Here is a 57,671-nt window from a genome sequence, read left to right on the forward strand (position 1 = left end):
CTTGCGTTTTTCCCTTAGCGGGTGCAAATATAGATACCTTTTCCCACTTAACAAGCACTTTTTAAACCTTTTTTTTAAAATATTTATTAATACGTTATTATATAATTAGTTACACCCTGAAGTTTTTCTAACCAATCAAAACAATACCTACTCTTTTACTCTAAACACCCGATTTAACTATTCCCTTTAATACTAATAGTGACTTAGATACTATATATATGGTAGCAAATCGCGTTAGGGATTAAAGCGGCATCCTTTTGTTTTTGATTTGCGATAGCACCTCAAGAACAAAAGATATAGCGGAAAGCCCAACATTTAGTGTTATTAAGCATAAGCGAAAATAACCTTTAAATGGAACGCCCACATTAATAAAGGTGTTTTTTAGAAATACGTTATATATAATGTAGGTAATTGCCTTTTATAAAATATTATTTAGAACAGTGTTGTTTGATTCGTTTGGTACTTATCAAATTTGGTATAATCTAGCGGATGGAGTGTTTTATCTTTTAAATACAGTTTTCTTGCCAGCTTAAATTGTGTATTTATTTGCTCTGCTATTTTTCCTTCTCCTCTCATTCTACCCCCATAACGTGAATCATTCAACGAGCCTTTATGCGTGTCTTCTATTTGATGCAGTATTTTGTTTGCTCTATCTGGGTAGGTTTTTCTTACCCAATTGGCAAAAATTTCCCCTATCGCTCCATTCAAACGTACTATTGTATATGCAACTGATGTTGCTCCTAACTCACTTACTTTTTTTACTAATGGTAATATTTCATGACTATTGATTGAAGGTATAATTGGCGCCATCATAACATTAACTGGAATATTATTTTCCGCTAGCGTCTTAACTGCTTCTAATCTTTTTTCGATTGTTGCTGTTCTTGGCTCTACTACTCTTCTTGTTTCTTCTAACAACGATGTGATTGATATATTCACTCTCACTAAATTCATAGCTGCCATTTCTTTTAAGATATCTAAATCACGAAGTATTAGTGCATTTTTTGTTATCATACTTGCTGGATGCTTTAACTTTAACAGCACTTGTAGCATTTTTCGTGTGATTTCAAGCTTCTTTTCTATTGGTTGGTAACAGTCTGTATTTCCTGAAAACATAATATTTTGGGGTTGCCAATTACGACTTCGCAGTTTTTTCTCTAATAGTTCTGGTGCATTTGTTTTATACAGTATTTTACGTTCAAAATCTAATCCTGCTGAATACCCCCAATATTCATGCGTGTTACGTGCATAGCAATATATACATCCATGCTCACAGCCTTGGTATGGGTTCATTGAATATGAAAATCCAATGTCTGGACTTTTTACTTTATTTAAAATTGTTTTGGGATAAATTTCTAAATAGGTTGTTTTATTGTTATCTGCTGATTCATTTTCAGCTTCGCAATAATTTAAAAAGTCATCTAACACCTCGTGTTGATGTTGTATAAATTTATTGTGCGTGTTGTGTTGTGCACCACGCCCTTTAATATAGTCCATAATCATATCTAAATAAAATATTATAAAATTGTCTTTAGAATGACTTTATCGAGAACAGGTTCGTATAAACTTCTCGATACAATTTCGATAGAGCACCGAAATCATCCGAAGTGACTTTGTAAAGTTACTTTAAAATAAAATGATTTATTTAACAATAGGTAAAATTGTTATAAACAAAAAACATCATTTTTTTAAAATGGTGTTTTTAATTTTAAATTCTTCTAGTTTTATTCATTAACCAAAAATCGGCAAGTACTAAAGCTGTTAATGCCTCTACAATAGGTACTGCTCTTGGTACTACACAAGGGTCATGTCTCCCTTTTCCGTGTATCTCAGTAGCCTCTCCTTTTGAGTTTGTTGTTGCTTGATTTTGCATTATTGTCGCTACGGGTTTGAATGCTACCCGAAAATAGATATCCATCCCGTTAGAAATCCCTCCTTGAATTCCTCCTGACAAGTTAGTTCGTGTTGTTCCGTCTGGATTAAAAATATCGTTATGCTCAGAACCTTGCATTTTTGCTCCACAGAAACCACTTCCAAACTCAAATCCTTTTACAGCGTTTATAGATAACATGGCTTTTCCTAACTCTGCATGTAATTTATGAAAAATAGGTTCTCCTAAACCTACAGGTACATTTTGTGCTACACATGTTATTGTTCCTCCAACAGTATCACCTGCTTTACGTATTTCATGAATTTTAGCAATCATCTTTTCTGCTGATACTTCATCAGGACAACGGACAATGTTACTTTCAATTTTAGAAAAGTCTAAATCTTGATATGGCTTTACCATAAAAACGTCTCCTACTGATGATGTAAATGCATTTATATTAATGTGATTGATTAATTGCTTTGCTAGCGCTCCTGCCACAACCCAATTGGCTGTTTCTCTTGCTGATGTTCGTCCACCACCTCTATGATCTCTAATTCCGTATTTTTTATCATACGTGTAATCGGCATGTGAAGGACGGTACACATCTGTATTATGGTTATAATCTTTACTTTTTTGATTTGTATTCTTTATTGCAAAACCTATTGAGGCTCCTGTAGTCACTCCATCAAAAATACCCGACAAAAACTCAACTGTATCTGGTTCTTTACGCTGTGTTACTATTTTAGATTGCCCTGGCTTACGACGATCTAATTCTTGCTGAATAGCATCAAAATTAACTTTTACTCCTGCAGGGAATCCATCAATCACACCTCCAATCGCTATTCCATGAGATTCACCAAATGTAGTTAACTTTAAAATATTTCCGAATGAATTAAACATACCTTACTATTTAATAAGACGAAGGTAGAATTTATTTACTAAAAACGATAATTTTCATTCTTATAATTATCGATTAATCCATTACCTCATCCTATTATGTATTCAGTTTATTTTTTTATTTAAATTTTTTAAAATTTTATTTCACACCAAACTTATTGATAGCAAAAGCATTACGCTTCACAACACTTTTAAAGCTTAAATTTTATTAAAAAAAGTATCAAAAAACTTTTTTAGAATTGAAAAAAGGTCATATATTTGCACCCGCAATCAGGAAATATATCTGATGAGGCACTCAGGAGAAATGGCAGAGTGGTCGAATGCGGCGGTCTTGAAAACCGTTGTCTGTAACAGGACCGGGGGTTCGAATCCCTCTTTCTCCGCAAGTCCGAAGCGAAAGCTTCGGATTTTTTTTTAGGGGATTAAAGAAAAAAAGCTTACAAATTTGTAAGCTTTTTTTATTAATTAGAAACAGTAACGTTTCTTATAATCTTAATACTATTCTTTCCCTAACCCAACTCTCTTCTCAAGAGCTAAGTATCCAAAATAAAATAATGTTCCTAAAATTATACCTGAAATATATCCTGTAGCGACGTCTACTGGAAAATGTACCCCTAGGTATATCCTACTATATCCGAAAATCAAAGGAAATAAAATCATTAAGTAAATTAACCTAATGTGCTTTCTCAACAATAGAATTATAAAAGTTGTTATTGTAGTAGATAACGAAGCGTGACCAGACCAGAAACTATATCCTCTTGGCTTATATGTAAAGTCTCTCAAATACTCTTTCAAGCCTTCAGTATTACATGGTCTAATTCTTTCTGTAGAATTTTTAATCAAGTTTGTAAATTGATCAGAAAAAGCAACAATAACCGCTATAAATAACACTGTAAATAATCCTTTTTTCCACCCAAACTGTTTAAACACTAAAAACAGCACAAAAGCAAACAAAGGCGTCCAAGTAAATTGATTGGTTATTGTTAACCAAAAACCATCCCATTGCTCACTTCCTAAATTGTTAAGATAAATTAAAAGTTCTTTATCTTTTTGTATAATATTTTCTATCAAAACTACTTTCCTACTTTTAATACTTCTATTTCAAAAATTAAATCTGACTTTGGTGGTATTGGCCCTACTCTACGATCACCGTAACCTAAATAAGAAGGTATAAACAATCGTACTTTATCTCCTTCTCTCATTGTTTTCACTCCTTCTTTCCAACCTGCTATTAATGGAAAGTTTTCGTCATCTACAGTAAAAACAAAAGCTTCTCCTTTATCTAAACTAGAGTCTATTTTTCTTCCATCTGCTAAATACAACGTATAATGTGCTGTTGTTGGCAATGCTGGATTTACTTTTTTTCCACTTCCTTTTTGTAATGACAAAATTTTTAAACCAGAATCAGTTGTAATTGCATCATTAATTCCTTGTTCTTCTTGATACTTTTGTTTTAACTCTTCTAGCTTTTTCTTTCTCTCTTCTTCTTTCTTTTCAACGTTTGCTAATTCATTTTCAAAAACTACTGGAGCATCAAACTTAGCCGCCTCTTCTCCTATTCTTAAAATTTCTATCTGTTTTATATAGTCATTTTTCTGAATGGTATCTACTACTAACTGACCTTGCAAAACACGACCAAAAACCGAATGTCCACCATCTAACCAAGGTGTTGCTTTGTGTGTAATAAAAAATTGACTGGAATTGGTAACTGGTCTTGAGTAATTTGCCATAGACAACACCCCTGGTCCGTCGTGCTTATACAACAGTTTTCCTTCTTCATCCATTGGGAATTCATCGGCAAATGTATAACCCGCATCACCAGCACCTGTTCCTGTTCTATCCCCTCCTTGTATCATAAAATCTTTAATAACCCTATGAAACTTCGTTCCATCATAAAACGGTGTTCCTTTTAACGAATCTATCATTTTAGGATGTGTTCCTTCACTCAAGGCTACAAAATTCGCTACTGTCATTGGAACTTTATCATAAAAAAACTTTACTAAGATATCTCCTCTGTTTGTTTGGATATCTGCATACAACCCGTTTTCTAAATTAGGGTATTTCGCTGATTTACATGATACAAACATTATCAATACAACAAATACAATTTTAAATAATTTCATTTATTTCGTTTTTATTTTCTCATATAAACAATTAATTAGGTTAACAACAAGTGCTAACCTAATTAATTATCAACTATTTAAGTTTTATTTATTTTATCTCTAATAACTCTACTTCAAAAACTAAAGCTGAAAAAGGCTTAATATGTTGTCCTCTTTGTTGCGCTCCATAGGCTAATTCTTGAGGAATAAAGAATTTATATTTTGCTCCTGGCTTCATTAACTGTAAACCTTCTGTCCATCCTTTAATTACTTGTCCTACTCCAAATTCAGTTGGTTCACCTCTTTCTACTGAGCTATCAAACACAGTTCCATCAATTAAAGTTCCATGATAATGAACTTTTACTCTAGAGTTTGCTGTTGGAACTTCGCCTTCTCCTTCTTTTAAAACTACATACTGTAAACCACTCTCTGTAGTTTTTACTCCTTCTTTAGCTTTATTTGTTGCTAAAAACTCTTCTCCTGCTTTTTTGTTATCTCCAAATTCAGCTTCTGCTTTTTTAGCTTGCTCTTCTTGCATTTGTTTCATTTTTTCTTGTTGCTTCTTTTGAAAAAATGTTCTTAAAATATTGTTTATATCTTTTGACTCTACTAATAGGTTTGTAGAATCCATACCATTTTTAAAACCTTGCACAAATAAATCCTGATCCATATCATCAAAATTCATTTTTATTTTATTAGCCATATCTAAGCCTAAAGCGTAGCTTACAGAATCTACTTCTGTTGCTAATGAACTTTTTTGTTTAAACTGACCGTTACTGCATGAAACAATTGATAAACCTACAACTGTAGCTGCTAAAATGTTGGTTAATTTCATTCTTCTATTTTTGATTTTATATCGATTAATGTTACTGTACTTTGTATTGGCTGATTTACAGCTATTTTATTTCCATCTCCAGTAACTCCAAAAGCTCTGTATGATGGAATGACAAATGTAATAGTTTCTCCTTTTTTCATCAACTTTATTCCATCTTGTAATGCAGGAATAAAATCTTCTTTATCTACTTTATAACTTCTCTCCTTTGTTTCATAAAGAACATCTCCATTCAGACTTACTATATTGTAAGACAACATAACTAAATCTTCAAACTTCGGAGAACTTGAGTTTAATGTATCTTTAGTAATATATGTATACCAAAAACCGTTAGGTGAAGTTTTATATTCTTTAAGAGTATCTTTAGCCACCCATTCTTCTAAACGTTTTTTTTCTAAAGCGTTTAGTTTCTTATTCTCTTTAAGAACTTCTTTATAAAAATTTGTTGTACCGTGTTGCTTTGGTCTTCTTGCTTGCGGCTCTTTACAAGACACTATAAGTATAGCTGTAAAAACAAAAAGTATTATTTTATGCTTCATACGATTTTTCTAACTCTTGTTGGTATGTAGGTAATAACGACTTAAATCTTGCTATCGTATTTTCCAAGCTATCATCACTTCTACCTCCAGCTGCATTATCATGTCCTCCTCCATTAAAATAATTACGTGCAAACTGGTTTACAGAGAATTTCCCTTTTGAACGAAAAGATATTTTCACAATTCCTTGTTCTTCATCTTCAATAAAAATGGCAGCAAATACAATTCCTTTCAAAGATAATGCATAGTTTACTACCCCTTCAGTATCTCCTTTTTCGTAATTAAATTTTCTCTTTTCTTCCTCAGTAAGTGTTATAAATGCTGTTTTATATTCTGGTAAAACTTTCATATTACTAAGTGCTTGCCCTAACAACAATAATCTATTGTAAGAGTTTGCATCGTGTACATTACTGTGAATCTTATCATTTTCAGCTCCTTTATCTATTAAATTTGCTATAATTCTATGAGTGGTACTTGTTGTAGATCTAAAACGGAAAGAACCTGTATCGGTCATAATACCAGTATATAAGCAAGTTGCTATATTTTTATCTATTAACTCTACATCTCCCATCATTTCAATAAAGTTGTATACCATTTGACAAGTTGAAGACATGGAAGTATCTGAATACATATACATGAAATCGTCTGGTTGTTGATGGTGATCTATTAAAGCAAAATCGTTTTCGTATTGCTCTAAAGTGTTTTGCATATCACTTCCTACTCTATGTAACGCATTAAAGTCTAGTAAGAAAACAATGTTAGACTTCGCTAAAGCTTTGACAGATTGGTTGTTTTGACGATCAAAACGCTTAACAGTTTTTGACCCAGGAACCCAATGCAAAAAATCAGGATATTCGTTTGGCATTAACACTTGTGCCGTATGTCCTTTTTTGTCTAAATAATGTTTTAAACCTAGTGTTGAACCAATTGCATCTCCATCTGGGTTTCTATGCCCAATTATTACAATATTCCTAGGTTTAGATAAGAACTCTTTTAATTCTGTAAAATGCTTTAAAATCATAAGTGGCGAAGATACAAATTAATGCTATATTAACCTTTTTATGTATTGCTTTTTGTTTCTTTGCTATAAAATTAAAACTTAATGAAATCTACTAAATTTATTACCCTATTAACCTTTTTGCTAAGTATCCCTTTTCTATCTTTTAGTCAAGATACATTTTCCATTGCTTTTGGATCTTGTAATAACCAAAAACTTAACAATCCTTTTTGGGAAAACATTCTATCACTTCAACCCGATGTATGGATTTGGGGTGGAGATAATATTTATGCAGATACTAATAACATGCGTAAAATGAAACGTATGTATAAAAGTCAAAAAAAGGTTAAAGGATATAAAGAACTAACTACCAAAGTTCCAATTCTTGCTACATGGGATGATCATGATTATGGTAAAAATGATGCAGGTGTAGAATTTGAAATGAAAGACGAAAGTCAACAATTATTTTTAGATTTTTTAGATGTCCCTAAAGATTCTCCTAGAAGAAAACAACGAGGCGTTTACCACTCTAAAACTTTCAACACAAAAGATGATAGTGTTAAAATTATTGTTTTAGATACTCGCTATTTTAGAACTTCACTTACTAGAGGTACTAACGGACAACGTTTTCAACCTAACGAATACAACGAAGGTACTGTTTTAGGCGATACACAATGGAAATGGCTTACAAATGAACTTACAAACTCTACTGCTACTTTTACTATAATTGTAAGCAGTATTCAAATCTTATCAAAAGAACATGGTTTTGAAAAATGGGGTAACTTTCCTCATGAAGTAGCTAATTTATTCAGTTTAATTAAAAAAGCTAAAAACACCAACGTAATTCTTCTTTCTGGAGATAGACATATTTCTGAGTTTTCTAAAACAACTATTGAAGGACTTGCTTATCCTCTTATAGATTTCACTTCAAGTGGGTTAACACATGCTTATTCTTCATTTTCTTCAGAAGAAAACAACTTCAGAATAGGAAATGTTGTAAATTCTTTAAGCTATGGAACGTTGCTTTTAGATTTAAAAACTAAAAAAGTAACCTTTCAAATGCGTGGTAAAAACAAATCTATCTTACAAGAAATCAACCAAGTATACCCTTAACTTGCTAATAACATTAAAAAGTGTATTTTTGCGCCGATTTATGCAAAGTTTGCATAATCAACAACAATTAAGAAATTTATCATATACTAATATTTATTACATTTAATAATGGCAACAAATAGAACTTTTACAATGATTAAACCAGATGCTGTTGAAAACGGACATACTGGTGCAATTTTAGAAAAAATTAATGCTGCAGGTTTCAGAATCGTAGCTATGAAAAAAACACAAATGACGAAGCGTGATGCTGAGACTTTTTACGGGGTACACAGCGAGCGTCCTTTCTTTGGTGAGTTAGTTGAGTTTATGACTCGCGGACCAATCATCGCTGCTATCTTAGAAAAAGACAACGCTGTTGAAGATTTTAGAACTTTAATTGGTGCTACAAACCCAGCTGAAGCTGCTGAAGGAACTATCCGTCAGTTATACGCTACTTCTATTGGAGAAAATGCAGTACACGGTTCTGATTCTGATGAAAACGCAGCTATCGAAGGTGCTTTCCACTTTTCTGGTAGAGAAATGTTTTAATCTTTAATTTAGATTACTGAATTTATAGATATTATAAAGGCTCGCTACAGTTTTGTAGCGAGTTTTTTTATAAATCTTTCTCTAATTATTTTCCCTTTACTAAATAAAATGCATCCTCTTAGCTAATTTAAATTAGCTTATTTAGGATTTATAAATTCAGACTGATATTTTTCTAAGAACTTCTTCTGCCTATCTTCCATTTGTTTCATTATTTTATCTATCTCCATAAATTCTCTACCAAAATTACTTTTAAAAAAATCATTACTAAAATAATGTTTACTAAAAAGAGAGTCTTCAGAAAAGACATCTTCAAATCCTTGCTTTTGAAATTCTGAAAAGTTTGTAAAAAATTTAGATTTAAATGATTTTAACAAACTATCTCTGTCTATAGAAGAAAGATTTGTTTCATTATTGTTAAGTGACCAGGTATAAATACTGTCATACCGTATCAAGTTTCCATTTTCATCAAACTCTTTATCAACTTTCCAACTTCCTTTAGGTTGTTTTTCTATACGCTCAACACTTTCTTTTTGTCTGTGTTTTTGACCATTGCAACTAATAGTTAACAAAGCCAAGACCATACATAACATATACTTTCTCATCATTTTTAATTTTTTGTTAAACAATTCGTAAACTCGATAAGGTTAATTAAACTTCTACACCTTATATAAACCTCCTGTTTCTGGTGACTTCACTAAATTGTTTTGATGAAATATTTTTGATTTTCGTTCACCATCTTTATACCAAACACACTCTAAATAAGTATCATTATTATTCACCCCTAATAAGGCATCCTTCTTTAGGATGTATTTGAGCACTTCCATCTTTGGAGTTTTATTACTACCTTTTAATTTCACCCAATCTCCTGATTTAAATTTTCTAGGCATACGATTGTATATTAAATTAATAGGAAAATATTTATAAAGAAGGCTGATAATTCAGCCTCCTTACCTCCTTTAAGGATAAAAAATCATTATGAAATTTTAATTGTTCTTGCTGGTTTTTGTTTTGCTTCATCTTTTTTAGGTAAAAAGATGTTTAAGATACCATCTTTGTAGCTAGCATTAATCTTATCATCATTCACGCTTTCTGGTAGCGTAAATGTTCTTTTAAACGAAGAATATCCAAACTCTCTACGAGTATAGTTTTCTTGTTTTTCCTCATTTGCTTCTTTTATTTCTGTGCTAATAGATAATATTTGATTATCAATATTTATATGAAAATCAGATTTGCTTAAACCAGGAACAGCCATTTCTACAATATAACTATCTGCTGTTTCTTTAATATTTACTTTAGGTAAAGTAATTCCTGTATTAAAGTTTGATGTAAATACAGCTGGAAGATCTCTATTAAACACATCATCTAGCCAACTAGACAAGTTAGGGAAGTTTACGTTTGAATTAGTGCTTGTTAAACTTCCGTTTTTAGGAACATTAATTAAATTGCTCATAATTACAAAATTTTAATTAAACATTATTTCAAATATGAAACCTTAAGTGATTTCAATCACCTATTTTGCAAATAATAAGCCAAAATAAAAAACGACACAACTTCTTTTTATTAACTTTTAATTTTCTTTAACATACGACTGTTATTTTTACAGTCACCTATTGTTTTTCATCAAAAACAGGTCATTTTGTCATATTAAAAACTCATCAATACACTCAAAAACAAACACTTAGATTGTTTTAAATTTAATTCACAATAACTTCGTTAGTATTGAGCATAAATCATTAAAACGGATTCGGGTTCTTAAAAAATTGTCATTAATTTAAAAAATAGTGTGAGAAAAATATTACTATAGTAGTATTAGGAAGAACTGAAGTAAAAACAAGTAAATTTTATTTTTTTTTAAACCAACCTGCTTTTGTAATTTTCATCATAAGGCAAACCACTTTTTACTATTCTAAAAGCTTATTTTAGTAACTTATTACACACTGCTATTAAAGCAGATTTTACTTTTACCCTAGCAATAATTCGATCATAAAGCTCTCTACACTCTTTATTGTACTTACATATTGATGAGGAAAGCTCAACGAAGCTCGCTGATGGTTTCGTTGCCTTGAGGAAAGACCAGCGTGACGCGCTGATGGTTTCGTTGTCTTGAGGATAGCTCAGCGTGACGCGCTGACGGTTTCGTTGCCTTGAGGAAAGCTCAGCGTGACGCGCTGATGGTTTCGTTGCCTTGAGGAAAGCTCAGCGTGACGCGCTGACGGTTTCGTTGTGTTGAGGAAAGACCAGCGTGACGCGCTGATGGTTTCGTTGTCTTGAGGATAGCTCAGCGTGACGCGCTGATGGTTTCGTTGTGTTGAGGAAAGACCAGCGTGACGCGCTGATGGTTTCGTTGCCTTGAGGAAAGACCAGCGTGACGCGCTGATGGTTTCGTTGTCTTGAGGATAGCTCAGCGTGACGCGCTAATGGTTTCGTTGGAAACTATTCAATAAAGTGTGTCAATAGCGATACATAGCACCGTTGCTACTCCCTAAAACATCTTTTATTCCCTAAATAATTGAGCTTATGGTATTCCATAAGATTTTGGACACATCTTGTAGTAAGTTTGTTGGAGTTGTATAACTAATTAACAAATAGTAATAACTCGTTAATAACTTTATTTTAAGTAACCTGTTGATTTTAATATATTTGAAACGTATAAAAATTGCTAAAAGTTCCGCTTATCCTACCGTTAAGAGAATATAAGAGTAATTTTATTACGTATATAAACTAGTTGCCACACATTTGAGAAAATATGTTCTTTAATAAGAAAATAAAAACCACCTTAACTGAATTTCTTACCGAAATAAAATCGGGTAATGAAAACATACTTGGAATTCTTGGATTAAAAGAAAGTAGTTTTAACAATGTCTCTTATGACCAAATTCTTGAAAATCCTGCCGATATAGCTTCAGGTGTTATTGGAGTTAAAACAAAGTTTAACACAAAAGCTTTTGACCTTTTTGACAACATTTTGTTAAAAGAAATAGACAATGGAGATTTAAAACATATTTTCTACACAACAACTCGTGATTTTAACAAGATTAATTCTATTGCAGAAACAATTTATTCTGTTTTGGAAACTGGATACTTTGATGCAGAAGTTCCCTCATCATTTAAAGACAAAGAAAAGTTAAGAAACTTCACTAAAGGAATCTTCGGACAAGATGAAGAGATAATGAATCTTTGGCTTATCGATAATATAACTGTTTTGCTACAATATAGAAGTCAACCAATGTTTGAGTTTTCTTTATTTGTTACAAAAAACAAGGAAAAAGACATTGACAGGAAATCGAGAATAAAAGGAAATATTACAGAATTACTAAAAACGGACATTGACTCAATATTTTTAGAGCAAGAAGACTCAAAAACAGAAAATATAGAAGATGACGGAACCATAAGTTTTGTGAGGTATTATTACGAACTAACCCCAACCGAATTAAATGTATTTGACCAATTAGAGATACAACAAGGAGGTAATGAAAAAGACCATACGTTTCATAAAGGAACAAATTTGACATTCACATCATCAAAGGACATTCCTCTGACTGATATGGTGGAAATAGCGGAAAAATTAATTAAAATGTATGGAGCTGATAATGGTGGGACAGAAGAACTTGAAATTCACGAGTTAGATTTATTAGAAGAACGTAAGAATTGGACTGGAAGAAGCTGGGGATTTAACGAAGTACACGGAATTTATGATGTTGATAATCCAAATGAACAATCGACCTATTCTGTTTGGTTAAGTTATGATGAATATGGTTTTGGGTTTACATTATCAATAATAGGTTACCACTATTTGAGAGAATATTTTGTAGCGGAATAAAAACGTGTGGCAACAACGTGTATAGCTCATTGCGGCTGAATTCCTAATCGGAATTCATTGCAATTTGCTATCTTTAGGTTACGGCGGAAAATCATAGCTGATTTCCCGCAACGAGCCATACACGAAGACCTATGTTTCCAAGTCTTATAGATTGGAAAAAATTAAAATCATCTGAGAGAAAACGAAAATGGAATAATCTTAGTATGAAGCAACGAATGACAATTTCAACTCTTGCTGGGTTTGGATATGAAGGGAGAGGAATTAACTTAGACAATATATCTCACTTTTCTAGATTAAGAGAAGCTTGTATGAGTAAATGGAAAGTAAACTTATACAGTGTGTTCTGGAGTGATTTAGGAAACGGAAAACGTTGGCTTTGTAATGTTTTTGTTGGTGATGCTATTTATTTATACGGTTTAAATAACTTTACTTCATCAAATAATCATTATTATGACCCAGAACAAATCTATATGGGTAAATCTTCTTTAAGAAAAAGAAAAAATTACAAAGATGTTCAAGTTGGAGATATTGTTGTTTTTGGAAAAGGACATGTAGAAATTATTACAAGTATTCAAAAATATTGGGTTGCTGATGATGGGTTTTGCTCTATCGGCGCAGGCAGAGGTAGGGGTAGATCTTATATGGGGAGTATAGAATGTGATGGGGCATTAACACTTTCAGGAAAAAGAGAACTAAATAATAGCAATCATACATACTTTTATATATAGAATGCGAAAATTTTATTTTTTATCTTGTTTGTCTAATTTTCTAATACTGCTTTTAGTTGGACAGTTTGTTTTTCCTTTAATCGAAGGAATAGTTAGTAATCACATAAAAAAATTTACCGAAATCAGTAGTTACGTAAATTATAGTTACTATTTCTATTTTTTTGTGTTTTGGTGGCTTGCACCACTTTCAATACTTTTAATAAAAAATTACTTAAAACATTTATTACTTTTTATTACAATAAATATATTATTAGCGGTCATAATTTTAATAAGCTCTTTTAAATATGGTTTTGAAATAATTTTATATGACCTACTGTTATTTATAGTGCCAAGTATGGTAATTTCTATTTCGGTTTATTATTCTCAAATGATAATTGGAAAAAAACTACTACCAACAAAGTATAAGCGTAATGCGGAGTAGAGTGCTAAATACGAAAAATAGACTATTATAACCTTAAGGTTAAACAAAAGTGAAGTGCTTCTAACCTCGCACTACGCTTATACAATCACGTTAGCTATAATACACACATTATACCCTACACCAACATCAATTTTTTAACAAGCTCCTCTCCTATTTCCTCATTAATCATACGTATTATCTTATCTTTACCGTAACTTAACTCTTCTCGTAGTACCGAGGAAGACAAACGAACAATTAAAGTGCCGTTTTGTAGTTTTACTTCACTGGTATACGAAGCCACTCCTGCACCCATCAATTTTTCCCAAGCTTCGTCAATATGAATTTTTTGAAATCCTTTTTTCAACTTATTATTCTCTTGAATAAAGCTTCCCATTAAATCTTTGATTGAAAAACTATCGTTTTCTCTTTTAGCCATTTGATTTGCTTTTTGCCTTGTTTTCTTGCAACTAAGATTATAATTTAAAAATCTGATATTCTTGATTACTCTTTTTTATCACTTCCTCTGTTCTATCAGCATGGGTATCTGTAATAAAAATTTGTCCAAATTCATCACTATTCACTAAATCGACGATTTGAGCAACACGGTTTTCATCTAACTTATCAAAAATATCATCCAATAACAAAATAGGAGTTACGTTAGATTGCTTTTTAATAAACTCAAACTGTGCCAACTTTAATGCTATTAAATACGATTTTTGTTGTCCTTGTGAACCAAACTTTTTAATAGGATGTTCCTCTATTTCAAAATTTAAATCATCTTTATGAATTCCTACCGATGTATACTGTAGCATTTTATCTTTCTCTAAATTTTGTTGCAACAAAACTTCTAAAGACACCTCGTGTAACTGACTTTTATAACGTAAATTTACTTCTTCATTTGCTCCAGAAATAATTTTATGCTTATCGTTAAAAATAGGCACAAACTCTTCTAAAAAAGCTTTTCTTTTGTTATAAATAACCGTTCCATACTCAATTAACTGCTCATCGTATACTTTTAAATTTAACGCATCAAATGTTCTATTGGCAGCAAAATACTTCAACAATGCATTTCGCTGACTCACCGTTTTAGTGTACGAAATTAACGTTTGTAAATACTTTTTATCTTGTTGAGAAATTACTCCGTCAATAAATTTACGACGAGTTTCGCTTCCTTCAACAATTAAATCCCTATCCGCAGGAGAAATAATCACCAACGGTAACTGCCCTATATGTTCAGAAAATTTTTCGTAGGCTTTTCCATTGCGTTTCAATACTTTTTTCTGACCTCTTTTTAAGGAACAGATAATTTTTTCTTGTCGATCGTTTAACAAATAATCTCCTTCAACCATAAAAAAATCTTGACCGTGTCGAATATTCTGTCCTGCAATCGAATTGAAGTAACTTTTAGCAAATGACAGGTAATAAATTGCGTCTAACACATTGGTTTTTCCAATACCGTTATTTCCTACAAAACAGTTAATTTTCTTTTGAAAATCAAAAGTTTGAGATTCAATATTCTTAAAGTTTACCAAAGAAAGTTTTTGTAAATACATGAATGAGCCCTGTTACTAAAAGAAAGCGCAAATTATCGAAAATTTACGAAAAAACGACTTTTAAAATCCAATTAAAAAAACTATTTTTGTCGCCACTAATTTTTTAAGCAATTATGGCTACATACAAGAAAAGAGGTTACAAACCTAAGAAAGAAAAGGTTACACAAGAAGTAGAAGAAACATTTGATGAATCTCAAAGTACTACTGCTGAAGTATTTAATACTTTAGATGATACGGCGAATAAATCAGAAGAATGGATTGAAAAAAATAGCAAGCCATTATTTTACGGATTGGTAGCTGTTGCAGCTTTAATTTTAGTGTACTTAGCTTATAACAAGTTTATTGCTGAGCCAACACAACAAGAAGCTTCAAACGAATTAGCATATCCTCGTACTTTCTTTGAAAAAGCAAATACCTCTGCTGGTGCTATTGCTGATTCATTATACACTTTAGGTTTAGAGGGTGGTGATGGAAAATATGGTTTTATTGATATTGCTGATCAATTTAGTGGCACAAAAGCAGGAAACTTAGCAAACTATTATGCAGGTATTTCTTACTTAAAAATAAAAAAATACGAAGAAGCTATAGAGTATTTAAGCAGCTTTAGTTCAGATGATGAGCTATTAGGGCCTACTGCTTTAGGAGCTATTGGTGATGCTTTTGCTGATATCAATCAGCCAGAAGATGCTTTAGACTATTATCAACAGGCAGCTAATAAAAAAGATAATCAATTTACTACGCCTTTATTTTTATTCAAAGCAGCTCAAATTGCAATGGATTTAAAAGAATACAGTAAAGCTGAAAAATTATACACAACCATTAAAGAAAAATACGCTGATTCTGATCAAGGAAGAGATATTGAAAAGTATATCAACAGTGCAAAATACGCTCAATAATGGCAACAACAAATTTATCTTATTACGATAAAGCAACAATCCCAAATGCGAAGTCTTTTCGATTTGGGATTGTTGTTTCAGAATGGAATCCTGAAATCACTAAAAACCTTCATAAAGGTGCTATTGAAACTTTATTAGATTGTGGAGCTACAGAGGAAAATATTGTTTCTTGGGATGTTCCTGGTAGTTTTGAATTAGTGTACGGATGTAAAAAAATGATCGAAACACAAAAATTAGATGCTATTATCGCCATTGGAAATGTTATCCAAGGTGAAACCAAGCATTTCGATTTTGTATGTGAAGGAGTTACTCAAGGAATTGTAGATTTAAACATTAAGTACGATGTTCCTGTAATTTTCTGTGTATTGACCGATAACACCAAACAACAATCTATTGATCGTTCAGGCGGTAAACTAGGTAACAAAGGAATTGAATGTGCAGTAGCTGCAGTTAAAATGGCAGCAATTAAAAATCAAGAACGTCCATCAAAATCATTAGGTTTTTAATTAATTCTGTTATAGTTAAATATTATTAAAAAGCGTTTAGATTTTGGAATCTAAACGCTTTTTAACTTTAATTTATACACATTTTTTGACCACCTCTCTATAATTCAGTAACTTTGGAATTCGTCTTATTTGGTGTGATTTTTGTTCCACTTAAGCTATTAAAGAAGCAACAATTTTATGGGATTTATCAAAAGAGAAAATAAAAAGTTCGATTACAAACCTCGTTATTATCAAGGAGAAGGAAATCCTTATAAGATAAAACAAAAGTTTGATGAATACAGAACTACTGTTGGAAAAAGAAAAAGTTTAAAGGGAAAGTTTAATGCTGCTTTTGACGAATTTAAAGAGTCTGGTTACAAACTGAATAAAACTATAGTTATTATAGCGTTAGTTTTAACGCTTATTTTCTTGTTTATTATCGACTTTGATCTTACAATCTTTTTCCCAAAAAATAACTAAATGTCAGATATTATACAGTTACTACCTGATCATGTTGCAAACCAAATTGCTGCTGGAGAAGTTGTGCAACGCCCTGCTTCTGTAGTAAAAGAATTGATTGAAAACTCTATTGATGCTGGTGCTACTTCTATCACCTTATTGTTAAAAGATGCTGGAAAAACTTTAATTCAAGTAATTGATGATGGTAAGGGAATGAGTGCTACGGATGCTCGTTTAAGTTTTGAACGTCATGCCACTTCAAAAATTAAAGATGCACAAGATTTATTCAACCTAAATACTAAAGGTTTTCGTGGAGAAGCTTTAGCTTCTATTGCTGCCATTGCGCATGTTGAATTAAAAACGAAACAAGAAGATGACGAGTTAGGAACGCAAATAAAAATTGAAGGTAGTGAGATAACTTCTCAAGAAGTGGTTTCAACTGCAAAAGGAACTAGTATTGCTGTTAAAAATTTATTTTTTAATATTCCTGCACGTCGTAACTTTTTAAAATCTGACACTGTTGAAACGCGTCATATTGTTGATGAATTTCAACGTGTAGCCTTAGCACATCCTACTATTTCTTTTTTATTACACCATAACAACAACGAGGTTTATCATTTAAAAAAGAGCAACTTACGCAAACGTATTGTAGCTATTTTTGGAACTAAAATGAACGAAAAATTAGTTCCTATTAATGAGCAAACAGATATTATAACTGTTAACGGGTTTGTTGCTAAACCTGAATTCGCAAAGAAAAAACGTGGTGAACAATTCTTTTTTGTGAATGACCGTTTTATAAAAAGCTCGTACTTAAATCATGCTGTAGTAAATGCTTTTGAAGGTTTATTAGAAAGTGGTTCCCATCCTTCTTATTTCTTGTATTTAGAGGTGCCTCCTAATACAATTGATATTAACATTCACCCAACAAAGACGGAAATTAAGTTTGATAACGAAAAAGCATTATACGCTATTTTACGTGCTACTGTAAAACATAGTTTGGGGCAATATAATGTAGCTCCTGTATTGGATTTTGACAGAGATGCTACTTTAGATACTCCTTACGATTATAGCAAAAAGAGTAACTCATCTGTTCCTCCAATAACTGTTGACCCTACATTTAATCCTTTTAAAACGGAAACTAATTACAAAGAGCCGTCTAATACAAATAGCTCACCTAAAAGTAGCACAACGCACAGTTATCAATCTAACTTTAAAAAAGATACTGGAAGTTGGGAAGCTTTATATACAAATACTGAAACCATTGAGCCTATTCAGCAAGAACAACTTTTTGAATCTGAGCAAGAAACTGAAACTGGAAAAACCTTCCAAATTCAAAAAAAATACTTGTTGAGTTCTATAAAATCAGGCGTGGTATTAATTCACCAATCTTTAGCACACCAACGTGTTTTGTATGAAGAATTTTTAGAGAACATTACTGTTAAAGAAGCAAGCAGTCAACAATTGCTGTTTCCTGTAAATATCTCTTTTTCTTCATCAGATATTGAAATGATATACAGTATAAAATCTGATTTAGAGAGTGCTGGTTTTATGTTTGACGAGTTCACCAAAGAAAGTGTAGTAATTGCCGGAATTCCTACTTCAATAAGTGAAAGTCAAATCACCCTTATTTTAGAACAGTTATTAGACGATATTAAACTCGAAGTACCTGATAGTAGTTTTAGTCACTTTGACGTGATGGCAAAATCATTTGCAAAATCACTAGCAATAAAAACAGGAACTTCTTTAAACCTAAAAGAGCAAGAAAACTTAGTAAACAACTTGTTCTCTTGCAAAGAACCTAACATTTCACCCTTTGGCAAACCTACGTTTAAAACATTAGCTTTAAATGAAATTGATGCCATTTTTAATAAATAAAAAGTAATATGCCTAGATTAACACAAGCCATAAAGCATTTAATAATCATTAACGTGATTCTATTTTTTGCTCCGCAGTTATTAAACATGGATTTAACTAATCTATTTGCTTTACATTATCCAAAAAATGAACATTTTGGAGTTTGGCAATATGTTACGCACATGTTTATGCATGGTGGAACTGCACATTTACTTTTTAACATGTATGGTTTATGGGCATTTGGTACCCCACTTGAACAAATGTGGGGACGAAATAAATTTTTATTCTTCTATTTTTCTGCTGGAATAGGAGCGGGTTTAATTTACACTTTGGCAAATTACTATCAATTCAATGGAATTTATGAGCAATTAATTGGTATGGGAGTTTCTCCTGCTGAAATTCAAAATATTTTAAGCTCAGGACAGTATAATGATAGTTTAATTACTTTGTCTAATAAAACTATGAGTGAATTTTATAGTTTATACCATACTCCTGCCGTTGGTGCCTCTGGTGCTATTTATGGAATTTTAGTCGCATTTGGGTTAACTTATCCTGACGCTAAACTAGCATTGATTTTCTTCCCTGTTCCAATTGCTGCCAAATACTTTATTCCTTTAATTATTTTAAGTGATTTATTCTTTGGTATGACTAGTTATTCAATTGGTAACATCGCGCATTTTGCGCATATTGGTGGAGCTATAATTGGTTTTATTATTGCTTGGTACTGGAAAAAAAATCAATTTAAATTTCGTTAAATTAGTAACTAAAATTTTTATTCTTACTGAAGTCATACATCATGAATGTACTTGAAAACTTAAAATATAGATTTAAACATGCTGGAATTGTTGAGCAATTAATTTACGTAAACTTAGCTGTTTTCTTACTTGTTTTTGTGACCAATACTTTTGGTTTTCTTTTTCAATCAAAAACAAACTTTTTAGTAGAATGGCTTGCGTTACCTGCCAACTTTGATGATTTTATACTAAAACCGTGGACCATTATAACATATGGTTTTTTACACACTAGTTTTTTGCATATTCTATTCAACCTAATTGCTTTATTTTATATCGGGCATTTATTTCAACAATATTTCACCCCTAAACAGTTACTTACCTTTTATTTACTAGGAACATTATTTGGAGGAATTGTTTTTGTTGCTAGTTATAATTTTTTTCCTGCCCTACAAAATGTTGCACATAATAGTGTTTTGTTAGGTGCTTCAGCTGGTATTTCTGCTATCTTTATTGGTATTGCCACCTATATACCTAGTTATGAATTAAAGTTTCCGTTAATTGGTTTTGTGAAACTATGGGTATTAGCTTGTATTTGGATTGCTATTGATATTATTCAAATTCCTGCTGGTAATGCTGGTGGACATTTAGCACATTTAGGTGGTGCCCTACTAGGTTTTTTCTATGTTCGTAGTGCTAGTAATAAGGAGTTGGATATTTTTAAATCGATAAACAAACTTTTTTCTAAAAAAGAAAGAAAGCTCAAAACAGTTTATAAATCTGGTAATAAAACACCAAAACCAAACGTTGATAAAACAAGAAACCAAGAAGAAGTAGATGCTATTTTAGATAAAATTAGTAAATCTGGATACGATACTTTAAGTAAAAGTGAAAAAGAGTTTTTATTTAAACAAGGAAAAAATTAGATGAAAAAATTTTCGATAGCTCATAAATTTATATTCTTTATCAATTCAGTTTTTGCGGCTGTTTTATTGCTATCATATGCACTTCCGTACGTATCTCCACAAACAATTCCTTTCCTTTCTGTTTTTGGATTGTTTGTTCCGTTTTTAGTTATCGTAAACATTGCTTTTTTTGTGTATTGGCTTATTAAAATGCATAAGAATGCTTTTTTATCATTACTTGTTTTAGCCATAGGATGGTTTGTTTCTACTCCCTTAGTTAAATTTTCTAATAAGGAAGTAATTTTAAATGATGATTTAAAAATAATGAGTTACAATGTCCATTTGTTTAATCATTATAAACATGAAGAAGATGTTACTACTGAACAAAAGATTTATGAGTTCATCAATAATGAAAATCCAGACGTTATTGCTGTACAGGAATTTTACAATTCTAAAATGTTAGATATTAAACTTCCTTATAAATACATCAAAACGAAAACGAAAACGAATAAATTTGGATTAGCTATTTATTCCAAACACCCAATTATAAACTCTGGTTCTCTTGATTTTAAACAAAGTGCTAACAACACCATTTTTGCCGATATTCTTGTAAAAGATGACACCGTTCGTGTTTATAATGTGCATTTAGAATCATTAAAACTAAATCCGAAAAAAGAAAATTTTGGAGAAAAAAGTTCTGAGCGTTTATTTAAACGTTTAGAAAATGGTTTTGTAAAACAAGTAAGTCAGGTTGAATTAATTCAACAGCATGAGTATTCATGGAAAGGTAAAAAAATTGTTTGTGGCGACTTTAATAACACCGCTTATTCTTGGGCTTATAAACAATTGGCTTCTGATAAAAAAGATGCTTTTATTGAATGTGGAATTGGTTTAGGCAAGTCTTTTAGGTACATTTATCCTATGCGAATCGATTTTATTTTAACAGATAAAAAAGCTACTGTGAATCAATTTAAAACCTACGGAGACATAAAACTATCTGACCACTACCCTGTTATGACTCGTTTACATTGGTAAATTAATTTTTAATTCGGTATAAAAGTGTATTTTTAACCGAACTAAAAATAATACTATGAAACAGCATTACCATGTTGCTATTATTGGCAGCGGACCATCAGGAGCTTCAACAGCTTTTTACTTAGCTCAAAAAGGAATTTCAACAGTTATTATTGAAAAAGAAACTTTACCACGCTATAAAACATGCGGTGGAGGTTTTGTTTTTAGAGGTCGCAAAAACTTACCTTTTGATATTAAAGAGGTCGTTGAAAAAGAGTTTCATACTGTTGATATTTATTTGGGAGAGAAACTTCACTTTAAAACGCATAGAGAAGAACCAACTATTTCTATGATTATGCGTGATTCTTTTGACAATCTTATCACGCAAAAAGCAAAGGAGTTTGGTGCTACTTTACTAGAAAACCATAAGCTAAAAGGACTAACTTTTTCTAATGATATTATTACTCTTGAAACTTCTCAAGGTAATTTTACTGCTAATTTTGTTATCGCTGCCGATGGTGCTTTGAGTCCTACAGCTAAAATGGCTGGGTGGAAAGAAGATACTCGTAAATTAATTCCTGCTTTAGAATATGAAGTAGAAGTTTCTGACGAAGACTTTAAACGTTTATCAAAAGAAGTTCGTTTTGATATTGATGCTATTCCTTACGGTTATGCTTGGAACTTCCCAAAGAAAAAGCATTTATCTATTGGGGTTGCCTCTGCTAGAAGAACTAAAATTAACTTGAAAGAATATTATCAAGAATACTTAAAAACATTAGGAATTACAAATATTGTTAGCGAATCACAACATGGTTTTCAAATTCCTGTTGCTCCTCGTACAGATGGTTTTGTTAAAAATAATGTGTTTTTAATTGGTGACGCTGCTGGTTTTGCTGATCCTATTACTGCTGAAGGAATTTCTAATGCTATTTACAGTGGTAAATTGGCTGCTGAAGCTATTATTGAGAGTGAAAAAGAGCCTGAATTAGCTACTAAATTATATTTAGAAAAAATATCAGAAAGCCTACTTCCTGAAATAAAAACTGGTTTATGGCTTTCAAAATGGTTTTACGAGCAAAAGAATATCCGAAATATTGTATTAAAAAAATATGGTCAGCAGTTTAGTGAAGCGATGGCCGATGTTTTTCACGGGGATAGAAGTTATCCTAAAGATATTAAAAAAACAATTACGAATCGAATTAAAGATTTAGTTTCATATTAACAAAGAGATTGCTTATAGCTACTATCATTTTTGATTAGCAATACAGTTTTAAAATTTAAATACTATTATTTACACTTCTTATTTGTAAAGAAGAATATCTAATTTTGTGTTTAATTAGAACAGTATTATGAATCTAGATAGTTACTTAATTCCTATAATTTATTTACTCGGCCTTATTCAAGGAATTATATTTAGTATACTTTTAATTTACTTGGATAAAAAAAATAATCGCCCTACATTACTTTTAGGGTTATTTATTTTTGCTTACTCCATAAATTACCTCAAACCAATAGCTAAACTTTTAGATTTAGATAAAAATTACTCTTTTTTAAATAATCTTCCTGTTGATTTTACTTGGTTACTATTCCCTCTTTTTTATGTTTATATAAGAAATATTTCTATACTACCTAAATCTAATAAAGTCTATTTTTATTTATTACCAGGTTTGTTAATGTTAATTATAGATATATTGGTTTATCTTAATTTATCATCAGGGTTAGAACAGTTAAAACTTTCAAAAGAATTTCGTTTTGTAAATCATATAGGTGGGCATTTATATGATATTTTTATATACTACAAAACTTATACTTTTATAAAAAAACATACCGAAGAAACTAACAATCAATACACTTCTACTACAGGTAAAGAGCTACAATGGGCTAAAACATTTATGTCAATTGGTCTCTTTTTTACGCTCACACTTCATTTTTTACCTGAAATAACAAATAAAACTCTCAATTTATTTATTATTTTAATTGATGTTGGGCTTTTATACTGGATTAGTATTTATGGGCTACAACAACAAACAATTAAAAACTTGACTCAACAAAAAGACTCTAAGATTGAAAAGAAGAACAATTTTAATAGCGAGAATAAAATAAGTAAAGTTGATACAGATTTATTTAACCATATTCAACAAACTATAATTTTACATAAAAAATATAAAGATCCAGATTTAACCATTGCTGATGTAGCTAATATTACAAATCAACACCCTAAAAGAATTTCTTTTGTTATTAATGAAATTTCAAATAAAAACTTTAAAACTTTTATAAATGGTTTTAGAGTTAATGAAGCTATAGAAATTTTAAAAAGTAATAATTCAAAAAACTATAGTATTGAAGGTATTAGTTTAGAGGTTGGTTTTAAAAGTAAAAGTGCTTTTTATAGTGCCTTCAAGAAAGCAACTGGTACTACTCCTACTAATTATAAAAATAGCTTTTTCTAATATTTAACCTATAAAAACCTGTTTCTTTCATTTAAAAAAGAGTTAATTAAAGTTCTATTTTCTGATTTTCGAACTCATTATATCTTTATCTTTCATATTTAAATGATTTAAAATATTGAATTTTGCAAAAAATTAAAAATTAAAACTACATGAAAATTAAACATTTTTTAAAACCTCTATTTTTTTTATTTATCTCTATTATACTTACTAACTGCTCTAGTGAAGAAAACGAAATAGAAATAATACCAACTAGTTTCAATACTAGTAATGATTTTAATTATTTTATTAACCACAATAATACTGTTAAAATATATTTAAAAGGCACTTTTAAAGATGGTAATGATTTAGCTGATGTAACTGATAGAGGATTTGTATATGGAAAATCATCAAACCCTATTCCTAATGGCAACAATACTGTGGTTGCCGCAGGTCCTGCTGACAATATTACAGGTATAGTCGACAATTTACAAAAGGAAACAACTTATTATATTAGAGGTTATTTTAAACTAAGTGATAACACATATTTCTATGGAAATGAAATTAAAATAAACACTAGTATAGACGCTAGTGAAAGTAGGTCAATTAACATGATAATCAAACCGAAACTATTCTTTAAAAATTCAGAAGGTATTACCCCAGAATTAGAAGTAATTTCTATAGAAAAAGAATCTCCTAAAGAAATTGGTTTTGAATATAGTGTAAATGAAGATTTTTCTAACAGCTCTATAGCCTTAGATACTGATGTATCTGGTAATATTTTTAAAAATATTTATACTGAATTTATTGAAGAATTAACACCTGAAACCACTTATTACTTTAGACCTTATGCTAAATACAATGATGGTAGTGTTACAAATGGAGGAACTAGTGTTGCTTCTTTTAAAACAAATAAAGCATTTTAATTAAAAAGTATTTTCTGACTAGTGCTAAATAATTATTATAGTTATTTAGTACTGGTCGTTATTTTTTCATTTATGCCTAAAAAATAAACACCTATTCTAAAAACGATTTAATCTACAATTTTTCTAGTAACTTGCTGTAGAACAATTACACATACAAGTGAAAGAAATTAAAACTACTACATCTTTAAAACTTCCTTTTCTGTTTGATACAGATAGACTATTACATGATTATTCTTTAGTTGTAAATCAACATTGGATTCCTCATTTCAACACATCTGGATATCAAGGTGAGTGGAAAGCAATCTCTTTGTACGCTGGCAATGGTGATGCTTCTAATATTTTTGCTTTTCAAAATGATAATAGTACTATTAAGGAAACTCCGATAATGAATGATTGCAATTATTTTAGAGAGGTTATCAACTCTTTTCAATGCCCTATTTCATCTGCTCGCTTATTACGTTTGAATGTTGGTGCAGAAATTAAACCTCATCGTGACTACAAACTAGGCTATGAAGATGGTAACTTTCGCTTACATATTCCGATTATTACGAATAATAAAGTTGAATTTATTTTAGATGATGAACAATTGAAAATGTTACCTGGTGAGTGTTGGTATACGAATGTAAATTATATACATTCAGTTACTAATAAAGGAAATGAAGACCGTATTCATTTAGTTATCGATGCTGAAAGGAACGAATGGTCTGATACTTTATTTTTTTCTCTTGCTCCAAAAGAAAGTTTTCAACCTAAACAAAAAGAAATTGATTCACCAGAAACAATACACCTTATCCTAAATGAGCTAAAACGTAGCAATGAACCTGCTTCGAAAAAACTTATTAATGAAATGGAACAGAAGTTATCAAAGCTTACATCAAAATAAACAACTCTTATAATAGCTTGTAATGAATTTAAAAAAAGAGTTACTACATATTACTTCTAAATTCTTTGATGAAACATCTAATTATTCTTCTTCTTTAAAAGATTATAAACAATTACTCTTTAGAATTTCAAATGAAGCTATAAATCATGAAGAGCATCAAAATAATGTTCAACTTGAAAATGGTGTAGCAATAGGTACTTTATGGGCAGCTAATTGCCTTGATGATTTAGAAAGAACTCTAAAATTTATCAAAGGAATTGATATTGCTATTCAAGAGAAAATCTATCAAAAAGACTCATTACATATACTTTATGCTGGTACTGGTCCTTTTGCTTCGCTTATACTTCCTTTTATATTAAAGTATGCTGATTTGAATATAACATACTCACTTTTAGAGATAAACCCTCTGAGTTTTGAAACTTTAAAAAGTACAATTAAAAAACTAGATTTAGAAAACCATAATATCAACTTTATAAATCAAGACGCTACAAAATATAAATTCCCTAAAAACTTTTCTCCAGATATTATTTTAAGTGAGACGATGCAACGTGCGTTGGATAGTGAGCAACAAGTTTCTGTTTTTTATAATTTAATGAAGCAGTCTAATTCAAATACTGTTTTTATTCCTGAGAAAATTACATTAGCTATTGGTACTAGCTCACACAAAAACGATGAACCTAACATTCAACAAAAATATTATCGTGAACATCATAAGGTTTTTGAAGTTAGTAAAAAAGCACTGAATTCGAGTGAGTGGTTGTTTGAAAAAAATTCAAACAATTTAAATTTTATTGAAAAACGTACAGTTTTAAGAGAGAAAGAACTTTCTACAGCTAGTGAAATTGTGGTGATGACAGAAATTACAATTTATAAAAATGAGAAGCTTATGATAAATGAAAGTGGCTTAACTGTTCCTAAGTACATTCAGGATGTTTCCAACAACGAAAAAGGATTCTTAACTATCAAGTCTAGATATATAATTGGCTCTAATCCTAAACTTGAGTTAAAAATTATTTAAACAAACTTTAAGTTTACTCCTTTTTTCTCAGCATATTTTTTTGCTGCTTCTTCTAGCTCCAAGTTTTTTTCTTTAAACTCTTCAAAACTTCTGACTTTAAACTCTTTAATTAACTGATTAATTTCTTGTTGAGTTTTTCCTTCATCGTACATATATGCTATTTCTGCATAGTCTTTTTTATAAAAGTCTATACAAAACTCAAACAATTCAATTGAAGCATTTATTAAATCTTTTGAATCTTCGTTTACTTCTAACTTCTGAATGTCTCTTAAACTTCTTTCAAGGTTTGGTATTGTTACTTTGTGAAGATATTGAGAGTATGTTGCGGAATATTCTTCTCCATCATTATCATAATACTTTAAATATTCATTTTTTTGTAATTCTTTAAGTTGTTTAAAATATCCTATGCCATAGTTAACAGTTAATAAATTGGCTTTGAGTACTGTTTTTTCAACTATCTTTTGCGGAGTTTCTTTCTCACACCCTGTTAATAAGATACATACTACAATAATTCCTAGAATATTTTTTATACTTTTCATTTCAACTACCTTTTATTGTTCTAAAAAATAATTTCAGTTTTATACAAAAACATTGCAAACAAGGCTTTTTTTTGATTTTTTGATAGAAACCCCACACCCCTACCTTATTTAAGCCTTCGTTTACAATGTTATATTTTATGTTTTCTCTTTCTTTATTTTGTTAGTTTATATGAAAATGAATGAAGCTACAATCATCCATATTCCAACAACGATTCCTAATAATCCTAATTTTCCTTGTTTCGGTGCAATCTTCCCTCTCAATATTTCTGCTTTTTCTCTAGCTTCTGGATTTTTTGATAGTAATAATTTGTTTATCATTCCGTATCCTAACATAAAACCTAATCCTGCTTCTACAATGCTTCCTGCTAAAAAGGTTCCCCACCATATTGGTGCTGTAGTTAACCAACCTAAGTTTAAAATAGCTGAAATAATTCCCCAAATTCCCCAAATACAGAAAATAAGACCAATCCATCCTTGGTAAGGCTCTATTTTTTCTAATAATTCTTTAGCATTAGGCTTTTTTGATAAAATTAAAGATGGTACCGCTACAATACTTAAAAATACTAATGAGATTCCGTAAATCATGTTTGATTAAAATTTAAATGGTTTATATTGATTTTTATTATTTATGTATTAAAAGTGCTGAAGAAAATATAAACAGCATTAAAAAAGTTACGATGATAAGCCCCGAAAACATCCACCAAGGAGTTTTACTTGTTTGCTTATATTCTTTCGCCTTTCGTTGTAAGTCTGGTGGCATTTGGCTTTTGCTCATTTCCAGTTTACAATGACCACAAATACTATATGTTTTTTTGTATAAAGGAATAACAGGAATCCAAAATACATGTACATACAATCTATTTACTTGAATAAATAAACGTTCTGGTGTATTGCAATAACTACAACTATGATTGTTTACTGGCTGTATACTTATTTTGGCTTCTCGCCATCCAAAAATGACCATAACTTTATTACTTAATAATTATGGTACAAAGATGCGTTAGATGTGATTCTTAAAATAGACTGAAACTAGTGAAAGTTACTACCCTGTTTTCAGGGGGTGGTAAAATTACTACTCTACTAAGCCCAGTTTTATTGCGTATTTTGTTAATCCTGCAAGGTTTTTTACGTTAAGCTTAGATATTAAGTTTTTTCTATAACTCTCAATAGTATGCTTGCTTAAAAAGAGTTTATCTGCAATTTCTTGTGTAGTATATTCTTCTGCAATTAATTTAAGTACATCTTTCTCTCTAGCTGTTAACATTATTGACGTTTCCTTTTTTTTATTAAAAACATTTTCCATGTAAGCTTCTCGTACAGATTGTGAGAAGTATTTTTCACCACCAAGAATAGTTTGTACTGCTTTTAGTAGTTCAGATTGAGTTGCATTTTTAGATAAATATCCGTCTACATTATTTTTAATTAATGTATCTATCATTCCTGCATCTGTATGCATGCTAACGATTAACGTTTTGATGTCTGAACGTTCTTTTTTAATATAATCGTTCAAGGTAATACCGTCTATATCTGGCATAGAAATATCACTAATAACAATATCTATATGTTGATTCGGATTTGTTTTTATGTACTTTATTACATTTTCACCATTATTTGCTGTAAGCAAGATATTGTACACTTCTTCATTTTTAAAAATATTTACCAACCCATCTAAAAACATTTTATGGTCGTCAACTAAAATAATATTGTAAGTCATCATATATTAATTTAAAGGTACATTAATATCTATCACTGTTCCTCTACTTGGAAAAGAGTTAATTAAAATATTTCCCTTAACTGTTTTTAATCTGTCTTTTAAATTCTGAAATCCTAATCCATATTTTACTTTTTCTTGATCAAATCCAACACCATCATCTTCAAAAAGTAGTTGTATCGTGTTATTAAACAGAGAAAGCTGAATATCTATTTGTGTTGCCTTCGCATGTTTTAATGCATTGGTTAATAATTCTTGAATTATTTTATAAAGCTCTACTTTTAAATTCTCATTTATTTTATCTACCTCTTCCGTTGGATGGATTTGTAACGTTATTTGTTCTTTAGATAGCGCTTTTACATTATTTATATATTCTGTTATTATTGTTGTAAAAGCAGAATCTTTAAACTTTTTAGGCATTAAATTATGAGATAACTCTCTTACCTGATTATAGGTTTCATCTACTTGTTTAATTATACTTTCTTCCTCTAATTTACTCTTGTTTGATAGTTGTAACTTTATGGTTGCTAAATTTCCTCCAATACTATCGTGTAGCTCTCTGGCAATACGTTTTCTTTCATTATTCTGCCCTTCTAATGATGCTTTTACTAACTTTAATTCTTGGTCTTTAAGCAACGTAGTTATTTTTTGTTGGTTTACTTCTTCTAAAGTCTTATTAAGTTTACTTTGTGTTTGAAGCTTTTGATAGTACACATATAATAAAGCAAGTACAGGTATTAATACAAGAAGAAAGGCTATTAGTATGTATGCTTTCATTGTTTTTTGTCGCTCAATCTCTTGCTTTTGCTCCAGTGTTTTATACTGTACTTCAAGCTCATTTACTTGCTGTTTATTTTGACTTACTAAAATTTCATTATTAACACGATTTAATTGCGTCATTAAAGCATGTGCATTTTTATAATCTCCTGTTGAAGCATAGGCGTTTTGAAGTCCTAAAATAGCTCTTCTTTCTATCTCTAAATTTGCCCATTGTATGGAGTTTATATATACTGTAGATAGTATTTTTTTAGCATTTTCATAGTCTTTTTCTTTTAAATAAAGAATACCTAATGTATTTCCTGTCTTGGCATACAATGTAAAAAAACCTTTAGATAACGACTCATTAAAAACATAATAACAAACATCTAGAGCTTCTGTTATTTTACCTTCTTCTTTCAATACTTTTCCTAGCCACAAATCAGTTTCTAAAGCTTCTTTAACAAACCCCTCGGCCACGTAGTGTAATCTAGCTTTATTATAATTTTCTTTTGCTTTCTCATACTCTCTTTGAGTATAATAAATAAACCCTAGTTCATAAAAAGCATCGTGCTTTAATTTTTCGTTTGGAGCATTTTCAATGCATTCTTCTATAATTGCCTTTCCTTCCTCTTCTTTTCCTCTAACATACTTTACAGCTCCTAATCCTATTCTATTTTTAACAAATAATTCATCATCCGGTTTATTATTTGAGTGCTCTATTCCTTTAAAATACCATTTCAAAGCTTCATCAAAAAGTCCCTTTTCTAACTTTCCTTCAGCCACTATACTAGAAACCTTTGATAAATGATTTTCTTTATCTATCAATTTATTCTTAGTTGTTTCCGTATACAGTTTATTTCCATAGTATATAATGGAATCTAAATTTCCTTTTTCTCGATGAAACTCTATAAGATCAAATGTCGCATCATATTTAGCTTTGAAGTCTTTTGCCTTATTTATTTTTGAAAAAAGAGAATCATTAGGTATTGTGGGGTTTACACCAAAAGCCTTAAATCCTTGTACTCCCACCGACTGCGACATTCCTTCTAAAGCAAAAAACAAAAGAACTGTGATTATAACTTGTTTTGCAAATAACAACCTCATTTCTTTTTTTAAGTAACCTATTCTCATCTCAATTATTAAATCTTTTCTATAAACAATAAGAACCGCTAAAATTACATAACATTTTTATTTCTTAATTAACTATTAACAACTTTATTATATACTCTTCATTTCCAAAACAGAAGCAGTTTTTATAAAAAAAACAAAAATTATTTTTTATAGTTAGGAAACCTAACTATATTTGTATCAAAATTTAAAATCAATATAATTATGAGTAAATCTATTTTTTATCACGCAGGTTGCCCTGTTTGTGTAAGCGCAGAACAAGACATTATTAACTTAATTGGTTCTGATAATGTTGAAGTAGTTCATTTTGGAGAAGACAAAAGTCGAATTTTAGAAGCCGAAAATGCTGGTGTAAAATCTGTACCTGCTCTAGTTACTCCAACAGGAAATGTACTTCACATTAATTTTGGAGCTTCAATGGACGAAGTAAAAGGGTAATTTTTTCGCTCTACAAAGTTAGGATTCCTAATTTTGTAGAGCTTTTAATATTATAAATATATAATAAAATGAAAGCAGCTGTTTGGGATACCTACGTAACTAAAAAAGATAATACAATAATGCATTTTGATATTATTGTACCTTCTAGCAATAAAGACACTAACATAATTTTCAACTATGGTAAGGAATATTTAAAAACTAAAGGATTAGAAAACCTTGAACTATCTTCAAAAGAATGTGTATTTTGCCATATTGAAATACTCAAACCCGAATGGGAAGATGCTATACATAAAAAAGGGTATTTTATATACGAAATGGAAAACTGTAATTAATGAAATCTCCTTTTGACTTAAACCAGCAAAACACTAAAATTGAAAGTAAAATAGTTGTAGCTTTAGAACGAATTTCTGAAGCTTTTAGAGTACTTCTTTGGAGCGAAAGCAAGGAGAATTCTTTAAGCCCTATCCAAATTCAACTTCTAATCTTTTTACTGTTTCACTCAGAAGAAAAATGTAAAGTGAGTTATTTAGCTGAAGAGTTTAACATGACTAAAGCTACTGTTAGTGATAGTATTAGGGTTTTATTAAAAAAAGAATTAGTTCAAAAGTTTCATAACCCTAACGATACTAGAAGTTATATTATTGGTCTAACTGAACAAGGAAAACAAATAGCTGAGAAATCAGCTAACTTCACTTTCAATATTGAAAAACCTTTGAGTTCATTACCTGAAGATCAAAAAAAAGACATACTAACAGGACTCTTAAAAGTAATATACCAGCTTAATAAAGCAGGAGTTATAACTATTCAAAGAATGTGCTATACTTGCTCTTTTTACCAACATGAAAATAATGAGCATTTTTGTAAACTTTTACAATCTAAACTAGCCTCTAAAGAGTTAAGAATTGATTGTCCTGAACATGAATTTAAGAGTTAATACTTTAAAGCATCAACTCTATACTTCCTAAGGGTATGTTAAAAAGCTTATTTTATTGCATACAACATTTTATTTTTGACAAAAAAATACAAAATGGCTATACATAACTTGATTCTTCAATCGAAAGAAACAACTATAGAACTAGATAAAATTCATCTTAGCAATGAAAACAAAAATACGCTACATCAACTATTAAAAGAATTTAAACACGTTGCTGTTTTAGATAAATACAAACTGCCTGTTGATAATAAAATTTTATTATTCGGACATACTGGTTGTGGTAAAACTACCACCGCTAAAGCTATTGCCAAAAAGCTTGATAAAAAAATTATCATACTTAATTTGGGTAGCATTGTTTCTTCAAAACTAGGAGAAACAGCTAAAAACATTTCCGAAGTTTTTAAAAAAGCTACTAGAGAAAGCGCTGTTTTATTTTTAGATGAATTTGACTACATAGGTAAAGCTCGTGATTATGACAGCAAAGATTCTAGCGAGATGAAACGATTGGTAAATACTGTTATTCAACTTGTAGATCAACTTCCAAATGATGTTTTATTAATTGCTGCCACAAATCACTCTAGTGTTATTGACACTGCTCTTTTAAGACGTTTTCAATTAAAACTAAAATTCGAAGCACCTAGTGAATCGGATTTAGATAACTATTATGAGACTTTGCTGCAACAATTCCCGGAAGAGTTTAGAGAAGTAAATCGTATGTATGATATATCGTATGCAGAAGCTAAAGACATTACTCTTCGAGCTGTAAAAAATAAAATTATTGAAAAAGAAGAACTAAACAATCAATTAGTAAATGGATAATATTCAAAACAACCTTAGCGTTATTCATCAAAGAATACAATTTGCATGTAAAAAAGCAAATAGAAACCCAGAAGATGTTCGTTTATTGTTAGCTACAAAAACAGTAAATACTGATAAAATAAATTTTGCTTTAGAACAAGGTGAAACTCTTGTAGGTGAAAATAAAGTACAAGAATTAAAACAAAAATGTAATGCAATAAAACAACTGCAACCTGAAGTACATTTTATCGGTCATTTACAAAGTAACAAGATTAAAGAAGTTATAAAATGGGCTAGTTGTATTGAATCTATAGATCGCTTATCTGTCGCTCAAAAATTGCATCAACGCTTAACTTTTGAGGAAAAAGAAATTGATGTATACATACAAGTAAACACCTCTTTTGAAGAAAGTAAGTTTGGAGCCAAACCAGAAGAAACTATTGAATTAGTAAAAAAGATATCTGAATTCAAAAATATTCATATCAAAGGATTAATGACCATTGGTTTGCTAAGCTCGGAATCAGATGAAGTTCGAAAATGTTTCCAACTTTTAAAGCAACTTCAAGAAGAAATCAAAGCACTACAAATTCCTAATGTAGAAATGAATGAACTCTCTATGGGAATGAGTGGTGATTTAGAAATTGCTATAGAAGAGGGCGCTACTATTGTACGTGTTGGAACAGCTATTTTTGGAGAACGAATATACCCTGACAGCTATTACTGGAACGAAACAAAAAGTAACACTTAGTTTTTCTGTACTCTTTTTAGGTTTAACAAATCAATCGGATTAATTCCTAAACCGGTAACATTATTTTGTGTAAAGCGAATTACCTCATCGTAATATAACGGTACAATTGGTGCTTCTGCAATAATAATGCTATCCATTTTTTGATATAGTTTATAGCGTTTTTTCACATCTACTTCTTTGATAGATTGTTCATACAAAGTATCAAAAAAATCATTTTTAAAATGCGTATAGTTAGGCCCATTAGGAGTAAAATTTTTGCTGTAAAATAACGACACATAGTTTTCCGCATCGGGATAATCAGCAATCCAACTTGCTCTAAAAATAGGCAACTTTCCATTTGCTTTTCCTTGACGCAAGGTTGAAGGCGGAATCACATCTACTTTGGTAGCTACTCCTATTTTTTGTAATTCGCGTTGAATAAACTCGCACAAATCTAAATAATTGCTGTTCGTTGTAATGGCTATTTGTGGATTCTCATCTCCTGTCTCTTCTTTGTATTGTGCTACTAACCTCTTCGCTTCTTCAGGTTTGTATGAATATCCTTGTTGGTTATTGAATGAAGGCAATCCTTTCGGGATGAATCCACTTGTAGCAGGACTCCCAATTCCGTTTCTTAAGAACTTAATCATCTTCTCCCTATCAAAACCATAATTGATGGCTTGTCGTATCAATTTTGATTTTGTTGGATGTTTCTCTTCTCCATCTAAGTAAATTCCTAAATATTCTGTGTTTAAATACGCTCCTGTTTGCATATTGATTGTAAAAGCATATTTCTCTTTTAAAGTTCCATCAGTGTTTAAAATATCATCTTTATACGAAGCGTCCAAACTCTTCATAAAGTCGATATTTCCTTGAATAAATTGTAAAAACTCACTTTGTTTATCTGGTAAAAAAGTAACTGCTACTGCTTCTAAATATGGGAGAGACTTTCCGTTTTCATCCTTTTCAAAATAGAGTGGATTTTTTCTCAATACCAACTTAGTATTTTCAACCCAAAGTTTAAAATGAAAAGGTCCTGTTCCAATCGGATTTACTCTAAACTCATTCCCAAAATAATCAATAGCTTCTTTTGGTACAACCGAGCAATATTTCATAGCCAGCAGCCCTAAAAAAGGTGGAAAAGGTTGCTTTAAATTGATGGTAAAAACAGAATCGTTCTCTGCTTTGAATTTTTCTACATTTTGTAATACCCAACCTCCTGGAGACGCTACATTCTTATCAAGTAATCTATTAAAAGAATATTCAAAGTCTTGGGCTATTACATTTCTCGTAGAATCTTTTCCAAATAATTCATGCTTATGAAATAACACGTCATTTCTTAACTCAAACTGATAGGTTTTTCCATCTTCAGAAACTGTCCAGTTTTTTGCTATCGAAGGTTGTACTTGTAAACTATCATCCAATTCTACCAATCCATTATATAGTTGGTTGACTCCCCAAATATTTCGCTGATCTTTTGCAAAAGCAGGATCTAATGAAGTAATATTTGAGTGCTCATTATAACGAAAAACCCGGTTGTTTGTATATTTTGATTTCTTTTTAGTACAAGAAAAAAGAAACAATAAGGCTATTAAAACAACTAATTTATTTCTTTTTACGTTTATTTTTATAGTAGGTTTTATCTGCAATGTATATGGTTTTAGAAACTTCTGCAAAAACAACAGTTTTATCTTGGTTCGTTATTTTAATATCTTTTATTAAATTGATTTCCTGTTCATTTTTAACCTGCTTTTTTATTTGTTTTATTTCATCTTCAGAAAAAATAAAATCTACATAAGCGTCTTGCTTTACAGGTCTTTTAAATAATATTGTTGCAGCTTTATCCCAAACTACATAAGTATCTCCAAGAATATTTATTAACTGAATCATAAAAATAGGATCGGTTGCAGAAAATAAGCTCCCTCCAAAAATAGATCCTACGTAATTCTTATTCTTATAAGTAATAGGAATTTTTACTTGCGCTTTTAACAAATCTTCAGAAACATAATTTATTTTCCCAGTAGATCTTCTATACATGGGAGAAATATTGAATCCATACTTAAAAATAGTACTTTGTTTAAAAAACCTTTTTAAAAAATTAGAAATTGTTGCGTACATACCTATCCTTTTTCAAAACCATACTCTCGTTCTACTTTACATATACGTAGTTGATATTTTTTATACCACCTTTCTCTTCCTTTATTTCTAGCTTCAGTATGCTCTACATTATTTTTCCATTTTACAATAGCATCCAAACTTTCCCAATAAGAAACCGTAATGCCTACATTGCTTCTTGTCGACTCAACACCTAAATACCCATCTTGTTCTTTAGCTAAATTGTCCATTTTTTCAGCCATCTCATAATATCCTTCTGTATCATCTGAAAGAGTTGTCGTGAAAATTACTGCGTAATACGGAAGTTTTAAATTATCTACTATCATAAAATTAGTTCATATTTTGTTTCTGGTAGACCAATATCGTCACTTATAAATTTCTCTATCGCAACAAAGTTGAATCGTTCTAATATTTTAGCGGAAGCAACATTTTTATCCACCACACACCCTATAAGTTTTTTCATTCCTATGGATTTACAGTACTGTATTAATCCTTCACAAAGTTCAGTTGCAAAACCATTTCCCCAGTATCGTTCTATAAACCTATATCCTATTTCATCATTTCCTTCTTCATCTTTTACCAAAGCAACCGTGCCTACAAATTCATTGTCTGACTTACGTTCTATGGCATATATCCAAAAATCATTTTCTTTATTAGTGTATCGTGCTATAAGCTGTTCTAAATCCTCTTTACTTTCTTCTAAATCTTTAGGTTCCCCAGTGGCGTATTGCAATACTTTCGGATTGCTTTCTAGCTCATAAAAAGGTTCTATATCAACAACTTGAAGCTTTCGAATAAGTAATCTTTTCGTTTCAAAAATCATGAATATTATCGTACTTTTGCAAACCCAAAACTGCTTGAAGCAGTCGTAGATTAAATAAACTATACGAACTTCTAAAAAATTAAAGACTTGTACAAGGCTTTTGTTTTTTATTTAGGATAGAGAAAAGATGAATGTAGATAAGAAAGTAGCTTTTTACACCTTAGGTTGTAAATTAAATTTTTCAGAAACCTCAACCATTGCCAGAAACTTTGTTAATGAAGGGTTTGAGCGTGTTGAGTTTGAAGAGGAAGCAGATATATATGTGATTAATACTTGTTCGGTAACAGACAATGCTGATAAACGCTTTAAGAGTATTGTAAAATCTGCTTTAAAGAAAAATGAAGAAGCTTTTGTTATTGGTGTAGGATGTTATGCACAATTAAAGCCAGAAGAATTAGCTGCAGTTGATGGGGTAGATTTGGTACTGGGTGCTACGGAAAAGTTTAATGTAACTAGCTATATTAACGACTTAACCAAAAATGACATTGGTGAAGTACATTCTTGTGAAATTGAAGATGCCGATTTTTATGTAGGTTCGTATTCTATTGGAGATCGTACCCGTGCTTTTTTAAAAGTGCAAGATGGTTGTGACTACAAATGTACTTACTGTACGATACCGTTAGCACGTGGAATTTCTCGAAGTGATACGTTAGAAAATGTATTGAAAAATGCCAAAGAAATTTCTGAAAAAGGGATTAAAGAAATTGTTTTAACAGGAGTAAATATTGGTGACTACGGAAAAGGTGAATTCGGTAATAAAAAACACGAACATACCTTTTTAGAGTTGGTACAAGCTCTTGATAAAGTAGAAGGAATTAACCGTTTACGAATCTCTTCAATTGAACCTAACTTATTAAAAGATGAAACAATTGATTTTGTTTCCAACTCAAATACGTTTGTTCCTCATTTTCACATTCCTCTACAATCAGGAAGTGACACACTTTTAAAGAAAATGAAGCGTCGCTATTTACGTAAAGTATATACTGATAGAGTTGCAAAAATTAAGGAAGTAATGCCTAACGCTTGTATTGGTGTAGATGTTATTGTTGGGTTCCCTGGTGAAACAGATGAATTGTTTTTAGAAACCTATAACTATTTAGCTGATTTAGATATTTCTTACTTACACGTTTTCACGTATTCTGAAAGACCAAATACTGAAGCTGTTGAAATGGATGGTGTAGTTCCTAAAAAAGTACGTGCTAAACGAAGTAAAATGCTACGCGGATTATCTGTTAAAAAACGTAGAGCTTTTTATGAAAGTCAGTTAAGTAACACGTTAACTGTTTTATTTGAAAGTGAGAACAAAGAAGGGTATATCCACGGGTTTACAGAAAACTATGTAAAGGTTAAAGCTCCTTGGAATCCTGAATTAGTGAATACATTACATACAGTTACGTTAACAAAAATTGATGAAGATGGTTTAGTTCGTTTTGATTTTGTAGATACTGAAGTTATTGCTTAACTTGTCAACTAGTTCACTCAATCAAAAAAACTACCTATGAAGTATTTATTATACTCTTTTTTAGCCTTAGGAATCTCTTGTGGTATTCCTAAAAAAGGTTCTGAAACCAAATTAACAGAGCCAACTGAAAAAGTAATAATTGCTAAAGAAGAAGCTACTAAACCTATGGCTTCTCAAAATCAACTGATTGTTGTTCTTAAAAACGCTAAAAGTATTGATGATGTAAAATCACTTATAAAAAATAGCGGTTTAACTTGGAGTAAAATGGCTTATGAAACAGGTGCTTCAAAAATAGGTATTGTTGAAGTTCCAGAAGGGAAACGTGATTTTTGGATTGATAAATTACAAGAAAGTGGTGAGTTCAGATTGATTGATGCCAACACCGATGAAAAATTAACTAACATTATTTCCGAAGAAAAAAACAATCTTTTAAGAATTACTAAAACTCAATGTTTTGGTGACTGTCCAGTATATACTGTTTCCATTGATAAAGAAGGAAACGTTGTTTACAACGGAGTAGAATATGTACTTGTAAAAGGTATTCAGAAATTTACGCTTTCTGAAAAACAACTACAGGAGTTAAACGAAAAACTTACTAAAAAGGATTTTAAAAATTTTAAAGACGCTTATAACAATCCTAGAATACCTGATTTATCTAGCACTTACATAGTTCATGATGGAAAACAAATTTTAATTCGTTTATGGAAAGATATTCCTGATGAACTTATTGATATACATGAATATATAGATGGTATTTTATTAGACAAAAAGTTTATTGAATAATGCCTAAAACTCACTTATATTTTGTTCCTGGTTTAGCTGCCAATACCAAAATATTTGAGCGTATTTCTTTACCAGAAGAACATTTTGAATTACACTTTTTAGATTGGATGCTTCCAACATCTATCGATGAAAGTATTGAAGAATATGCCGAACGATTATGTGCTAAAATCCAACATAAAAACCCTATCTTAATTGGGGTCTCTTTTGGGGGAATTATCGTACAAGAGATGAGTAAAATTATTGATTGTAAAAAAATAATTATAATTTCTAGCGTTAAAAACAATAAAGAGTTTCCCAAACGTTTTAAATTAGTACAAGTAACAAAAGCCTATAAACTTTTCCCTTCAAAAGTTATTTCAAATATTGAAAGTTACGAACGCTACTTTTTTAATGATTATTTAAAAAAACGAGCTGAGTTATACAAAATATATTTATCCATAAGAGATAAAAAGTATTTGCAATGGGCTATATACAACGTATTACATTGGAAACAAAAAGAATCAATTCCTGGAATAATACATATTCATGGAAAAAAAGATGAAGTTTTTCCTATAAAATATATTAAAAATTCAATTGAAATTGAAAATGGAACACATGTAATGATTTTAAACAAAGCAAAAACTATTTCTGAAATACTAAAAAAGGAATGTTTTTTGATGGATTAATACCATTACACAACTTGACAAAAACTAAAAGAACAAATGAACAAATCAATCCGTTTCTTATCTATCTTAACTATAGTATTTGTTGGAATTTTATTCACCAATACTATAAGTAAATCAAACGAACCTACCATTAAAAATGTGGCAGAAAGCTATGAGGTTAAAGCTTTAAAACTACCTAACGATTTAAATTTAGCTGGAGAACGAGTTCCTATTGAAAAACCTGACATTAGAGAACGAATGGATCGCGAGCTTTTAGTAAACACCTATTGGCAATCTAATGGATTGTTACTAATAAAACGTGCTAATAAATACTTCCCTATTTTAGAACCTCTACTAGAAAAATATGGCTTACCTGACGATTTTAAATTTTTAGCTTTGGCTGAAAGTGGATTCATTGATGAAACATCACATGTAGGAGCAGCTGGTATGTGGCATTTTATGAAACAAACAGGAAGAGAATATGGATTAGAAATTAATAGTAATGTTGATGAACGTTACCATATTGAAAAATCTACTAAAGTAGCTGCTGAATATTTAAAGAAATCAAAAGAACGTTTCGGTTCCTGGACACTTGCAGCAGCAGCCTACAATGCAGGTAATTATGGTATTTCTAAAAGATTAGATGCTCAAGGTGTAACCAGTTATTATGATGCTTTATTACCAGATGAAACTGAGCGTTATGTGTTTAGAATTTTAGCCTTGAAAGAAATTATTTCAAACCCTAAGGAATACGGTTTTGTTTTTGACCAAGAAGATTTATATACACTACCAGAAACCTATACTGTTAAAGTAGATACTGCTATTAGTAATATTGCTTTATTTGCTAAAAAATTCGGAATTACCTACAAAGAGCTTAAGCTACATAACTCTTGGTTACGTGAAAACAAATTAAACAACCGTAGTAGAAAACTATACGAAATTAAAATCCCTGTTAAATAGTGAGAAAAGTACTTCCTTTTATATATTTATTCATAGGTATATTTATTTTAATTAATACATTTTCCATCTTTTTTCAAAAAAGAGAAGTGTATCGACTTTTATTCAGCTTTACAACCGAAAACCAATATATTTTTCTACTCTTTAGAGTATTATTTGCTTCTTGGTTTATAGTGGATGGCGTTAAAAAATTAAGAAAAAATCAGTAAATATTTATGGATAATTTTTTAATCGGAATAGGAAAACGAATTAAAGAAATTAGAAAAAAGCAACATATTACTATCAATACTTTAGCAACCAATGCACAAGTAAGTAATGGTCTAATTTCAAGAATAGAAAACGGAAGAACCATTCCATCTTTACCTGTTTTATTAGAAATTATAAGTGCTTTAGAAATAGATGCCAGTACTTTTTTTGAAGGAGTTGAGAAAAAAACTGGTTCAAAATATATTCATATTAAAAAAGAGGAACAGCAATTAATAGAAAAAGAAGTAGAAGCTGAAGGATTTACGTATTATCAAATTTTTGGTAAAAGTTTAAATGCCGTTGGTTTTGAAGCTGTTTTATTAACTGTATCTCCCAATTCTAAAAGAGAAAAGGTAATTACTGATGCCTGGGAGTTTAAATACATTATGAGTGGTGAATGCACATACCTTATCGATAATGTTGAAGTTACAGTTAAAGAAGGTGACTCTTTGTATTTTGACGGAAGACTTCCTCACGTACCTGTTAATCGTACTCAAACACCTTGTACCATGTTGGTACTATATTTTTATTCAGAAAATAATTAAGTAGGGTGCTCACACACCCTACTTATTTTAATCTTTTAATTTTTTAATCCAGGCCAAGTGCTATTGTTAACCTCTTTAGGATAACCTGACACTGCACTATCTGTTGATTTGTTATATTTAATGTATGTATTATCATCAAGGAAGAAATAACAATAAGTTACACCCCAATCTACAGCTGCTGTAATCTTTGTTGCGTAATCTCCTAACCCTGGCCAGCTTCCATTGGTAATAGCTACAGGGTACCCAGAATCTACAGAGTCATTTGTTATACTATATCTTATATAAGTTCCATCATTTAAAAAGAAATAAGCTCTACTATTATTCCTTTTAAAAGCTGCCACAATTTTATCCTTGTATGGTTCCAACCCAGGCCAATTTCCATTTGTTATGTTTGCTGGATATCCCGCATCTACAGAATCATTATTCATATCGTAACGTAAATACCTTCCATCTTTTAAGAAGAAATATCCTTTATGATTATGCCATTTAAAAGCTGCACTAATTAAATCTTTATACTCCCCTAACCCTGGCCAAGTACTGTTGTTTACCTCTTTTGGATAACCATCATCAGACTTATCTAACAGTTTGTCATAACGTATATAACTATTGTCACTTCTAAAAAAATAAGCTCTATTGTCTGCAAAATCATTCCAATCTAATCCTGCTATTATTTGAGAATTATTATAAGCCACAGAACCTGTTTGTCCATCAAGTAATAGGGTGTAATTAATACTTCCATTAGAATTGTTAGCATCGGTAAAATATCCTTGTGAAGCAGGTACCGTTGCTACGTATGCATTGTTTTTATAAACATCAACATTGTTAGATGCGTTAGAACTCCAATAAACTGTATTGGTATTTTGCATCATTACCTTCCTAGTACCCACATTCCCTACTAAAGAAGTACTATTTAATTGCCATTCTTTTTGAATCGGGATATTTAAGTGAGTTAAGATAGAAGGAACGATTGCTGTTTGTGCAACATGACCGTAAATTCCGCCAAAATCTTGATTTGGAACATTTGATACATGGGAATTAAATTCAGCGTTTCCTTCTTTATTCATTCCTACAAAAATTGTTTTTTCTTGCGTTGTTTGTCCTCCATGGTTAAATCCTCCAAAACCTCTTCCGTGATCTGTTACTACTAATATTAACCAATCTTCGTTCGTTCTTTTTTCTACCTCAGCTACAATTCTACCAAACTGCTCATCTGCTTTGGTTATAGCTTTATTATAAGCACTACCAAAACCTAAAGAATGCCCTACACCATCTACATCATCAAGATGCACAAAAACCACGTCTGAATTTTCATTATTAATTGCATGAATGGCTCCTGTGACCGAATTTTCATCTCCTCCACTTTTTGAGTGGTAATCAATATAATTCAGTTGCTCTCTAAAGAAATCATGAATAGGTCCCCAAGTAACAACACTAGCAGTTTTTAGCCCTGAATTTGATTCTTTAATTAATTGAAAAACACTTTTAGCTTTCGAAATATGAGAAGTATTGTTGTCTGTAACTCCGTGTTTGTTTACCCAAACACCTGTTAAAATAGTTGACCACCCCGGTCCACTACTTGTTTTTTGTTCAGAAGAAGTATTATCGATTCCTCCCGCATACCCTTTTACAATATTAAGCTTATCTAAATTTGGAGTGGAAGTTCCTGCAATTTTCTCAAACTGGATTCCATCAAAGCCTACAACAAGTACCTTCTTCTTTAAAGAAGATTTTGTTTGTCGTTCTAGTTTTCCTTCTTTTTTGGGTACCTCATCCAAGTTGTTCTCTTGACAGCTCGACAATGCGAACAATAAAATTAAAGCGCTTAGCTTTACTAAATAATTGGTTTTCATTTTAAAAAGTTTACTAATAGTTAATTTATTAATCAAAAATACATTATTAGTAAACTTTTGAAAGGCAGTTTTCGAGTCTTAATACAAAGATAAATTAGCTAACATTAAAGATATATTTAGCAAACATATCATTTACATTTTATTAAACTAACTCACTTAAAGACAACAAAATATAATCTGGATTTTGGACTTCTAACTGTTCTTTAGTTTGTGCTCCTGATAAAACACCGATGGTTACACCACAATTTGCATTTTTACCTTCCTCAATATCGATGGCTGAATCTCCTGCTTTTAAAACAAAACTAGCATCAGTTATATTAAATGTTTCCATTGCTTTTTGTATCATTTCTGGATGAGGACGTCCTTTTTCTACATCAGAGGCTGTTAATAACATATCGTAATGTATATTCTTGTCCCATGCTAATTTTTCTAACAGCTTGTCTGCTACTTGTCTGTTATAACCCGTATTTAAAACTACTATTATTCCTTTTTGTCTTAAATTAAGCAATACATTCTCTACGCCTTTTATAGGCTTTACTTCTAAGTTTTCATAAGCTTCATCTAACATTTTTTTGAACTCTTCAAATATTGCTTCAGAATGCCCCAGTTTAATTGGCATGAATTCAACTAAAACATCTTTAATAGCCTGATGTTTTTCTTTTCCTGCTCCTATTCTTAAAACGGTATTTAAATCAACTGCTACTCCGTGTGCATTTAATGCTTTGTGTAAAGTTTTATACACTACATTTTGCTCATCTACTGTTGTTCCTGCCATATCAAAAACAACCATTTTAATATTTTCTAACATCTATTTACTTAAAATAATTTATTAATACTTTCTTTTGAAAAGCCTGCGCTACCTGTCATTCCTTTTCCTCCAATTCCTGTTACAATGTGTATATTTTCTCCTACCGAATGCTCGAAAAGGTCTTTGGTTTTACATTGGCTATAAAATCCTGCCCAACGATGTTGAATTTCATACGTTGGTAAATCGATAATTTTTTTAGCTTCTTGAATCATGAAGTTATCTATATCTTCATTCAAGTCAAATCCAAGATCGTCTATATTTTTTGCTGTTGCATATTCGTGTGAATCACCCAAAATAACAGAACCATCTGTCGCTTGCTTAAATAAAATATGTACTCCATATTTTTTCTCAAACGAATTCGGATCTTCTTTAGCTTTTATCACATTCCATGAAGCACACTCTTCAAAAGCTTCATACCTTCTAATAGTCAATCCTGTTAAAATAGATCCGTCTAATTGGTAATTCTTCTGTGGTTTCGTCTGCATCATTTGTAGCTTAGATACAATTAAATCACTTTCATTATATATTGACGGATACAATGTCTTAAAATCACTTCCGTTGCAGACGATTACTTTTGACGCCAATAATTCTTCGGAATTTGATGTTAACACTGATACACCACTGGTAACATTATTTGTAGCAATCACGTTAGTATTATAGTGTATTGTTACATTCAATTCTTTTTTCATGAACTCATGTAAACGAAGAATCATAACTCTAGGCTCCACAGTTACTTCTTCAGGAAAAAACAACCCTGCTTTACAGTAATCACTTCGCAAGCCAGCATATTTATCTAAACATTGTTCTTTGGTTAACAACTGTGACGTATAGCTATTATTTTTATTAATTTGATGCAATTCTTCTATTAACTGAACTTCTTCTTCGTTTGATGCGATATATACAGTTCCGTTTTGACGTATAGAAACATCAAACTGTTGTTGAATTTCTTTATAAATAGCTAAACTTTCTCTTCCATAGTTTTGCCATTTTTGATTCATCCCTGAAGGTACTACTTGTCCGAAATTACGAACGGTAGCTCCTTGTGGTTTGTTATCTTTTTCTAAAATAGCTACTGACAACCCTTTCTTTGCAGCATGATAGGCATGAAAAGTTCCTAAAACTCCCCCTCCAACAACAATAAGGTCATATTTATGATTCATATACTAATTGATTTATTTTTTGTTCTTTGTTTTTTTTAGCTTTAAAAAAGTAAAAGCTATATAGTGTTATAAGTATTCCTATAAATGCTAAAATGTAAAGTGCGTATGTAAAAAAGCTTAGCCATGAAATATCTCCTTTTCCGAAGTTTTTATATAATAGAATTAATATACTTCCTAAGTAACCAAAAGCATCAGCTATATAGATTAAGAATCCTACATTTCCGTTTATTTTAAAAGTAGCTATCATGCGGTCGAAAAATATTCCGTTGAAAGGCACATAGCAACTATACAGTCCTAAACCAGAAATAATCATCCATGTTAATGCTGAAATTTCGTTGTATTGAAATAAATAAGTACTAATAATCACTGCTAAGCACGATACAAACAACACATAATGATAGTATACAAATGCTTTGTAGTTTTTACTAATGCTTCCTATTACCCCTAAAATAATGAGTACAATAATGGCTATAGGAATTTCTGAAATACTATAAATTGAAGCGTCTTTGTATCCTAAAGAATCCCAGATTTCTCGGGCAAAGTTGTCTCTAAAATCTCTTAATGCTGTGAGTAGCATAAAAAAGAAAACGATAAGTATTAAAGGACCTGAAAATTCTTTGAATAACTTTTTTCTTCCAGCTGAATCTAAGGGTTTACGTACTACTTTAAGTCGTGTATCTTCTGCTGTTGGTTTGGGTAACTTTTCTAGTAACCAAGCAAAAAATATCAACGGAATTATAAAAAACAGTCCCGTTATAAAAGGCATCCAATATTCGTTAAATCCAAAACTATCCAACACTATTTTTCCAACTGATTTTACAGCTCCTGAAGAAACTATAAAACTCGAAGACAAGATTACTCCTAATAATTCTGTAGCTTTTCTTCCTTCTAAATAAGAAAACACAATTCCCCAAACCATGCCTAAGGGCAATCCATTTAAAAACAGGAATAAGATATTGTAGGGTGCGGGAGTTATAGCAAAACCTAACAAGCTTACTTCTGCAAATAGAATAAAGCTAACTAAAGCTAGCATTCTCTTCCTTGATTTCATTTCGGAAATGACTTTAATTCCTATAAACTTTGATAATGTATACCCTACTACTTGGGCTATTATCAAGAGAATTTTATAATCAATTCCCCAAAAACTTTCATCGGCAAAAGTGGCTACTGTAAATGGCTTTCGAAAAGCGTACATACAAAAGTACGTACCGAAAGCTGCTATAGAGGCTCTTGCTATAAATCTTATATTCATACTAACTTTTTTAATAATGCAAGCCCTCATAAAAATGAGAGCCCGCATTGCATTTATAAACAGAAAACAAGTTCATTACAGATTATACTTTACACCGATGCTTCCTTTTATACCGTAGAATTCTACTTGCTTAGGACGGTCCTCAGTTTTTCCATAATGATAGATTAAGGGATTGTTTAATAGGTTATTTACATCTGTAAAAATGGTCCAGTTTTTACCTATTTGATATGAGGCTGAAAAATCTAGTGTATTGTATTTTCCATAGTAAATATCATCAATGTCTCTTTCTCCAAACCCAATTGCATAGCTTCCTTTGTGGTTGTAGGCTAATCGTGTATTGAATCCTCCTTTTTCAAAGAATAACTGTGCATTAAATAAAGTGTTAGCTTGGTATGCAATAGATACTTTTCTTCCACTTGGTTTTGTCATTTCAGAATCCATAAATGTTGCATTTAACTGAGTTCCGAAGTATTGTAAGAATCCTGGTAAGAAGTCAAATCGTTTGTTAATCCCTAATTCTATACCACCAATCCAAGCGTCTGCTCCATTTACCGGTGTACTAAACTCTACTCCTGTATTTCCGTTGTAAGTACCCTGGTACGTATCGTTGAATACAGGATCGGTAATTGACTTATAGAAAATACCTGCATTTATTACTCCTACATTTTTAAAGTAGTACTCTCCTAATAAATCAAAGTTCCATGAGAATGTAGGATTTAAGTTTGGATTCCCTCCTTTAAACTCGTTATCAAATGAGATAAAGGTACCTCCAGGAGCAATATCTCCAAAGTTTGGTCTTGAGAAACTTCTTGTTGCAGCAAAACGAATGTTTAAATCAGTTTTTGGTGAGTATTTTACATGTAACATTGGTAATACTGCCCAATAGTCTTTTACATTTCTTACAGCATTTAATTGGCTTTGATCTGCATCCCAAACATATCCATTTACCTCTGTTTCTGTTTTGGTAGCTCGTAAACCTCCCAATACCGTAAATTGATCTGATAATTTTAAGGTTCCCATTCCGTAGAATGATAAATGAGTTTCATCTACATTAAAGTTTCTTCCTAAACCTCCACCGTTTTGTAAAATTTCTGAATCTCCTTCTAAAACAATTAGGTTGTTTTTATTGTTTTTCCAGAAGTTTACCATTCCTTGTTCTGATAATACTGGCCCAAAAGTAGACTGAATATTAGACCCCATTTCGTTTAAAAAATCAGCTCTCCCTGGTTGCTCTATGATATTTTGAGAGTAATCTGACAAATTAGGTGTTATTCCTGCGTTTACTTCATCCCAACCATAATACACGTCCTCAAACTTAGCTCTACGATCTTTATCTCTAAACTTAGTACCTACTTTTATTTTAAAGTTATCATTAAAAGTATGTTCATAGTTTAAAGACGCTACAATATTGTCACGCTCTTTAATTGATATTTTATACAACTCTAAATCTGCAAACGACATTTGAGACGCATCCATTTTAAATGAAGGATCGCTAAAGAAACCAAATAAAGCATCTGTATCGTTATAGTCTAACAATCCACCATCTGCTTTCCAATAAGCTCTATCGTCTCCAGCTCCACCATCTGCTTCCGGTCTATTCTGTAAATATTCAGGTTTCATTCCTACTCCATCTTGCTTAAACTTCACTACATAGTAGCTCTTGTCTTGCTCTGTTGGAATTCCGCCGTATCTAAACTCATTATTATAATTAGCAATACTCCAATCAAACTTACCATTACCTGTAATATGTCTCCCTCCAATTTCACCACCAATCATTTCAGTAATTAGTTCATTGTAAATATTTTGTAACTCAACTCTTGCTGTGTTTGTTCCCGAATCAAACTTATCAAAACGTACTCTATGCTTATAATGTGTTTCGGTATCTGACAATGTTCCGTACACTCCTCTAAAGTGCATTTTATGTTCTGGTGTAAAATTATACTCCATCGCTCCGTTTAACCCTTTGGTTATTCTTACACCGTTGTAATCTCTTAACTCCATTCTAAATACACCTTCATCTCCTTTTCTTCTTGCTTCAAAATTGTCCGTTCCCCAATTTCTATTCCAATATGAACCGTTAACAATAAATCCAAACTTTCCATCTTTACTTCTATCTCCATACGTTAATGAAGCATTGTAAATAGGCTCTCCAGATTTTTCATTATAACCACCACCAACATTTACGTTTAAAACTCTTTTTGCGGGTGCTGTTTGTGTAATAAAGTTTACTCCTCCACCAATACCATCAGCTTCCATATCTGGTGTGTATGCTTTTGCTGCTTGTACATATGAGATTAACTCTGATGGGAAAAAATCGAAAGCAGTAGCTCTTGAAGTTGTTTCTTCTTCTGCGGTAGGAATACGGTTTCCGTTAATTGTTGTAGAAGCCCAGAATGGCGGCAATCCACGAACTGATACAAAACGTCCTTCTCCTTGATCTCTTTCAATAGATAATCCTTGAATACGTTGTACCGTTTCCGCTGCATTTCTGTCTGGTAATTTCCCTATTCCATCTGCTGCAATTACATTCATTATACTCATTGATTTCTTTTGAATACTCAATGCTCTTGCTTCACTGTTTCTTCTTCCTGAAGAGGTAATAATTACTTCTTCTAAATTTTGGTTAGATGGTACTAACATAATTACACCTACATTTTTCTTTACATTCGTGTTAATTGAAACTCTTTTTGTTTCAAAACCTATGTAAGATATCTCTAAGGTAACTTCCCCCTTTTTGACATTAGACAACACAAAATTTCCATCAAAATCTGTGTTAACGCCTTTTGTTGTTCCCGACAACATAACACTAGCACCAGGCAAAGGATAATTTCCATCATTTACTATTCCAACAATAGTAGCCCCCTGACCTAAAGCTGCACTACATGTAAAAAGAACAAATAGTGAACTTAGTAAAAGTTTAAAATTATTCATTGGTTTATTATTTACAATTATTAAAATTAATATTGCAAATCACTATATTATTTTACTATTTGTAAACTTTTAAACATTAAGAAAACTTTTACGAATTGCTATTATAGCGTAACAGAATTGTTAACACCAAAGGTTTTAGTTTTAACTAAACGTAAATAACACTGTATTTCAATTAGTTAAAAACTAATTTAGGTATAGATAAAAACAAAAAACTCTCAACTAAGGTTGAGAGTTCTCTTGTTATACTTTTTTACTAGAAGTAAAAAAAGCTCATTCTAAAGAATGAGCTTTGTAATTTATTTACAACTTATTTTCTATTGAAAATCAGTGTTTAATTTTATGTAATCTAAGAATTCACGCTTGGTTTCTTTGTTTTTAAATGCTCCACCAAACTCAGCAGTTACTGTACTGCTTTCAATATCTTTAATTCCTCGTGAGTTAACGCATAAATGTTTAGCATCTATAACACAAGCAACATCTTGCGTTCCTAATGCTTCTTGCATAGCTTGTACTACTTGCATTGTTAAACGCTCTTGTACTTGCGGACGCTTAGCGTAATACTCTACAATACGATTCATCTTAGATAAACCGATTACTTTACCATTTGAAATATACGCCACATGTGCTCTACCAATAATTGGTAATAAATGATGCTCACATGTTGAATATACAATAATGTTTTTTTCAACTAACATTTCACCATACTTGTATGTATTGTCAAATGTTGATGCCTTTGGTTTGTTTTTTGGGTTTAAACCCATAAACAACTCATTTACGAAAGCTTTTGCAACTCTTTTAGGAGTACCTTGCATGCTATCGTCTGTTAAGTCCATTCCTAGAGTTTCAAGAATTTCTTTAACACTTTCTTGAATTCTTTCTATTTTTTCGTCGTCAGAAATATCGAAAGCATCTGCACGTAAAGGTGTTTTAGCCGACGTAGCAATGTGGTTCTCTCCTATTTCGTCAATTCTATCGTCATTCATTTTGTTGTTGTTCACTTCAAACATTTCTATCTAAAATTAGTAGGGCGCAAATTTACAACATTGTTGGTAATTTACTGCACTTTATTTATCAATTCGTCTAAAGAACAAGTAGTTTGCTCTCCTGTAGACATATTTTTAACAACAAGCGTACCGTTTTCAACAGTTGTAACTACAAACTCTATTTCTCTATTTGTAGCATACTTCCATTGCTTTTTTTGCTGGTTGTTACTGCTTGCCACATCTGGATACATTTCTGACTTAATATTGTTCTGTCTTAATGCTTTTATGGCTTTTATTTTATCTAAACTCTCGTTTTCGTCAAAGTTTAAGAACAATACTTTAGGTTTTGGCAATTCTACTGCTTCAAACAGTCCTAATTCTTCCATCACCAAGTAAATTCTATCCAATCCGAAAGATATTCCTACTCCAGAAACATCTTTTAAACCGAAAATACCTGTCAAGTCGTCATAACGACCTCCACCACCAATAGAACCCATTTTTACACCTTCAGGTGCTGCTACTTCATAAATAGCACCTGTGTAATAGTTTAATCCTCTAGCTAAGGTTACATCTAATTCTAAGCTTGCTGAATCTAGCCCAATACTTTCTACATTATCAACCACAGTTCTTAAATCGGCCACTCCTTGCAATCCTTCTTCCGACCCTTGTAACATAGCCTCTAAAGAAGCTAACTTATCTTGATTACTTCCTGAAAAGTTAAATAACGGATCCACTTTTTCAATGGCTTCAGCAGAAATTCCTTTCTCCAACATCTCCTTAACCACACCGTCTTTTCCTATTTTATCTAACTTATCTAAAGCCACTGTAAAATCAATCAATTTGTCTGATGCTCCAATTACCTCAGCTATTCCAGACAAGATTTTTCGGTTATTGATTTTGATAGTCGTACCATTTAATCCTAACTTACTAAAAACGGTATCATATAATTGAACGAATTCAACTTCTTGCCATAGTGAAGTACTTCCTACTACATCAGCATCACATTGATAAAACTCACGGAAACGTCCTTTTTGAGGTCTATCAGCTCTCCAAACTGGTTGAATTTGGTAACGTTTAAATGGAAATGTAATTTCGTTTTGGTGTTGTACTACGTAACGTGCAAACGGTACTGTTAAGTCGTAGCGCAATGCTTTTTCAGAAATTTTCGACGTAACTTTTTGACTGTTTTTATCTGCCAATAAGTTTTCATCTACTTTCTTTAAATAATCACCAGAATTCAAGATTTTAAAAATCAATCGATCCCCTTCTTCTCCATATTTTCCCATTAATGTAGAAGAGTTTTCAAAACTTGGCGTTTCAATAGGTTGAAATCCGAAATTTTCAAACGAATGTTTAATCGTATTAAAAATATAGTTTCTCTTTGCTACTTCCGTTGATGAAAAATCTCTTGTTCCTTTTGGGATTCCTGGTTTCATATTCTTTTAATTATCATTTATCAATTACCAGTAATCAGTTTATGATTGTTGTTAATTGACAATTGTTTATTGTTCTATTTAGCCTGCAAATATCCGAAAAAATATGAAGAAAAATGTTATTTAACTCTCGCTTTATTTTTACGTTTTAAACGATAAATTGTAGCATTTAACTCAAAGCCTAGGAGAAGAATAATTGCGTTTAACCACACAAAAAGCATTAAAATTAACAGGGTACCAATTGAACCGTATAGTTGGTTGTATTGCGCAAACTTTACTACATAAATTCCAAATAAGTAAAAAGTAAACATAGATACTACGGTAGTTAAAATAGCACCTGGTGAAAAGAATTTTACTTCTTTCCCTTGTTTGGTTCCGTATCTAAAAAGTAGCGATACAATGGTAAAAATCATTACTAAAAACAAGAAACCTCTTCCGTAGTAAAACAAATCTAAATCTCCTGTATTTAGCCATCCTATTTTATGGATTCTTGTTAGCGCTATTTGATAAAAAATAATCAATGTTACCGTTACAATTAAGAAGAAAGACATGAGTAATGATACCGCTAAGGAAACAAAATAAGCTCTAAAAACGCTTCTCATTTCTGTTACATGGTAAGAATATTCGAATCCACCAAATATCGCGTTTACACCATTTGTCATTAAAAAAATAGAGGCTAAAAAACCGAATGATAACAATCCTCCGTACTGATTGTTAATAATATCTTTTATCACAAAATCTACCGCTTCAAAGGTTTTTGGTGGTAACGCTTCTTGCATTAAAGAGAGTAGTCCGTCTTGGAACCCATCAATTGGAATGTATGGGATGAGTGTTAAAATGAATAATAAGAATGGAAAGATTGCCATAAAGAAACTAAAAGCAATACCTCCTGCCCTTGTTGTTAATGCTCCTTTTACAATACCGATAACATACATTTCGAGTACATCATACAAAGACATTCCTTCTAACCCCGGAATTTTAATTTTCTTTCCAAAGGCTACGAGCCAGTTTATTACTGGAATTTTCTCAAGGCTTTCTTCTATCTGTTTAGTCATTTTCTTTTTAGTTGCAAAGTGTTTCTAGTTTCAGAGATTCTAAGATGCAAAGTGTTTTTAGCTGCAAAGTATCATTAGTTCCTGAGGTTTAAAGATGCTAGTTTTTTTAGTTTCAAAGTTGAATAGTGTTACTATATCAAAGTTGCATAGTTTTTATCGTTTTTCCTTTAGCTTTCTTATTAAACTTGATAACATTCTTTCTATCTCTCTTGATTCTTCATAAAGCCTGTCAAAAGATTCTTTTGAAATATACGCTAAGTTTGAAGAAATTTCAAGTTGCGTTTGTAATTCAAACAACGAAGCTATTCCAATATTTAAAAACCGAATAAAATCTCCTAAACTTTGTCTTCCAAACCCTTCAGAAATATTACTTGGTACTGAAACTGCGCTTCTTCTCATTTGTGAAGTTAGTCCAAAAACTTCTTCCTTAGGAAAATTATTAGACATTTTATAAACCTCTGTTACAAAACCCATCGATTTTTGCCAAACCAATAAATCTCTGAATGTTTTTATACGTGTTTTCTCTTTCATTTTATACTTTTCTTTTTCACTTTGCTTCTATAACTCTTAGAAACTTTGCCTCTTTCTAACTTTACTTCTCAGCATCTTTGCTACTTCAATAACCCCAACCACATTACTCCACCACAATATCATATTTATATAACAATCCTACAATATTCTTATTGGAAAATTTAGCTTTTTTAATACTATTATTTTCAGGATCGATTGCAAAATTAGTGGCAGTTGTAAGATCTGCTTTTTCTAAATTCGTCTGATCAAAAATTGCTCCTTTTAAATCACAATCTTTAAAGATACCTCTACTTAAATCAGCTTCAACAAAATCTACTTCTTGCAAATTACAACTTATAAATTTTGTAGTAGGGATTTTTAATTGGTAAAAAGAAGATAAGTTTAATTGGCAGTTATGAAAGCTCATTTCTAGCAAAAAGTTGTTGCATTCGTTAAACTTTACCCCAACCATTTTACAATTTTCAAAAGTGCAATCTTTAAAAAAAGTGTGGTTTACCACTGTATTACTAAAGTTACAGTTGATAAACTCACACTCTAAAAATTCAATATTTGAAGCATGTACGTTCTCGAAATTGCAATTCTCGAACGTACAGCTGTCATATTCTCCTTTGTTGATTTTTGTTAGTGTAAAATCAACTTTTGTGAACGTTTCGTTGTCAAAGAAATCATTCATTTATTGTAATCCTCTCGCTTTTAACATTGGTTCAGCTTGTGGATCTCTTCCTGCGAAAACTTTATACATTTCTGCATAGTCCATTGTGTTTCCTTTCGATAAGATTTGTTCTCTAAACTTCTGACCGTTTTCTCTGGTTAACAATCCGTTGTTTTTAAACCAATCATAGGCATCGTGACTTAACATTTCTGTCCATAAATACGAGTAGTATCCTGCAGCGTATCCTCCACTAAAAATATGTGCGAAATAGGTTGAACGGTATCTTGGTGGTACCTCATCAATCTTTAACTTCATTTTAGCTAATGCCTCTTCTTCAAATTTAGCTACATCATCAATGTTTGTATCTGCTGATATGGTGTGCCATTGCATATCTAAATTAGAAGATGCTAAGTTTTCAATAATTGAATATCCTTGATTGAACGTTCCTGCATTCTTAATTTTTTGTAATAACGCATCTGGAATTACTTCTCCTGTTTTATAATGTAATGCGTAGTTATTTAATACCTCTGGATGAGTTGCCCAGTTTTCATTGAACTGCGATGGAAATTCTACAAAGTCTCTTGCAGTACTTGTTCCTGAAATTGATGCATATTTTTGATTTCCGAATAAACCGTGTAACGCATGTCCGAACTCATGGAAGGTAGTTTCTACATTATCAAAACTGATTAATGCTGGTTCTCCTTCTGCTGGTTTTGGGTAATTACAAACGTTGTAAATTACTGGTTTTTGTCCTCTTAATTTCGATTGCTTTACAAAAGCTCCCATCCACGCACCACCGCGCTTACTGTCTCTTGCAAAGAAGTCTCCGTAGAACAATCCTAACTTACTTCCGTCTTCTTCAAAGATTTCATACACTACCACATCTGGATGATAGGTAGGAATATCGGTACGCTTTTTAAAGGTGATTCCGTATAATTTTGTAGCCGCATAAAACACCCCTTTTTCTAATACGTTGGTTAACTCAAAATATGGTTTTACCTCGTCTTCGTTTAAGTTATATTTAGACTTACGTACTTTTTCAGCAAAATGATTCCAATCGTATGGTGCTAAAGTAAAATCGTTTCCTTCTTTGTTGATTTCTGCTTGAATTTCTTTCGTTTCAGCAGCTACTTTTGCTAACGACCCCGGAATTAATCCGTTGAACATTTCAAATACTTTATCTGGTGTAGCTGCCATCGTTCCTTGTAAACTCCAGCTTGCAAAGTTGTCAAAACCTAAGATTTGCGCTTTTTTAGCACGTAACGATGCCATTTTCTTTACCAAGTCGCTTGTGTTATACTCACCTGCATCAGTTCGGTGAATTGATTTTTCAAACAATTCTTTACGAACTTCTCTATTTTCTAAAGTTTGTAATAAAGGTTGTTGTGTAGTGTTAATCAGTTGGATTTCGTACTTACCGTCTTTCTCTAAACCTTTAATTGTTTCTTCTGAAAGTCCTTTTAACTGTTCTTCATCAGTAACCGTTAACCCTCCTTTTTTACTAGCGTCTAGTAACTTTTTTCCGAAGTCGTTAGATAAACTTGCTAATTCTGCATTGATTTCTTTTAACTCGTTTTTCTTTTCTTCAGATAAGTTAGCTCCTGCTTTTACAAACTTTTTATATTGTTCTTTTACCAAGTGTTTAGACTCCGCATCCAATTCTAGATTCTCTAAATTATCGTGTACCGCTTTTATTTTTTCAAACAACTTAGTGTTTAATAAAATTTCATCGTTGTGTTTAGAAAATTTAGGCGCTAATTCTTTTTGATTGTCTTTAATCGTATCGTTTGTATGTGCTCCTGCTAATGCATAAAAAACAGCCGTAGCATTATCTAACGTTTTACTACTTTCTTCAAGTGCAACAATGGTATTTTCAAATGTTGGCGCTTCTGTGTTTGCTATAATTTTAGCTATTTCTTCATTTTGAACTTCCATACCTTTTAAAATTGCAGGCATAAAGTGTTCGTTCTTTATTTTAGTAAAATCTGGTGCTCCAAAGTCTAAAGAACTTTTTACTAATAATGGATTTTCTACCATGTTTGAAGTGGTTTCTTTTTTAGTTTGCTCTGTTTTACACGACATAGCTACTACTAGCGTTGCTATGAGTAATAGTTGTTTTTTCATGAGTTTTGGTCTTTATTATTCAAACAAAGTGAACGTAATTACCTGTTAAGATTACTTCGTTTCACTCGTAATGACGATTCTTAATTAATCAACAGCTTTTAAGCTTAAATCCATATTGTATACCGAATGTGTTAAGGCTCCAGACGAAATAAAATCAACCCCACACTCTGCGTATTCTCTAATGGTTTTTTCATTGATTCCTCCAGAAGATTCTGTTAAACATTGCTCTCCTATCATGGCTACTGCCTTACGGGTATCTTCATAGTTAAAGTTGTCTATCAAAATTCTGTACACACCTTCGTTTTGTAAAATCTCTTCTATTTCTGCTAAGCTACGTGCTTCTACAATAATTTTAATATCCAATCCTTTTTCTGCTAAGTACTTTTTGGTTTTGGTAATAGCTTGAGTAATTCCGCCAGCAAAATCGATGTGATTGTCTTTAATCATTACCATATCGTATAAAGCAAATCGGTGATTTTCTCCGCCTCCTATTTTTACCGCCCACTTTTCTAATGCACGGATTCCTGGTGTAGTTTTACGAGTGTCTAACACCTTGGTTTTGGTTCCTTCTAACAAATTAGCAAAAAACTTAGTTTTGGTTGCAATAGCACTCATACGTTGCATTGCGTTTAGTACCAAACGTTCTGCCATTAAAATAGACTGTGATTTTCCTGATACATAAAAAACAATATCTCCGTATTTTACGGATGAGCCATCATTAATCAACGTTTCTACTTTTAAATCGGCATCTACATAGTTAAACACCATTTTAGCAAATTCTACTCCGGCTATTATTCCTTCGTCTTTTACTAATAGTTTTGCTTTTCCTGTTGCATCGGCAGGTATGCATGATAATGATGTATGGTCTCCATCTCCTATATCTTCTCTAATAGCATTTGCTATAATTAAATCTAACTCTTTATTAAATTGTTCTTGTGAAATCATAGTATTGAATTGTTGAGGTAAAAATACAATTATTTTTAGTTCTCTGTTTTGAGTTTACTGCTTATTGTTGTGTAATTTTTACCGTTTCTTTACTAACAAAATTCTAAACCTGTTACAGGTTGTTTTTCACTTTCTACTACTTTGTGTGTATGGTATGTGTTTGGTGTTTGTTTAGCATATTATCTTACACTTTTTACATCGTACATTTTGATGAAATTTTGTTAATTCGAGTGAATTTTACTATTGAAATGAGTAAAATTTGTATCGAGAAAAAGAATTATAACGCTTAAATTAGTTCTCGATACTACTTTTGTTTTTTTATAATTTTAAAACATACATTAACGTCTGCAAATTAAGTATCCCTT

Annotated in this window: 59 protein-coding genes and 1 tRNA gene; 27 read left to right on the top strand and 33 right to left on the bottom strand. The window is 31.2% G+C overall.

The features are described 5' to 3' along the window. Positions 1 to 432 precede the first annotated feature (432 nt). Together NH341_RS10895 and aroC are read right to left on the bottom strand one after the other, a co-directional pair. Positions 433 to 1,497, bottom strand: coding sequence for a PA0069 family radical SAM protein (locus NH341_RS10895; RefSeq protein ID WP_253056860.1), 1,065 nt, complete (start codon positions 1,495 to 1,497; stop codon positions 433 to 435). Positions 1,498 to 1,708: 211 nt separating this feature from the next. After that, positions 1,709 to 2,770 (bottom strand): chorismate synthase, encoded by a 1,062-nt coding sequence (gene aroC / locus NH341_RS10900; protein ID WP_047790439.1) that lies wholly within the window; start codon positions 2,768 to 2,770, stop codon positions 1,709 to 1,711. A gap of 295 nt (positions 2,771 to 3,065) precedes the next feature. Here aroC and NH341_RS10905 point away from each other — a divergent pair. Then, a tRNA-Ser gene (locus NH341_RS10905) sits at positions 3,066 to 3,150 on the top strand. A 115-nt stretch (positions 3,151 to 3,265) separates the two neighbouring features. Here the strand turns inward: NH341_RS10905 and NH341_RS10910 are convergent. The 5 genes from NH341_RS10910 to NH341_RS10930 form a co-directional block, all read right to left on the bottom strand. After that, positions 3,266 to 3,838, bottom strand: coding sequence for a phosphatase PAP2 family protein (locus NH341_RS10910; protein ID WP_239180769.1), 573 nt, complete (start codon positions 3,836 to 3,838; stop codon positions 3,266 to 3,268). 2 nt (positions 3,839 to 3,840) lie between these two features. Then, positions 3,841 to 4,890 carry a peptidylprolyl isomerase gene (locus tag NH341_RS10915; protein WP_253056862.1) on the bottom strand — a complete coding sequence of 350 codons (1,050 nt, stop codon included), beginning with the start codon at positions 4,888 to 4,890 and terminating at the stop codon, positions 3,841 to 3,843. Between the two features lie 88 nt (positions 4,891 to 4,978). Beyond that, entirely contained in the window at positions 4,979 to 5,704 is a 726-nt protein-coding gene (locus NH341_RS10920) for an FKBP-type peptidyl-prolyl cis-trans isomerase (RefSeq protein ID WP_253056864.1), read from the bottom strand. Beyond that, complete coding sequence (gene gldI, locus NH341_RS10925; protein WP_047790442.1) at positions 5,701 to 6,240, bottom strand: gliding motility-associated peptidyl-prolyl isomerase GldI; 540 nt, start codon at positions 6,238 to 6,240, stop codon at positions 5,701 to 5,703. The genes NH341_RS10920 and gldI overlap by 4 nt, the downstream gene beginning before the upstream one ends. Beyond that, entirely contained in the window at positions 6,230 to 7,258 is a 1,029-nt protein-coding gene (locus tag NH341_RS10930; protein WP_047790443.1) for a bifunctional oligoribonuclease/PAP phosphatase NrnA, read from the bottom strand. Before NH341_RS10930 ends, gldI begins: the two co-directional genes overlap by 11 nt. 81 nt (positions 7,259 to 7,339) lie before the next feature. On the opposite strand from NH341_RS10930, the gene NH341_RS10935 reads away from it, so the two are divergent. Together NH341_RS10935 and NH341_RS10940 are read left to right on the top strand one after the other, a co-directional pair. Then, positions 7,340 to 8,347: an alkaline phosphatase D family protein gene (locus tag NH341_RS10935; protein WP_253056866.1), complete on the top strand. Its 1,008-nt coding sequence runs from the start codon at positions 7,340 to 7,342 to the stop codon at positions 8,345 to 8,347. 108 nt (positions 8,348 to 8,455) lie between these two features. Beyond that, positions 8,456 to 8,875, top strand: coding sequence for a nucleoside-diphosphate kinase (locus NH341_RS10940; RefSeq protein WP_028892988.1), 420 nt, complete (start codon positions 8,456 to 8,458; stop codon positions 8,873 to 8,875). 137 nt (positions 8,876 to 9,012) lie between these two features. On the opposite strand, the gene NH341_RS10945 is transcribed toward NH341_RS10940, so the two are convergent. The 3 genes from NH341_RS10945 to NH341_RS10955 form a co-directional block, all read right to left on the bottom strand. Then, the gene (locus tag NH341_RS10945; protein WP_253056868.1) at positions 9,013 to 9,480 is read right to left on the bottom strand and encodes a hypothetical protein; all 468 of its coding nucleotides are present in this window, start codon (positions 9,478 to 9,480) and stop codon (positions 9,013 to 9,015) included. A 51-nt stretch (positions 9,481 to 9,531) separates the two neighbouring features. Then, complete coding sequence (locus tag NH341_RS10950; RefSeq protein WP_253056870.1) at positions 9,532 to 9,762, bottom strand: hypothetical protein; 231 nt, start codon at positions 9,760 to 9,762, stop codon at positions 9,532 to 9,534. A gap of 86 nt (positions 9,763 to 9,848) precedes the next feature. After that, positions 9,849 to 10,325 carry an Hsp20/alpha crystallin family protein gene (locus NH341_RS10955; protein ID WP_253056872.1) on the bottom strand — a complete coding sequence of 159 codons (477 nt, stop codon included), beginning with the start codon at positions 10,323 to 10,325 and terminating at the stop codon, positions 9,849 to 9,851. Positions 10,326 to 11,621: 1,296 nt separating this feature from the next. Here NH341_RS10955 and NH341_RS10965 point away from each other — a divergent pair. Both NH341_RS10965 and NH341_RS10970 read left to right on the top strand, forming a co-directional pair. Beyond that, entirely contained in the window at positions 11,622 to 12,695 is a 1,074-nt protein-coding gene (locus NH341_RS10965; RefSeq protein ID WP_253056874.1) for a hypothetical protein, read from the top strand. 131 nt (positions 12,696 to 12,826) lie between these two features. Continuing rightward, the gene (locus NH341_RS10970) at positions 12,827 to 13,423 is read left to right on the top strand and encodes a hypothetical protein (RefSeq protein WP_253056876.1); all 597 of its coding nucleotides are present in this window, start codon (positions 12,827 to 12,829) and stop codon (positions 13,421 to 13,423) included. 536 nt (positions 13,424 to 13,959) lie between these two features. Here NH341_RS10970 and NH341_RS10975 read toward each other — a convergent pair. Then, positions 13,960 to 14,259 carry a DUF721 domain-containing protein gene (locus NH341_RS10975; protein ID WP_047790448.1) on the bottom strand — a complete coding sequence of 100 codons (300 nt, stop codon included), beginning with the start codon at positions 14,257 to 14,259 and terminating at the stop codon, positions 13,960 to 13,962. 37 nt (positions 14,260 to 14,296) lie between these two features. Continuing rightward, positions 14,297 to 15,376, bottom strand: a complete 1,080-nt coding sequence (locus NH341_RS10980) for a DNA replication/repair protein RecF (protein WP_047790449.1) — start codon at positions 15,374 to 15,376, stop codon at positions 14,297 to 14,299. A 113-nt stretch (positions 15,377 to 15,489) separates the two neighbouring features. Between NH341_RS10980 and NH341_RS10985 the strand changes: the two genes are divergently transcribed. The 12 genes from NH341_RS10985 to NH341_RS11040 all read left to right on the top strand — a co-directional run bounded on the left by NH341_RS10985 (position 15,490) and on the right by NH341_RS11040 (position 26,973). Further along, positions 15,490 to 16,272, top strand: a complete 783-nt coding sequence (locus NH341_RS10985) for a tol-pal system YbgF family protein (protein ID WP_073184850.1) — start codon at positions 15,490 to 15,492, stop codon at positions 16,270 to 16,272. After that, positions 16,272 to 16,778, top strand: coding sequence for a 6,7-dimethyl-8-ribityllumazine synthase (gene ribH, locus NH341_RS10990; protein ID WP_047790451.1), 507 nt, complete (start codon positions 16,272 to 16,274; stop codon positions 16,776 to 16,778). The genes NH341_RS10985 and ribH overlap by 1 nt, the downstream gene beginning before the upstream one ends. A gap of 177 nt (positions 16,779 to 16,955) precedes the next feature. Further along, complete coding sequence (locus tag NH341_RS10995) at positions 16,956 to 17,237, top strand: riboflavin synthase subunit beta (protein WP_047790452.1); 282 nt, start codon at positions 16,956 to 16,958, stop codon at positions 17,235 to 17,237. Then, the gene (mutL, locus tag NH341_RS11000; protein ID WP_159616632.1) at positions 17,238 to 19,091 is read left to right on the top strand and encodes a DNA mismatch repair endonuclease MutL; all 1,854 of its coding nucleotides are present in this window, start codon (positions 17,238 to 17,240) and stop codon (positions 19,089 to 19,091) included. 8 nt (positions 19,092 to 19,099) lie between these two features. Continuing rightward, positions 19,100 to 19,825: a rhomboid family intramembrane serine protease gene (locus tag NH341_RS11005; RefSeq protein ID WP_125068278.1), complete on the top strand. Its 726-nt coding sequence runs from the start codon at positions 19,100 to 19,102 to the stop codon at positions 19,823 to 19,825. Positions 19,826 to 19,866: 41 nt separating this feature from the next. After that, a complete protein-coding gene (locus NH341_RS11010) occupies positions 19,867 to 20,727 on the top strand; it encodes a rhomboid family intramembrane serine protease (protein ID WP_159616630.1) in 861 nt (286 codons plus the stop codon). After that, complete coding sequence (locus NH341_RS11015; protein ID WP_073184842.1) at positions 20,728 to 21,741, top strand: endonuclease/exonuclease/phosphatase family protein; 1,014 nt, start codon at positions 20,728 to 20,730, stop codon at positions 21,739 to 21,741. It begins immediately after the preceding gene. Positions 21,742 to 21,796: 55 nt separating this feature from the next. Continuing rightward, the gene (locus tag NH341_RS11020; protein WP_159616628.1) at positions 21,797 to 22,942 is read left to right on the top strand and encodes a geranylgeranyl reductase family protein; all 1,146 of its coding nucleotides are present in this window, start codon (positions 21,797 to 21,799) and stop codon (positions 22,940 to 22,942) included. 211 nt (positions 22,943 to 23,153) lie between these two features. Then, on the top strand, positions 23,154 to 24,170 hold the full coding sequence (locus NH341_RS11025) for an AraC family transcriptional regulator (RefSeq protein ID WP_253056878.1): 1,017 nt from the start codon (positions 23,154 to 23,156) through the stop codon (positions 24,168 to 24,170). 149 nt (positions 24,171 to 24,319) lie between these two features. Beyond that, complete coding sequence (locus NH341_RS11030) at positions 24,320 to 25,072, top strand: hypothetical protein (RefSeq protein ID WP_253056880.1); 753 nt, start codon at positions 24,320 to 24,322, stop codon at positions 25,070 to 25,072. Positions 25,073 to 25,229: 157 nt separating this feature from the next. After that, positions 25,230 to 25,955, top strand: coding sequence for an aspartyl/asparaginyl beta-hydroxylase domain-containing protein (locus NH341_RS11035; RefSeq protein ID WP_253056882.1), 726 nt, complete (start codon positions 25,230 to 25,232; stop codon positions 25,953 to 25,955). A 22-nt stretch (positions 25,956 to 25,977) separates the two neighbouring features. Next, entirely contained in the window at positions 25,978 to 26,973 is a 996-nt protein-coding gene (locus NH341_RS11040; RefSeq protein ID WP_073184831.1) for a hypothetical protein, read from the top strand. On the opposite strand, the gene NH341_RS11045 is transcribed toward NH341_RS11040, so the two are convergent. From NH341_RS11045 to NH341_RS11065, 5 genes are all read right to left on the bottom strand, one after another. Next, on the bottom strand, positions 26,970 to 27,512 hold the full coding sequence (locus NH341_RS11045; RefSeq protein ID WP_159616239.1) for a hypothetical protein: 543 nt from the start codon (positions 27,510 to 27,512) through the stop codon (positions 26,970 to 26,972). The two genes, NH341_RS11040 and NH341_RS11045, sit on opposite strands and share 4 nt — an antisense overlap. A gap of 165 nt (positions 27,513 to 27,677) precedes the next feature. Beyond that, a complete protein-coding gene (locus NH341_RS11050) occupies positions 27,678 to 28,097 on the bottom strand; it encodes a hypothetical protein (protein WP_047790461.1) in 420 nt (139 codons plus the stop codon). A 37-nt stretch (positions 28,098 to 28,134) separates the two neighbouring features. Then, the gene (locus NH341_RS11055; RefSeq protein WP_047790462.1) at positions 28,135 to 28,476 is read right to left on the bottom strand and encodes a zinc-ribbon domain-containing protein; all 342 of its coding nucleotides are present in this window, start codon (positions 28,474 to 28,476) and stop codon (positions 28,135 to 28,137) included. Positions 28,477 to 28,584: 108 nt separating this feature from the next. Further along, entirely contained in the window at positions 28,585 to 29,229 is a 645-nt protein-coding gene (locus NH341_RS11060; RefSeq protein WP_159616241.1) for a response regulator transcription factor, read from the bottom strand. 3 nt (positions 29,230 to 29,232) lie between these two features. Beyond that, a complete protein-coding gene (locus NH341_RS11065; protein WP_253056884.1) occupies positions 29,233 to 31,086 on the bottom strand; it encodes an ATP-binding protein in 1,854 nt (617 codons plus the stop codon). A gap of 228 nt (positions 31,087 to 31,314) precedes the next feature. Between NH341_RS11065 and NH341_RS11070 the strand changes: the two genes are divergently transcribed. The 5 genes from NH341_RS11070 (at position 31,315) to NH341_RS11090 (ending at position 34,028) form a co-directional block, all read left to right on the top strand. Next, a complete protein-coding gene (locus NH341_RS11070) occupies positions 31,315 to 31,548 on the top strand; it encodes a thioredoxin family protein (protein WP_073184826.1) in 234 nt (77 codons plus the stop codon). Positions 31,549 to 31,616: 68 nt separating this feature from the next. Further along, positions 31,617 to 31,880, top strand: coding sequence for a DUF2024 family protein (locus NH341_RS11075; RefSeq protein WP_047790466.1), 264 nt, complete (start codon positions 31,617 to 31,619; stop codon positions 31,878 to 31,880). Further along, positions 31,880 to 32,482, top strand: a complete 603-nt coding sequence (locus NH341_RS11080; RefSeq protein ID WP_159616245.1) for a MarR family winged helix-turn-helix transcriptional regulator — start codon at positions 31,880 to 31,882, stop codon at positions 32,480 to 32,482. Before NH341_RS11075 ends, NH341_RS11080 begins: the two co-directional genes overlap by 1 nt. 93 nt (positions 32,483 to 32,575) lie before the next feature. Beyond that, positions 32,576 to 33,301, top strand: a complete 726-nt coding sequence (locus NH341_RS11085) for an AAA family ATPase (RefSeq protein WP_253056886.1) — start codon at positions 32,576 to 32,578, stop codon at positions 33,299 to 33,301. Next, complete coding sequence (locus NH341_RS11090) at positions 33,294 to 34,028, top strand: YggS family pyridoxal phosphate-dependent enzyme (protein WP_253056888.1); 735 nt, start codon at positions 33,294 to 33,296, stop codon at positions 34,026 to 34,028. Before NH341_RS11085 ends, NH341_RS11090 begins: the two co-directional genes overlap by 8 nt. Here NH341_RS11090 and NH341_RS11095 read toward each other — a convergent pair. From NH341_RS11095 to NH341_RS11110, 4 genes are read right to left on the bottom strand one after another with little or no spacing between them, the layout of a single operon-like run. After that, a complete protein-coding gene (locus tag NH341_RS11095; RefSeq protein ID WP_371875263.1) occupies positions 34,025 to 35,656 on the bottom strand; it encodes an ABC transporter substrate-binding protein in 1,632 nt (543 codons plus the stop codon). The genes NH341_RS11090 and NH341_RS11095 overlap by 4 nt on opposite strands. Beyond that, positions 35,613 to 36,125: a DUF4442 domain-containing protein gene (locus NH341_RS11100; RefSeq protein ID WP_047790469.1), complete on the bottom strand. Its 513-nt coding sequence runs from the start codon at positions 36,123 to 36,125 to the stop codon at positions 35,613 to 35,615. Before NH341_RS11100 ends, NH341_RS11095 begins: the two co-directional genes overlap by 44 nt. Before the next feature lie 2 nt (positions 36,126 to 36,127). Further along, positions 36,128 to 36,448, bottom strand: a complete 321-nt coding sequence (locus NH341_RS11105; protein WP_159494582.1) for an antibiotic biosynthesis monooxygenase — start codon at positions 36,446 to 36,448, stop codon at positions 36,128 to 36,130. Then, a complete protein-coding gene (locus NH341_RS11110) occupies positions 36,445 to 36,945 on the bottom strand; it encodes a GNAT family N-acetyltransferase (protein ID WP_173360427.1) in 501 nt (166 codons plus the stop codon). The genes NH341_RS11105 and NH341_RS11110 overlap by 4 nt, the downstream gene beginning before the upstream one ends. A 127-nt stretch (positions 36,946 to 37,072) precedes the next feature. Between NH341_RS11110 and mtaB the strand changes: the two genes are divergently transcribed. From mtaB to NH341_RS11135, 5 genes are all read left to right on the top strand, one after another. Beyond that, complete coding sequence (mtaB, locus tag NH341_RS11115) at positions 37,073 to 38,407, top strand: tRNA (N(6)-L-threonylcarbamoyladenosine(37)-C(2))-methylthiotransferase MtaB (RefSeq protein WP_253056890.1); 1,335 nt, start codon at positions 37,073 to 37,075, stop codon at positions 38,405 to 38,407. 36 nt (positions 38,408 to 38,443) lie between these two features. After that, entirely contained in the window at positions 38,444 to 39,190 is a 747-nt protein-coding gene (locus NH341_RS11120; RefSeq protein WP_073184812.1) for a DUF6438 domain-containing protein, read from the top strand. Further along, positions 39,190 to 39,855, top strand: coding sequence for an alpha/beta hydrolase (locus NH341_RS11125; protein WP_253056892.1), 666 nt, complete (start codon positions 39,190 to 39,192; stop codon positions 39,853 to 39,855). Before NH341_RS11120 ends, NH341_RS11125 begins: the two co-directional genes overlap by 1 nt. 36 nt (positions 39,856 to 39,891) lie before the next feature. After that, positions 39,892 to 40,794: a lytic transglycosylase domain-containing protein gene (locus NH341_RS11130; RefSeq protein WP_047790474.1), complete on the top strand. Its 903-nt coding sequence runs from the start codon at positions 39,892 to 39,894 to the stop codon at positions 40,792 to 40,794. Positions 40,795 to 41,006: 212 nt separating this feature from the next. Further along, the gene (locus NH341_RS11135) at positions 41,007 to 41,582 is read left to right on the top strand and encodes an XRE family transcriptional regulator (RefSeq protein WP_047790475.1); all 576 of its coding nucleotides are present in this window, start codon (positions 41,007 to 41,009) and stop codon (positions 41,580 to 41,582) included. A gap of 35 nt (positions 41,583 to 41,617) precedes the next feature. Here NH341_RS11135 and NH341_RS11140 read toward each other — a convergent pair whose 3' ends face one another. The 12 genes from NH341_RS11140 to nadC form a co-directional block, all read right to left on the bottom strand. Then, entirely contained in the window at positions 41,618 to 43,432 is a 1,815-nt protein-coding gene (locus NH341_RS11140) for a hemopexin repeat-containing protein (RefSeq protein WP_253056895.1), read from the bottom strand. Between the two features lie 142 nt (positions 43,433 to 43,574). Further along, a complete protein-coding gene (locus NH341_RS11145; protein ID WP_253056898.1) occupies positions 43,575 to 44,240 on the bottom strand; it encodes a phosphonatase-like hydrolase in 666 nt (221 codons plus the stop codon). A gap of 8 nt (positions 44,241 to 44,248) precedes the next feature. After that, positions 44,249 to 45,400 carry a TIGR03364 family FAD-dependent oxidoreductase gene (locus NH341_RS11150; protein ID WP_167714136.1) on the bottom strand — a complete coding sequence of 384 codons (1,152 nt, stop codon included), beginning with the start codon at positions 45,398 to 45,400 and terminating at the stop codon, positions 44,249 to 44,251. Continuing rightward, positions 45,390 to 46,652, bottom strand: coding sequence for a DUF5690 family protein (locus NH341_RS11155; RefSeq protein ID WP_253056900.1), 1,263 nt, complete (start codon positions 46,650 to 46,652; stop codon positions 45,390 to 45,392). The genes NH341_RS11150 and NH341_RS11155 overlap by 11 nt, the downstream gene beginning before the upstream one ends. Positions 46,653 to 46,727: 75 nt before the next feature. Further along, entirely contained in the window at positions 46,728 to 49,583 is a 2,856-nt protein-coding gene (locus NH341_RS11160; RefSeq protein ID WP_253056902.1) for a TonB-dependent receptor, read from the bottom strand. A 314-nt stretch (positions 49,584 to 49,897) separates the two neighbouring features. Continuing rightward, complete coding sequence (gene folE, locus NH341_RS11165) at positions 49,898 to 50,566, bottom strand: GTP cyclohydrolase I FolE (RefSeq protein WP_371875264.1); 669 nt, start codon at positions 50,564 to 50,566, stop codon at positions 49,898 to 49,900. A gap of 71 nt (positions 50,567 to 50,637) precedes the next feature. Beyond that, positions 50,638 to 52,002, bottom strand: a complete 1,365-nt coding sequence (hisS, locus tag NH341_RS11170; RefSeq protein ID WP_125068333.1) for a histidine--tRNA ligase — start codon at positions 52,000 to 52,002, stop codon at positions 50,638 to 50,640. 116 nt (positions 52,003 to 52,118) lie between these two features. After that, the gene (locus NH341_RS11175) at positions 52,119 to 53,054 is read right to left on the bottom strand and encodes a YihY/virulence factor BrkB family protein (RefSeq protein ID WP_125068335.1); all 936 of its coding nucleotides are present in this window, start codon (positions 53,052 to 53,054) and stop codon (positions 52,119 to 52,121) included. 153 nt (positions 53,055 to 53,207) lie between these two features. Next, positions 53,208 to 53,585: a four helix bundle protein gene (locus NH341_RS11180; protein ID WP_253056904.1), complete on the bottom strand. Its 378-nt coding sequence runs from the start codon at positions 53,583 to 53,585 to the stop codon at positions 53,208 to 53,210. Positions 53,586 to 53,688: 103 nt separating this feature from the next. Next, a complete protein-coding gene (locus tag NH341_RS11185; RefSeq protein WP_253056906.1) occupies positions 53,689 to 54,258 on the bottom strand; it encodes a pentapeptide repeat-containing protein in 570 nt (189 codons plus the stop codon). Continuing rightward, on the bottom strand, positions 54,259 to 56,361 hold the full coding sequence (locus tag NH341_RS11190) for a M3 family metallopeptidase (protein WP_253056908.1): 2,103 nt from the start codon (positions 56,359 to 56,361) through the stop codon (positions 54,259 to 54,261). Positions 56,362 to 56,445: 84 nt separating this feature from the next. Continuing rightward, positions 56,446 to 57,306: a carboxylating nicotinate-nucleotide diphosphorylase gene (gene nadC, locus NH341_RS11195; RefSeq protein WP_159616278.1), complete on the bottom strand. Its 861-nt coding sequence runs from the start codon at positions 57,304 to 57,306 to the stop codon at positions 56,446 to 56,448. Positions 57,307 to 57,671: the final 365 nt, after the last annotated feature.

Origin of the sequence: Tenacibaculum sp. XPcli2-G (assembly GCF_024124505.1) — a bacterium.
Taxonomy (GTDB): Bacteria; Bacteroidota; Bacteroidia; order Flavobacteriales; family Flavobacteriaceae; genus Polaribacter; species Polaribacter mesophilus.

Excerpts from the sequence above, each read along its gene's own strand:
- NH341_RS11155 (WP_253056900.1), bottom strand. The coding sequence starts at position 46,652 with ATGAATATAAGATTTATAGCAAGAGCCTCTATAGCAGCTTTCGGTACG.
- NH341_RS11185 (WP_253056906.1), bottom strand. The coding sequence starts at position 54,258 with ATGAATGATTTCTTTGACAACGAAACGTTCACAAAAGTTGATTTTACA.
- NH341_RS11140 (WP_253056895.1), bottom strand. The coding sequence starts at position 43,432 with ATGAAAACCAATTATTTAGTAAAGCTAAGCGCTTTAATTTTATTGTTC.
- NH341_RS11070 (WP_073184826.1), top strand. The coding sequence starts at position 31,315 with ATGAGTAAATCTATTTTTTATCACGCAGGTTGCCCTGTTTGTGTAAGC.
- hisS (WP_125068333.1), bottom strand. The coding sequence starts at position 52,002 with ATGAAACCAGGAATCCCAAAAGGAACAAGAGATTTTTCATCAACGGAA.
- NH341_RS11125 (WP_253056892.1), top strand. The coding sequence starts at position 39,190 with ATGCCTAAAACTCACTTATATTTTGTTCCTGGTTTAGCTGCCAATACC.
- NH341_RS11100 (WP_047790469.1), bottom strand. The coding sequence starts at position 36,125 with ATGTACGCAACAATTTCTAATTTTTTAAAAAGGTTTTTTAAACAAAGT.
- NH341_RS10930 (WP_047790443.1), bottom strand. The coding sequence starts at position 7,258 with ATGATTTTAAAGCATTTTACAGAATTAAAAGAGTTCTTATCTAAACCT.
- NH341_RS11060 (WP_159616241.1), bottom strand. The coding sequence starts at position 29,229 with ATGATGACTTACAATATTATTTTAGTTGACGACCATAAAATGTTTTTA.
- NH341_RS11085 (WP_253056886.1), top strand. The coding sequence starts at position 32,576 with ATGGCTATACATAACTTGATTCTTCAATCGAAAGAAACAACTATAGAA.
- NH341_RS11015 (WP_073184842.1), top strand. The coding sequence starts at position 20,728 with ATGAAAAAATTTTCGATAGCTCATAAATTTATATTCTTTATCAATTCA.
- NH341_RS11045 (WP_159616239.1), bottom strand. The coding sequence starts at position 27,512 with ATGAAAAGTATAAAAAATATTCTAGGAATTATTGTAGTATGTATCTTA.
- NH341_RS11110 (WP_173360427.1), bottom strand. The coding sequence starts at position 36,945 with ATGATTTTTGAAACGAAAAGATTACTTATTCGAAAGCTTCAAGTTGTT.
- NH341_RS10935 (WP_253056866.1), top strand. The coding sequence starts at position 7,340 with ATGAAATCTACTAAATTTATTACCCTATTAACCTTTTTGCTAAGTATC.
- NH341_RS11120 (WP_073184812.1), top strand. The coding sequence starts at position 38,444 with ATGAAGTATTTATTATACTCTTTTTTAGCCTTAGGAATCTCTTGTGGT.
- NH341_RS10985 (WP_073184850.1), top strand. The coding sequence starts at position 15,490 with ATGGCTACATACAAGAAAAGAGGTTACAAACCTAAGAAAGAAAAGGTT.
- mtaB (WP_253056890.1), top strand. The coding sequence starts at position 37,073 with ATGAATGTAGATAAGAAAGTAGCTTTTTACACCTTAGGTTGTAAATTA.
- NH341_RS11160 (WP_253056902.1), bottom strand. The coding sequence starts at position 49,583 with ATGAATAATTTTAAACTTTTACTAAGTTCACTATTTGTTCTTTTTACA.
- NH341_RS11075 (WP_047790466.1), top strand. The coding sequence starts at position 31,617 with ATGAAAGCAGCTGTTTGGGATACCTACGTAACTAAAAAAGATAATACA.
- NH341_RS11040 (WP_073184831.1), top strand. The coding sequence starts at position 25,978 with ATGAATTTAAAAAAAGAGTTACTACATATTACTTCTAAATTCTTTGAT.
- NH341_RS11065 (WP_253056884.1), bottom strand. The coding sequence starts at position 31,086 with ATGAGGTTGTTATTTGCAAAACAAGTTATAATCACAGTTCTTTTGTTT.
- ribH (WP_047790451.1), top strand. The coding sequence starts at position 16,272 with ATGGCAACAACAAATTTATCTTATTACGATAAAGCAACAATCCCAAAT.
- NH341_RS10915 (WP_253056862.1), bottom strand. The coding sequence starts at position 4,890 with ATGAAATTATTTAAAATTGTATTTGTTGTATTGATAATGTTTGTATCA.
- gldI (WP_047790442.1), bottom strand. The coding sequence starts at position 6,240 with ATGAAGCATAAAATAATACTTTTTGTTTTTACAGCTATACTTATAGTG.
- NH341_RS11010 (WP_159616630.1), top strand. The coding sequence starts at position 19,867 with ATGAATGTACTTGAAAACTTAAAATATAGATTTAAACATGCTGGAATT.
- NH341_RS11090 (WP_253056888.1), top strand. The coding sequence starts at position 33,294 with ATGGATAATATTCAAAACAACCTTAGCGTTATTCATCAAAGAATACAA.
- NH341_RS11030 (WP_253056880.1), top strand. The coding sequence starts at position 24,320 with ATGAAAATTAAACATTTTTTAAAACCTCTATTTTTTTTATTTATCTCT.
- NH341_RS11135 (WP_047790475.1), top strand. The coding sequence starts at position 41,007 with ATGGATAATTTTTTAATCGGAATAGGAAAACGAATTAAAGAAATTAGA.
- NH341_RS11080 (WP_159616245.1), top strand. The coding sequence starts at position 31,880 with ATGAAATCTCCTTTTGACTTAAACCAGCAAAACACTAAAATTGAAAGT.
- NH341_RS11150 (WP_167714136.1), bottom strand. The coding sequence starts at position 45,400 with ATGAATCATAAATATGACCTTATTGTTGTTGGAGGGGGAGTTTTAGGA.
- NH341_RS10945 (WP_253056868.1), bottom strand. The coding sequence starts at position 9,480 with ATGATGAGAAAGTATATGTTATGTATGGTCTTGGCTTTGTTAACTATT.
- NH341_RS10970 (WP_253056876.1), top strand. The coding sequence starts at position 12,827 with ATGTTTCCAAGTCTTATAGATTGGAAAAAATTAAAATCATCTGAGAGA.
- NH341_RS11105 (WP_159494582.1), bottom strand. The coding sequence starts at position 36,448 with ATGATAGTAGATAATTTAAAACTTCCGTATTACGCAGTAATTTTCACG.
- NH341_RS10980 (WP_047790449.1), bottom strand. The coding sequence starts at position 15,376 with ATGTATTTACAAAAACTTTCTTTGGTAAACTTTAAGAATATTGAATCT.
- NH341_RS10920 (WP_253056864.1), bottom strand. The coding sequence starts at position 5,704 with ATGAAATTAACCAACATTTTAGCAGCTACAGTTGTAGGTTTATCAATT.
- NH341_RS11175 (WP_125068335.1), bottom strand. The coding sequence starts at position 53,054 with ATGACTAAACAGATAGAAGAAAGCCTTGAGAAAATTCCAGTAATAAAC.
- NH341_RS11145 (WP_253056898.1), bottom strand. The coding sequence starts at position 44,240 with ATGTTAGAAAATATTAAAATGGTTGTTTTTGATATGGCAGGAACAACA.
- NH341_RS10995 (WP_047790452.1), top strand. The coding sequence starts at position 16,956 with ATGGGATTTATCAAAAGAGAAAATAAAAAGTTCGATTACAAACCTCGT.
- NH341_RS10940 (WP_028892988.1), top strand. The coding sequence starts at position 8,456 with ATGGCAACAAATAGAACTTTTACAATGATTAAACCAGATGCTGTTGAA.
- nadC (WP_159616278.1), bottom strand. The coding sequence starts at position 57,306 with ATGATTTCACAAGAACAATTTAATAAAGAGTTAGATTTAATTATAGCA.
- NH341_RS11130 (WP_047790474.1), top strand. The coding sequence starts at position 39,892 with ATGAACAAATCAATCCGTTTCTTATCTATCTTAACTATAGTATTTGTT.
- NH341_RS10895 (WP_253056860.1), bottom strand. The coding sequence starts at position 1,497 with ATGGACTATATTAAAGGGCGTGGTGCACAACACAACACGCACAATAAA.
- NH341_RS11180 (WP_253056904.1), bottom strand. The coding sequence starts at position 53,585 with ATGAAAGAGAAAACACGTATAAAAACATTCAGAGATTTATTGGTTTGG.
- NH341_RS10965 (WP_253056874.1), top strand. The coding sequence starts at position 11,622 with ATGTTCTTTAATAAGAAAATAAAAACCACCTTAACTGAATTTCTTACC.
- aroC (WP_047790439.1), bottom strand. The coding sequence starts at position 2,770 with ATGTTTAATTCATTCGGAAATATTTTAAAGTTAACTACATTTGGTGAA.
- NH341_RS10975 (WP_047790448.1), bottom strand. The coding sequence starts at position 14,259 with ATGGCTAAAAGAGAAAACGATAGTTTTTCAATCAAAGATTTAATGGGA.
- NH341_RS11190 (WP_253056908.1), bottom strand. The coding sequence starts at position 56,361 with ATGAAAAAACAACTATTACTCATAGCAACGCTAGTAGTAGCTATGTCG.
- NH341_RS11020 (WP_159616628.1), top strand. The coding sequence starts at position 21,797 with ATGAAACAGCATTACCATGTTGCTATTATTGGCAGCGGACCATCAGGA.
- NH341_RS11055 (WP_047790462.1), bottom strand. The coding sequence starts at position 28,476 with ATGGTCATTTTTGGATGGCGAGAAGCCAAAATAAGTATACAGCCAGTA.
- NH341_RS10950 (WP_253056870.1), bottom strand. The coding sequence starts at position 9,762 with ATGCCTAGAAAATTTAAATCAGGAGATTGGGTGAAATTAAAAGGTAGT.
- NH341_RS10955 (WP_253056872.1), bottom strand. The coding sequence starts at position 10,325 with ATGAGCAATTTAATTAATGTTCCTAAAAACGGAAGTTTAACAAGCACT.
- mutL (WP_159616632.1), top strand. The coding sequence starts at position 17,238 with ATGTCAGATATTATACAGTTACTACCTGATCATGTTGCAAACCAAATT.
- NH341_RS11005 (WP_125068278.1), top strand. The coding sequence starts at position 19,100 with ATGCCTAGATTAACACAAGCCATAAAGCATTTAATAATCATTAACGTG.
- NH341_RS11050 (WP_047790461.1), bottom strand. The coding sequence starts at position 28,097 with ATGATTTACGGAATCTCATTAGTATTTTTAAGTATTGTAGCGGTACCA.
- folE (WP_371875264.1), bottom strand. The coding sequence starts at position 50,566 with ATGAATGACGATAGAATTGACGAAATAGGAGAGAACCACATTGCTACG.